The organism is Kitasatospora sp. NPDC058243 (assembly GCF_042882025.1).
In the GTDB taxonomy this organism is placed as follows: domain Bacteria; phylum Actinomycetota; class Actinomycetes; order Streptomycetales; family Streptomycetaceae; genus Kitasatospora.
In genome coordinates, this window is the sequence record NZ_JBHVWW010000032.1 from 50,860 (window position 1) to 92,486 (window position 41,627).

Annotated in this window: 45 protein-coding genes; 26 read left to right on the forward strand and 19 right to left on the reverse strand. The window is 72.5% G+C overall.

Annotation, left to right across the window (positions count from 1 at the left end):
* Positions 1–192 precede the first annotated feature (192 nt).
* Together pip and ACFVX9_RS21600 are read left to right on the forward strand one after the other, a co-directional pair.
* Positions 193–1,146, forward strand: coding sequence for a prolyl aminopeptidase (pip, locus tag ACFVX9_RS21595; protein WP_380487455.1), 954 nt, complete (start codon positions 193–195; stop codon positions 1,144–1,146).
* A gap of 139 nt (positions 1,147–1,285) precedes the next feature.
* A complete protein-coding gene (locus ACFVX9_RS21600; protein ID WP_063346039.1) occupies positions 1,286–2,284 on the forward strand; it encodes a YdcF family protein in 999 nt (332 codons plus the stop codon).
* A gap of 138 nt (positions 2,285–2,422) precedes the next feature.
* On the opposite strand, the gene ACFVX9_RS21605 is transcribed toward ACFVX9_RS21600, so the two are convergent.
* On the reverse strand, positions 2,423–3,007 hold the full coding sequence (locus ACFVX9_RS21605; RefSeq protein WP_380371106.1) for a hotdog fold thioesterase: 585 nt from the start codon (positions 3,005–3,007) through the stop codon (positions 2,423–2,425).
* Positions 3,008–3,207: 200 nt separating this feature from the next.
* On the opposite strand from ACFVX9_RS21605, the gene ACFVX9_RS21610 reads away from it, so the two are divergent.
* Positions 3,208–4,650: a PHB depolymerase family esterase gene (locus ACFVX9_RS21610; RefSeq protein ID WP_387983042.1), complete on the forward strand. Its 1,443-nt coding sequence runs from the start codon at positions 3,208–3,210 to the stop codon at positions 4,648–4,650.
* Between the two features lie 23 nt (positions 4,651–4,673).
* Here the strand turns inward: ACFVX9_RS21610 and ACFVX9_RS21615 are convergent, their stop codons facing one another.
* Positions 4,674–4,835 (reverse strand): hypothetical protein, encoded by a 162-nt coding sequence (locus ACFVX9_RS21615; protein WP_387983043.1) that lies wholly within the window; start codon positions 4,833–4,835, stop codon positions 4,674–4,676.
* Between the two features lie 294 nt (positions 4,836–5,129).
* Here ACFVX9_RS21615 and ACFVX9_RS21620 point away from each other — a divergent pair, with 294 nt between their 5' ends.
* Entirely contained in the window at positions 5,130–6,701 is a 1,572-nt protein-coding gene (locus ACFVX9_RS21620) for an APC family permease (protein ID WP_387983044.1), read from the forward strand.
* A gap of 106 nt (positions 6,702–6,807) precedes the next feature.
* Positions 6,808–7,866: a Clp protease N-terminal domain-containing protein gene (locus ACFVX9_RS21625; protein ID WP_387983045.1), complete on the forward strand. Its 1,059-nt coding sequence runs from the start codon at positions 6,808–6,810 to the stop codon at positions 7,864–7,866.
* A gap of 184 nt (positions 7,867–8,050) precedes the next feature.
* Here ACFVX9_RS21625 and ACFVX9_RS21630 read toward each other — a convergent pair whose 3' ends face one another.
* From ACFVX9_RS21630 to ACFVX9_RS21640, 3 genes are read right to left on the reverse strand one after another with little or no spacing between them, the layout of a single operon-like run.
* Positions 8,051–8,440 carry a roadblock/LC7 domain-containing protein gene (locus ACFVX9_RS21630; RefSeq protein WP_063350516.1) on the reverse strand — a complete coding sequence of 130 codons (390 nt, stop codon included), beginning with the start codon at positions 8,438–8,440 and terminating at the stop codon, positions 8,051–8,053.
* Entirely contained in the window at positions 8,437–9,459 is a 1,023-nt protein-coding gene (locus ACFVX9_RS21635; RefSeq protein WP_387983047.1) for a hypothetical protein, read from the reverse strand. The genes ACFVX9_RS21630 and ACFVX9_RS21635 overlap by 4 nt, the downstream gene beginning before the upstream one ends.
* On the reverse strand, positions 9,456–9,815 hold the full coding sequence (locus ACFVX9_RS21640) for a hypothetical protein (RefSeq protein WP_387983048.1): 360 nt from the start codon (positions 9,813–9,815) through the stop codon (positions 9,456–9,458). The genes ACFVX9_RS21635 and ACFVX9_RS21640 overlap by 4 nt, the downstream gene beginning before the upstream one ends.
* A gap of 141 nt (positions 9,816–9,956) precedes the next feature.
* Between ACFVX9_RS21640 and ACFVX9_RS21645 the strand changes: the two genes are divergently transcribed.
* Positions 9,957–10,322, forward strand: a complete 366-nt coding sequence (locus tag ACFVX9_RS21645; RefSeq protein ID WP_063350519.1) for a hypothetical protein — start codon at positions 9,957–9,959, stop codon at positions 10,320–10,322.
* Between the two features lie 710 nt (positions 10,323–11,032).
* Positions 11,033–11,716: a GPP34 family phosphoprotein gene (locus tag ACFVX9_RS21650; RefSeq protein ID WP_063350520.1), complete on the forward strand. Its 684-nt coding sequence runs from the start codon at positions 11,033–11,035 to the stop codon at positions 11,714–11,716.
* A gap of 66 nt (positions 11,717–11,782) precedes the next feature.
* Here the strand turns inward: ACFVX9_RS21650 and ACFVX9_RS21655 are convergent, their stop codons facing one another.
* On the reverse strand, positions 11,783–12,199 hold the full coding sequence (locus ACFVX9_RS21655; RefSeq protein WP_380370079.1) for a DUF3592 domain-containing protein: 417 nt from the start codon (positions 12,197–12,199) through the stop codon (positions 11,783–11,785).
* 396 nt (positions 12,200–12,595) lie between these two features.
* Between ACFVX9_RS21655 and ACFVX9_RS21660 the strand changes: the two genes are divergently transcribed.
* Positions 12,596–13,033: a hypothetical protein gene (locus ACFVX9_RS21660; RefSeq protein ID WP_380370076.1), complete on the forward strand. Its 438-nt coding sequence runs from the start codon at positions 12,596–12,598 to the stop codon at positions 13,031–13,033.
* A gap of 157 nt (positions 13,034–13,190) precedes the next feature.
* Here ACFVX9_RS21660 and ACFVX9_RS21665 read toward each other — a convergent pair whose 3' ends face one another.
* A complete protein-coding gene (locus ACFVX9_RS21665; protein ID WP_380370073.1) occupies positions 13,191–13,400 on the reverse strand; it encodes a DUF397 domain-containing protein in 210 nt (69 codons plus the stop codon).
* The gene (locus tag ACFVX9_RS21670) at positions 13,364–14,236 is read right to left on the reverse strand and encodes a Scr1 family TA system antitoxin-like transcriptional regulator (protein ID WP_380370070.1); all 873 of its coding nucleotides are present in this window, start codon (positions 14,234–14,236) and stop codon (positions 13,364–13,366) included. Before ACFVX9_RS21670 ends, ACFVX9_RS21665 begins: the two co-directional genes overlap by 37 nt.
* A 121-nt stretch (positions 14,237–14,357) precedes the next feature.
* On the opposite strand from ACFVX9_RS21670, the gene ACFVX9_RS21675 reads away from it, so the two are divergent.
* The 8 genes from ACFVX9_RS21675 to ACFVX9_RS21710 all read left to right on the forward strand — a co-directional run bounded on the left by ACFVX9_RS21675 (position 14,358) and on the right by ACFVX9_RS21710 (position 19,598).
* Positions 14,358–14,609 (forward strand): hypothetical protein, encoded by a 252-nt coding sequence (locus ACFVX9_RS21675; protein ID WP_380370068.1) that lies wholly within the window; start codon positions 14,358–14,360, stop codon positions 14,607–14,609.
* On the forward strand, positions 14,606–14,830 hold the full coding sequence (locus tag ACFVX9_RS21680) for a hypothetical protein (protein ID WP_380370066.1): 225 nt from the start codon (positions 14,606–14,608) through the stop codon (positions 14,828–14,830). Before ACFVX9_RS21675 ends, ACFVX9_RS21680 begins: the two co-directional genes overlap by 4 nt.
* 461 nt (positions 14,831–15,291) lie before the next feature.
* Positions 15,292–16,287 (forward strand): radical SAM protein, encoded by a 996-nt coding sequence (locus ACFVX9_RS21685; RefSeq protein WP_380370064.1) that lies wholly within the window; start codon positions 15,292–15,294, stop codon positions 16,285–16,287.
* A complete protein-coding gene (locus tag ACFVX9_RS21690) occupies positions 16,277–17,053 on the forward strand; it encodes a hypothetical protein (RefSeq protein ID WP_387983050.1) in 777 nt (258 codons plus the stop codon). Before ACFVX9_RS21685 ends, ACFVX9_RS21690 begins: the two co-directional genes overlap by 11 nt.
* Before the next feature lie 59 nt (positions 17,054–17,112).
* Positions 17,113–17,913, forward strand: a complete 801-nt coding sequence (locus ACFVX9_RS21695; RefSeq protein ID WP_380370059.1) for a hypothetical protein — start codon at positions 17,113–17,115, stop codon at positions 17,911–17,913.
* Positions 17,886–18,497, forward strand: a complete 612-nt coding sequence (locus tag ACFVX9_RS21700) for an AAA family ATPase (RefSeq protein WP_380370056.1) — start codon at positions 17,886–17,888, stop codon at positions 18,495–18,497. The genes ACFVX9_RS21695 and ACFVX9_RS21700 overlap by 28 nt, the downstream gene beginning before the upstream one ends.
* Before the next feature lie 72 nt (positions 18,498–18,569).
* Positions 18,570–18,974, forward strand: a complete 405-nt coding sequence (locus ACFVX9_RS21705; RefSeq protein ID WP_363373676.1) for an NUDIX domain-containing protein — start codon at positions 18,570–18,572, stop codon at positions 18,972–18,974.
* A gap of 228 nt (positions 18,975–19,202) precedes the next feature.
* Positions 19,203–19,598, forward strand: a complete 396-nt coding sequence (locus tag ACFVX9_RS21710; RefSeq protein WP_380370053.1) for a hypothetical protein — start codon at positions 19,203–19,205, stop codon at positions 19,596–19,598.
* 115 nt (positions 19,599–19,713) lie between these two features.
* Here ACFVX9_RS21710 and ACFVX9_RS21715 read toward each other — a convergent pair whose 3' ends face one another.
* The 4 genes from ACFVX9_RS21715 to ACFVX9_RS21730 form a co-directional block, all read right to left on the reverse strand.
* On the reverse strand, positions 19,714–20,985 hold the full coding sequence (locus tag ACFVX9_RS21715; protein WP_380370051.1) for an NAD(P)/FAD-dependent oxidoreductase: 1,272 nt from the start codon (positions 20,983–20,985) through the stop codon (positions 19,714–19,716).
* A 142-nt stretch (positions 20,986–21,127) separates the two neighbouring features.
* Positions 21,128–21,559: a nuclear transport factor 2 family protein gene (locus ACFVX9_RS21720; protein ID WP_350879555.1), complete on the reverse strand. Its 432-nt coding sequence runs from the start codon at positions 21,557–21,559 to the stop codon at positions 21,128–21,130.
* Between the two features lie 6 nt (positions 21,560–21,565).
* On the reverse strand, positions 21,566–22,369 hold the full coding sequence (locus tag ACFVX9_RS21725; protein WP_380481786.1) for an MBL fold metallo-hydrolase: 804 nt from the start codon (positions 22,367–22,369) through the stop codon (positions 21,566–21,568).
* Between the two features lie 123 nt (positions 22,370–22,492).
* Positions 22,493–23,845 (reverse strand): MFS transporter, encoded by a 1,353-nt coding sequence (locus ACFVX9_RS21730; RefSeq protein ID WP_387983054.1) that lies wholly within the window; start codon positions 23,843–23,845, stop codon positions 22,493–22,495.
* Between the two features lie 169 nt (positions 23,846–24,014).
* Here ACFVX9_RS21730 and ACFVX9_RS21735 point away from each other — a divergent pair, with 169 nt between their 5' ends.
* The 4 genes from ACFVX9_RS21735 (at position 24,015) to ACFVX9_RS21750 (ending at position 28,365) form a co-directional block, all read left to right on the forward strand.
* Positions 24,015–25,112, forward strand: a complete 1,098-nt coding sequence (locus tag ACFVX9_RS21735) for a DUF5937 family protein (RefSeq protein WP_387983055.1) — start codon at positions 24,015–24,017, stop codon at positions 25,110–25,112.
* 83 nt (positions 25,113–25,195) lie between these two features.
* Positions 25,196–26,053: a PhzF family phenazine biosynthesis protein gene (locus ACFVX9_RS21740; protein WP_063350528.1), complete on the forward strand. Its 858-nt coding sequence runs from the start codon at positions 25,196–25,198 to the stop codon at positions 26,051–26,053.
* Between the two features lie 94 nt (positions 26,054–26,147).
* Positions 26,148–27,416 carry a phosphotransferase family protein gene (locus ACFVX9_RS21745; RefSeq protein ID WP_387983056.1) on the forward strand — a complete coding sequence of 423 codons (1,269 nt, stop codon included), beginning with the start codon at positions 26,148–26,150 and terminating at the stop codon, positions 27,414–27,416.
* 43 nt (positions 27,417–27,459) lie between these two features.
* The gene (locus tag ACFVX9_RS21750; protein WP_387983058.1) at positions 27,460–28,365 is read left to right on the forward strand and encodes a LysR family transcriptional regulator; all 906 of its coding nucleotides are present in this window, start codon (positions 27,460–27,462) and stop codon (positions 28,363–28,365) included.
* Here ACFVX9_RS21750 and ACFVX9_RS21755 read toward each other — a convergent pair.
* From ACFVX9_RS21755 to ACFVX9_RS21765, 3 genes are all read right to left on the reverse strand, one after another.
* Positions 28,346–29,530 (reverse strand): MFS transporter, encoded by a 1,185-nt coding sequence (locus tag ACFVX9_RS21755; RefSeq protein ID WP_387983059.1) that lies wholly within the window; start codon positions 29,528–29,530, stop codon positions 28,346–28,348. The two genes, ACFVX9_RS21750 and ACFVX9_RS21755, sit on opposite strands and share 20 nt — an antisense overlap.
* Positions 29,531–29,662: 132 nt before the next feature.
* Positions 29,663–29,926: a ferredoxin gene (locus ACFVX9_RS21760; protein ID WP_079136117.1), complete on the reverse strand. Its 264-nt coding sequence runs from the start codon at positions 29,924–29,926 to the stop codon at positions 29,663–29,665.
* Positions 29,923–31,140: a cytochrome P450 gene (locus ACFVX9_RS21765; RefSeq protein ID WP_387983060.1), complete on the reverse strand. Its 1,218-nt coding sequence runs from the start codon at positions 31,138–31,140 to the stop codon at positions 29,923–29,925. The genes ACFVX9_RS21760 and ACFVX9_RS21765 overlap by 4 nt, the downstream gene beginning before the upstream one ends.
* Before the next feature lie 691 nt (positions 31,141–31,831).
* On the opposite strand from ACFVX9_RS21765, the gene ACFVX9_RS21770 reads away from it, so the two are divergent.
* From ACFVX9_RS21770 to ACFVX9_RS21780, 3 genes are read left to right on the forward strand one after another with little or no spacing between them, the layout of a single operon-like run.
* On the forward strand, positions 31,832–32,917 hold the full coding sequence (locus tag ACFVX9_RS21770; RefSeq protein WP_380370031.1) for an S-(hydroxymethyl)mycothiol dehydrogenase: 1,086 nt from the start codon (positions 31,832–31,834) through the stop codon (positions 32,915–32,917).
* On the forward strand, positions 32,914–33,543 hold the full coding sequence (locus ACFVX9_RS21775; RefSeq protein ID WP_063350533.1) for an MBL fold metallo-hydrolase: 630 nt from the start codon (positions 32,914–32,916) through the stop codon (positions 33,541–33,543). Before ACFVX9_RS21770 ends, ACFVX9_RS21775 begins: the two co-directional genes overlap by 4 nt.
* 55 nt (positions 33,544–33,598) lie before the next feature.
* Entirely contained in the window at positions 33,599–34,000 is a 402-nt protein-coding gene (locus ACFVX9_RS21780; protein WP_387983063.1) for a pyridoxamine 5'-phosphate oxidase family protein, read from the forward strand.
* A gap of 21 nt (positions 34,001–34,021) precedes the next feature.
* Here the strand turns inward: ACFVX9_RS21780 and ACFVX9_RS21785 are convergent, their stop codons facing one another.
* The 3 genes from ACFVX9_RS21785 to ACFVX9_RS21795 form a co-directional block, all read right to left on the reverse strand.
* The gene (locus ACFVX9_RS21785; RefSeq protein ID WP_387983064.1) at positions 34,022–34,930 is read right to left on the reverse strand and encodes a phosphotransferase family protein; all 909 of its coding nucleotides are present in this window, start codon (positions 34,928–34,930) and stop codon (positions 34,022–34,024) included.
* Between the two features lie 140 nt (positions 34,931–35,070).
* Positions 35,071–35,574, reverse strand: a complete 504-nt coding sequence (locus ACFVX9_RS21790) for a DinB family protein (RefSeq protein WP_380370024.1) — start codon at positions 35,572–35,574, stop codon at positions 35,071–35,073.
* A gap of 108 nt (positions 35,575–35,682) precedes the next feature.
* Positions 35,683–37,332, reverse strand: coding sequence for a serine/threonine-protein kinase (locus ACFVX9_RS21795; RefSeq protein WP_387983066.1), 1,650 nt, complete (start codon positions 37,330–37,332; stop codon positions 35,683–35,685).
* Positions 37,333–37,589: 257 nt separating this feature from the next.
* On the opposite strand from ACFVX9_RS21795, the gene ACFVX9_RS21800 reads away from it, so the two are divergent.
* Together ACFVX9_RS21800 and ACFVX9_RS21805 are read left to right on the forward strand one after the other, a co-directional pair.
* Positions 37,590–38,144, forward strand: a complete 555-nt coding sequence (locus ACFVX9_RS21800; protein WP_063350538.1) for a TetR/AcrR family transcriptional regulator — start codon at positions 37,590–37,592, stop codon at positions 38,142–38,144.
* Between the two features lie 171 nt (positions 38,145–38,315).
* Positions 38,316–39,434: an agmatine/peptidylarginine deiminase gene (locus ACFVX9_RS21805; protein WP_387983068.1), complete on the forward strand. Its 1,119-nt coding sequence runs from the start codon at positions 38,316–38,318 to the stop codon at positions 39,432–39,434.
* A 44-nt stretch (positions 39,435–39,478) separates the two neighbouring features.
* Here ACFVX9_RS21805 and ACFVX9_RS21810 read toward each other — a convergent pair whose 3' ends face one another.
* Positions 39,479–40,057, reverse strand: a complete 579-nt coding sequence (locus ACFVX9_RS21810) for a TetR/AcrR family transcriptional regulator (protein ID WP_380370016.1) — start codon at positions 40,055–40,057, stop codon at positions 39,479–39,481.
* Positions 40,058–40,254: 197 nt separating this feature from the next.
* Between ACFVX9_RS21810 and ACFVX9_RS21815 the strand changes: the two genes are divergently transcribed.
* A complete protein-coding gene (locus ACFVX9_RS21815) occupies positions 40,255–41,457 on the forward strand; it encodes an agmatine deiminase family protein (RefSeq protein ID WP_063350540.1) in 1,203 nt (400 codons plus the stop codon).
* Positions 41,458–41,627 lie beyond the last annotated feature (170 nt).

Consider the following 41,627-nt stretch of genomic DNA (forward strand, 5'->3'; position numbering starts at 1 on the left):
GAGTGCGGAGGGCAATCTGATAGGGGTGGGCGCTAGTTCCGGTCGCCACGCGAGCACCTCTTACCCCCCCGTCGTGGGCCCCGTCGGCCCCCCCCCCGCCCCGGGCCCGCCGAAAATCCGCGGCCCGGCCTGCGAGCGCCCGCTAGGGTCTGTCCGGGCACCCCGGCCGCACATCCACGGAGGAGTTCCGCGATGCCCGAGCTGCACCCCCACTACGAGCCCTACGCACAAGGCCTGCTGGACGTCGGAGACGGGCAGCGGATGCACTGGAACGCCTCCGGCAACCCGGCGGGCAAACCCGCCGCGATCGTGCACGGCGGGCCCGGGTCCGGCCACCGGCCGGGCGCCCGGCGGTACTTCGACCCCGAGCGGTACCACGTGGTCCAGTTCGACCAGCGCGGCTGCGGACAGAGCCTGCCGCACGCCGCCGACCCGACGACCGGGCTGGAGCACAACACCACCGAGCGGCTGATCGCGGACATGGAGCGGCTGCGCGACCACCTCGGCATCGAGAAGTGGCTGCTGCACGGCGGTTCCTGGGGCTCGACGCTGATCCTCGCCTATGCCCAGGCCCACCCCGAGCGGGTCTCCGAGATCGTGCTCTGCGGCGTCACCACGACCCGCCCCGAGGAGACCGACTGGCTCTACCGGGGCGTCGCCCGCTTCCTGCCCGGCCCGTGGGAGGAGTTCCGGAACTTCCTGCCGGCCGCCGACCGCGACGGTGACCTGGTGGCCGCCTACAGCCGGCTGCTCAACAGCCAGGACGAGACCGTCCGGCGGGCCGCCGCGAACGCCTGGGCCACCTGGGAGGACGCCGTCATCGCGCACGAGGCGCTGGGCAAGCCGAACGCCTACAGCGACCGCCCCACCGACGCGCTGATGGCGTTCACCCGGATCACCGCGCACTACTTCGCGCACCACGCGTTCCTGGCCGACGGCCAACTGCTGCACGACGCCGGACGGCTGGCCGGTATCCCGGGCGAACTGATCCACGGCCGACTGGACCTCGGCTCGCCGCTCGACACCGCGTGGCGGCTGACCCGGGCCTGGCCGGAGGCCCGACTGACCGTCATCGACGAGTCCGGGCACACCGGGAGTCCGGCGATGACGGAGGCGGTCCTCGCGGCGATCGAGCGGTTCGCCTGACCTGCCCGCTCGTCCGGTCCCCTTGTCCGGTCCGTTTGCCCAGTCCGTCTGCCCAGTCCGTCTGCCCAGTCCGCCCGGCCGGTTCGTCCACGGGCGGACGGGCGGTTCACGCGAACGGCCTCCGCCTACGATACGAAGCATGATCGCCTATGTCCCAGCCGCCCTGTTCTTCCTGTTGTTCGGAATCGGGGTACTACGCGACCGCCGCCAGTTCAGCAATGCCGTCCTGCTCGGCATCGCCGTCTCCCTGCTCGCCCTCGCCCTGCTCACCGAGCTGCGCAAGGCGCCCACACTGGTGATGGAACTGGCGGCGGTGGCGATCATCCTGCTGCCGGCCCTCGGCACGGCGGCCCTGGTCTGGTTCCTGATCGCCAACGGCCTGACCATGATCCGCAAGGAGGGCAGACGGCCCGCCAACCTGCTGTCCCTCCTCGCCGGGCTGGGCATCCTCGCCGTCATCGCGCTGCTGCTCGCTGCTCTGGCCACCCGCTCGCCCCGGCTGGGCGTACTGGCGGGCACCGCCGTCCTGGTGGTCGGCTACATCTCCTTCCTGTTCGTCTGCTTCGTCGGCTACGCATTCCTCTACGGCCGCCACCGGCCGCGCCGGAACGTGGACTTCGTGGTCGTCCTCGGCTCCGGCCTGATCGGCGGCGAGCGCGTCCCGCCGCTGCTGGCCAGCCGGCTCGACCGGGGCCGGGAGGTGTACGACAAGCAGGCCGCGCGCGGCAACCCGCCGGTGCTGATCACCTCCGGCGGCCAGGGCCCGGACGAGAAACTGCCGGAGTCCCACGCGATGGCCGACTACCTGACCGGGCGCGGCTTCCCGGCCGAACACATCGAGCGCGAGGACCGCTCCCGCACCACCGAGGAGAACCTGCTCTTCAGCAAGGCCATCATGGAGCAGGCCAAGCCCGACTACCGCTGTGTCGTGGTCACCAACAACTTCCACGCCTTCCGGGCGGCGCTCACCGCCCGCAGGACCGGCGTCAACGGGCAGGTGTTCGGCTCGCCGACCGCCGCGTACTACTGGCCGAGCGCGACGATCCGCGAGTTCGCCGCCGTGTTCCTCTCGCACAAGCTGATCAACTTCGGGATCTGCGGCCTCCTCGCGCTCTGCGGGCTGCTCGCGGCCCTCTGAACCGCAGCCGACCCCGGGCCCCGGCCGCCGAAGCGACCGGGGCCCGGCCTTACCTTCAGCCGAACCTCCGTCAGGTCTCCCTCCGGTCCTCCGAACCTCTGCCCAGGCCTCCGGTCATGCCACCGGTCGGACCACCTGTCAGGCCGCCGGGCGGGGCGCCAGGATGGCGCAGGTGGTGGTGGCGTGCGCGTAGAGCTTGCCGTTCTCCACCCCGACCACCCTCGCCTCGGCCGTCGCCATCGTCCGGCCCAAATGCAGCACCAGGCCCTCGCAGCGCAGCAGCCCCGAGTCGGCGAACAGCGGGCGCAGCATGTGGACGTTCAACTGCGTGGTGGTGTAGCCGATCCCGGCGGGCAGCCGGCTCAGCACGGCGCAACCGAGCGCCGAGTCCAGCAGGGTGGCGAGGTAGCCGCCGTGCACGGTGTTCATCGGGTTGTAGAGGTGATCGCCGAGTTCGCCCTCGAACACCGCCGTGCCCGGCTTCACCTCGGTCAGATGGAATCCGAGGGTGCTGCAGATCGCCGGCTCCTGAATCCGGCCCGCGAGGATCTCGTGCAGGATCTCCTCTCCGCTCAGGCGCGGGAAGGCGGAGATCGGCGGGCCGGCCGTCCAGGTGTGGGTCCTGGTCCGGGGCACCTGGCCCTCCAGGGCCTGCCGGCCTTCAAGGAGCTCCTGGCCCTCCGGGGACGTCGCGCCGCCGGGGTCTGCCTCATTCGTCGTCATGGGATCAACCTGCCTTGTTCGCGCACGCCCCTCAAGTGCCTTCCGGGTACGGCCGGCGCGCGGCCCCCGGACATCGGACCATGGCGGTCCACGCCATGGCGGGGCGGTGGACCTCGGGTGGCCGTCACATGGCACCGGGGCGCGGGGCGCGCCACGCTGCACGGCATCCGCCCCCACTCCTCCCCCACCCAGGAGCCCCCATGCCTCTCCGTCCTGCCGCCGCCGCGTTGCTGACGGCCGCCGCACTCGCGATCGGCACCACCGCACCCGCCCCGGCTGCGGCCGACACCGTGAGCGGAACCTTCCAGCAGGTCACCGGATTCGGCGCCAATCCGGGAAACCTCGCGATGTACTCCTACACCCCGGCCGGACTGCCGAGTGGCGCGCCGCTGGTGGTCGCGCTGCACGGCTGCCTGCAGACCGCCAACGACTACTACCGCAACTCCGGTTGGACGACCTTCGCCGACCGGTACGGTTTCGCGGTCGTCTTCCCGCAGACCAGCAGTGCCAACAACAGCCTCTCCTGCTTCAGCTGGTTCGACGCGACCAAGGACGCCCGGGGCACCGGCGAGGCTGAGTCGGTGATCGAGATGGTCACCAAGGCCAAGGCCCTGTACGGCTCGGACGGCCGGCGGGTGTTCGTCACCGGGCTGTCGGCCGGCGGCGGGATGGCCTCCGACCTGCTGGCCGACTACCCGGACGTGTTCGCCGGCGGGGCGATCGACTCCGGCCTCCCGGCCCAGTGCGCGACCACCCAGGGCGCCGCCTCCGGCTGCCAGAACTCCGACCAGGGGCTCACCCCGGCCCAGTGGGGCGACAAGGTCCGGGCCGCGTACCCGGGCTACGCCGGGCCCTGGCCCCGGTTGGCGATCTGGCAGGGCAGCGCGGACACCGTGGTCAGGCCGGTGAACGCGACGGAGCTGCGCGACCAGTGGACCAACGTCCAGGGTGTCGGCCAGAGCCCGACCAGCACCCGGAGCCTGCCGGGCGGCACCACCGAGGAGGTCTACGCCGACGCGGGCGGGCGGCCCGCCGTGGCACTGTTCAGCATCGCCGGGATGGGCCACGGGCTGGCCGTCAACCCCGGCGCCGCAGCCGACCAGTGCGGGGCCACCGGCAGCTACTTCCTCAACACGATCTGCTCCAGCTACTACACCGCGCAGTTCTGGGGCCTGGACGGCGGCACGGGGCCCACCAACCCCGGTCTGCCCGCCCCGACCGGGCTGACCGCGACCCCGGCGGGCCAGAGCTCGATCGTCCTCGCCTGGCAGGCCGTCAGCGGGGCCGCCTCCTACCAGGTCTACCGGGACGGCACGATGGCGGGCAGTGCCACCGGCCCGTCCTTCACCGACACCGGGCTCGCCCCCGGCACGTCGTACGGCTACACCGTGGCGGCGGTCGACCCGTCGGGCGCGGTGGGCACCCGATCGGCGGCGGTGACGGCGACCACCGGCGGCGGCGCCGCGCAGTGCTTCACCGACAGCAACTACAACCAGGTCCGGGCCGGGCGGGCCACCCAGAGCGGCGGCCTGACCTACGCACTCGGCTCGGGCCAGAGCATGGGCCTCTGGAACACCTTCGTGACGCACACCCTGAAGCAGACCGGCCCGGGCTACTTCGTGCTCGCCGACGGCCAGTGCTGAGCGGGCGAAACCCGACCTCCGGCTCATCCGTCCCCCTCTCCCGGGCGCAGCCCCGCCTCTCCTGAGCGCAGCCCGGCGAACAGGTCGGTCTCGGACCCCTCGCCCTCGACCGGCACCAGGCTCCGGGCGAGGTGGTAGTCCTCCGTCGGCCAGACCTCGCGCTCGATGTCCCGTGGGTGGGCCATGAACGCGACCCCGGGCTCGATCTGGGTGGCGGGGGGGGGGGGGGGCGGGGGGTGGGGGAGGGGGGGGGGTCTCTTTGGGGAAGGGGGGCCCGCGGACCAGGGCGGCCACCGCCGCGACCGCACCACGGCCCGCGCCGCGCGTCGTCCGTCCAGTCCGGAAGCCCGGAAGCCCGGCAACCCTGCGCCCAGGCCGCCTGCTCGCCGCCCCCGGGCCGCCCGCCGAGGGCGGCGTTACGCTGAGACGACCAGATCGGTCCTCGCGGCCCCCGCTGCGCACTCAAGGGGGTGGGGCCAGTGCCGGCGTCCCCGACCAGCCCCCCGACCGGCGGTCCGAGCGACCGTCCGACGGGTTCCGGTGCGGGCGAGAAGGGCCTGAAGAGTGGCGCCCTGGGCCTGCTGTCCTCGGTGTGCATCGGTCTCGCCTCCACCGCCCCCGCCTACAGCCTGGCCGCGACCCTCGGCATCGTCGTGGTCGGGGTCGGCCTCCAGGCGCCCGTCGTCACCGTCCTGGCGTTCATCCCGATGCTGCTGATCGCCTACGCCTACAAGGAGCTCAACGCCGCCGACCCGGACTGCGGCACCACCTTCACCTGGGCCGCCCGGGCGTTCGGCCCGCGCACCGGCTGGATGGGCGGCTGGGGCATCGTCGTCGCCGACGTCATCGTGATGGCCAACCTGGCGCAGATCGCCGGGGTGTACGGCTTCCGGCTGGTCGGCCTGGACTCGCTCGCGGACAGCCGGGTGTGGACGACCAGCGCCGGGGTGCTGTGGATCGTCCTGATGACCGCGATCTGCTACGTCGGCATCGAGCTGTCCGCCACCCTCCAGCGCCGGCTGCTGGCCGTCGAGGTGGTGATGCTGGTCGCCTTCTCGCTCACCGCGCTCGTCAAGGCGTACGGCTCCGCCGCGCCCCCGACGGCCATCCCCGTCGACGCGTCCTGGTTCAACCCGTTCAACGTGCCCTCGACCTCGGCGTTCACCGCCGGCATGCTGGCCGCGGTCTTCATCTACTGGGGCTGGGACACTGCCGTGTCCGTCAACGAGGAGACCGCCGACTCCGCGCGCACCCCCGGCCGCGCGGCCGTCATCTCCACCGTGCTGCTGCTCCTCATCTACGTCCTGGTCGCGACCTCGGCGCAGTCCTTCGCCGGGGTCGGCACGGACGGCATCGGGCTCGGCAACCCGGCCCACTCGGGGGACGTGCTGTCCGGCCTCGGTGACGCGGTGTTCGGCACCACCGGGATCGGCGCGGTGCTCAGCCGGCTGCTGATCCTGATGGTGCTGACCTCGGCCGCCGCCTCCACCCAGACGACGATCCTGCCCACCGCCCGCACCACCTTCTCGATGGCCACCCACCGGGCCATCCCGACCGGCTTCGCCCGGGTGCACCCGCGCCACCGGACCCCGACCTGGTCGACGGTCGCCATGGGCCTGGCGTCGATCGCCTTCTACGTCCTGCTCACCGCGATCAGCGGCAACGTGCTGGCCGACTCGATCGCCTCGGTCGGCCTCGGCATCGCCTTCTACTACGGCCTGACCGGCTTCGCCTGCGTCTGGTACTACCGCCGGGTCCTCACCCGCAGCGTCCGGGACTTCGTCTTCAAGGGCGTGCTGCCGCTGGCCGGCGGCCTGATGCTGCTGTACTTCTTCGCCTACGGCGCCTTCGACGTCTACGCCGACCCGGACTACGGTGCCACCTCGATCGACCTGCCGGGCATCGGCCGGGTCGGCGGGGTGACGGTGATCGGGCTGGGCGCGCTGCTGCTCGGCGCGGTGCTGATGCTGGTGCAGCGGCTGGTGCAGGGGTCCTGGTTCCGCCACCCGGACGTCCCGGTGAGCGCCGCCGACCCGGCCTCCGCGCCCTGAGTCCAGAACCGGCCGGTTCTGACGTTTCCTTGACGCGCAGTCACGTGTAAAGGGCGAGCAAAGCAGGCATATAGTTCGGGCAAAACATCATGGTGGGAGGGCTCGGATGGAGACGACGCTGGAACCGGACTGGCGCACGCTCGGCGTCCTGGGCGCGGCCCGGGGCGCGCGCGGCGGGGGTGACGGCCGCCTCGGGACGGAACACCTGCTGGCCGCCGTCGCCGGGGCGAAGGGCCCGGCCGGTGAGGCCCTGTCGGCCGCCGGGGCGACCGCGACCGCCCTGCTCGCCGTCCTGCGAGACCGCCAGGGCGGGGTCGACACGGCACGCTGGGGCTCGGACGACGGGGCCGGTGCGAGCGTGCCGGCCCGCGACGTGCTCGGCCCGACCGGGGAGCGCGGCCTGCTGCTCAGCGGCGCCGCCGCCCGCGCCCTGGCCGGCGCCATGGAGCGGGCCCGGCAGGACGGCGAGCGGAAGTTCAGCGCAGAACACCTGTTGCGCGCCCTGCTCGCCGATCCGCACGCCCGGGCCGCCGAACTGCTGCACGCGGCGGGCGTCGCGCCGGGAGCGGTACTGGAGCGACTGGCGGTGCCCGCCGGCCCCGACGTGCCGGACGGTCCCGGTGCCCCGGGCGCCCCCGGCGACCTGGACGACCTCGACCCGCTGCTGCGCCCCACCCGGGACGCGCTGCTCGGCCGCACGCCGTACCGGCTGCCGCGCTGGAAGCGGCTGCTGGTGCCCGGCTTCGCCAAGATGAACATCGCGGTCGCGCCGATGGCCTGGGTCCGGCTGGAGGTCGACGGGCAGGCGCAGCGCCTCGGCCGCCGTGCGCCCGGCACCGAGCACGTGCTGCTGGCCGTTCTCGCCGTGCACGAAGTCGCCTGCCGGCACCCGCAGTTGGCCGGTGAGGGCGGCGCGGACCCGGCCGAGCGGCACGCGGGCGGGGTGCGGCTGGCCCGGCTCGGCCTGGACTACGCCCGGGCCCACGCGGCGCTCACCGCCGGGCGGGTGCCGCTCGCGGCCGACCCGCGAGCGGTCGAGGCCTACCTGTCCGGCGCCACGGACAGGCAGGGAACCGGGCCGTTGGTGGAGACGCTCCTCTCGGAGGAGACCCGGGCCCGGCGGCTGGTCGAGGCCCTGTGCGGAGATCGGCTCGATCGCCCCTGATTACTACTGAACGGCGTTGGGACTAGGGGCTCTCTTTCGGATCACGTCGGATCAGCGCGCGGCGTCGGAGTGCGTGCATCGCAAGGCGGAGGAGGGAGTCCATGCGGAGTATCGGCGACCGACGACAACGCGGCGAGGTGCGTGCTCCGGCGTCGCGCGCCCGGCGTGATCCGAAAGAGAGCCCCTAGACCGCGGGGACCATCCCGAGCAGCTCGCTCAGGCGGCGGACCGTGGCGGGCGACTCGCGGTGCAGGCCGGCGACGTCGAGGCCCTCGTCTCCCAGGATCATCAGCAGCGCCTGCTCCCCGATCGCCAGCACCACGACGTAGCCGCTGTTGCAGCGGGTGACCACGTCGCGCAGGCCGCCCACGCCGACCTCGGCCGCGGTGCGCCGGCCGAGGCCGAGCATGGCGGCCGACAGGGCGGCGGCCGACTCGGGGTGGACGGCGGCCGTGTCGGCGGCCACCAACAGGCCGTCAGTGGTGGAGATGACACTCTCCGAGATGCCCATGACCCGGTCGCGGAGGGACTTCAACTCGTCGACCAGCACGGCGGTCGGTGTCTGGCTGCTCATGGTGCGCTCTTCTCACTCTGCTCGGTCGTCTCGGTACGCGCGGTGTGTTCGGCGCGGTGTGCGTTCGGTGGACCCTCGGAAGCGGCCGCCGCTCCCTCGGATCGGGCGGGCAGGCCGCCGGGGCCGCCCGGACCACCCGCGCCGCGTCCGCTGCGGACGCGGCGCGGCAGCGGCCCGGTGCCGGCCGGCGGCGGTTCGCCCGTCGGCATGCGCGGGGCCACGCTCGGTGCCAGGGGAGTGGGGTGCGCCGGTTCCCGGTGGAGCAGGTGCCGGGCGTCCATCCGTACGACGTCGAGGAGCACCGCGAACACACCGCGTCCCAGGGCGAAGCCGAGGTCGCGCGCGGTGCGGCGGCCGGTGGCGGCGGCCAGGATCTCCCGGTAGCGGACCGGGATCCGCAGCGCGCCGGATTCGGCCCGGGCGGCAGGACGGATCCGGATGCGGGCCAGTTCGCCGGGCGGTCCCCAGAGGCGGGTCAGCAGGGCCGTCCGCCGGGCGGTCTCCTCGAAGAGCTGCTCCGGCTCGATGCCCGGGCGCAGCGCGATCCTGGCAGGCGGCGCCGCCTCGGCCGTCTCCCAACTGCCGGGCGGGCTCAGCACGAGGGCGAAGGCCCCGTCGAAGGCGGCGGCGGTGCAGACGGCTTCGAGCTCGGCGGCGCCGATCGACCCCTGAGCCACCAGGGCCGCGCCGAGGTCGCCGCCCCAGGTCGGGGGAGCGTCGGCCGGCCGGCCGACGGACGCGGCCGTCTCGGCGGACGCCCACTCCTCCTCGCCGACGCGCCGGGACTTCAGCAGCAGGGTCGCGGCGGTCGGGGCCCCGGGGGTCTCGATCGCCGCGACCAGACCCTGCTCCAGGTGGATCGTGCCGCCCGGTGCGCTGGAGACGGTGACCGAGCCGGTGAACTCCGTCCGGCGCAGCGCGAGCAGCAGCGCGGGCACGTTGCGCGCGGTGGGCGGAGCCGGCGCCGTGGGAGCTGCGGGCATGGCGGGCGGAGCCGTGTCGTGGGACGGGTCGGTCATGCCAGCAAGTCCTGCGCGCGGTCGGCGGTCTGGCGGACGGCCAGCGCCAGGTTGGTCCGTTCCCGGTCCAGCACGGTGGCCAGCAGCAGGGGGTCGCCCTTCCGGGACACCACCTGGACGACCTGGTGATGGCGGGTGCTGGTGATCACCAGGCTCTCCAACTCGCTCTCCGCCCCTGCCTCGTATAGCCGCTCGCCGATCAGGTTGGTCAGCTCGGCGAGTTCGGCCCCGGTCCCGAGCAGCCGGTGGTCCCCGGCGGACTGGTAGCTGAGACCTGTGACGGCGTCGACGAGCGCGGCACCGACCACTCCGGGGGAGCCGAGCACATCGGAGAGAGAAGCTTCGAGTGCGCGCACCAGTACCCCTTCACATTCTGAACCCCGGTAGCGTACTTTATTCCATCATTTTCACGAGGCGACCACAACCGGTGACTTCTTGCTATTTTGTTCCTGCACACGGGAGTTCTGCCCGGAAGTCACGCAAAGGACGAACAGCGTATGAACATTGACGACGCACTCAAGGACGCGATGGCCATCGAGGGGGCCATCGGAGTGGCCGTGGCCGACTACGAGAGCGGTATGTCGCTCGGGTCCCTCGGCGGGGGGCAGCAGCTCGACCTGGAGATTGCGGCCGCCGCCAACACCGAGGTCGTTCGTGCGAAGATACGCGCCCTGGCCGCGCTGTCGATCGACGATGTCATCGAGGACATCCTGATCACCCTCGGCACCCAGTACCACCTGATCCGCCCGCTGACCCGTAGTCACGGCTCGCTCTTCCTCTACCTGGCGCTGGACCGCTCGCGCGGCAACCTTGCGCTCGCCCGGCACGGTCTCAAGCGCATCGAGGCCGCTCTCGACGTCTAGCCGAGGCCGGGCCGGCGGCCCGGGTGTCCGCGCCCCGTCCGGAAGGCCCGTCCGGAAGGCCCGCGCGGGCCGCGTTTCGCGCGTGGAATTCCGGGCGGAGCGAATGCGGGGCGTGACGAACCGACTACGGGGATCCGTCCGTGGGAATCGGGCCGCGAATATCGCGGGTGTGCGCCGACCATGGAAATGCGTGACTTTCCGATGACTGGGCGTCATATTCGCCCCGGCTGTTCCGGCCGGTGACGGAGCGCCGGAATACCGTGGTCGAACCGCCGGAGCGCCGGTGTTTCGGCGGTGCCGCGGAACCGGCTCGACCATGCCGCGCGCGGCACGAAGGCGCGCCGCCGAGCCGCCGCGCCGGACGGCAGGGGAAGCGGGGGAGCCCGATGGGTACCGCCGACGTCCAGCGCCAACGCCGTTCAGTTACTGAGGTTCTCAGGGCCGAGTCGGTGGAGCGAGTGACGGGCCGGTGCCGGCCGGACATCCCTCGATGAGGGGTGGCTGGAGCTGGATGTGTCGCAGGCCCCGGCGGAGGGTGCGGGTGAGGTGGTCGGCGTCGGTGAAGGCGGTGTTCGCCATCGGGCCGCCACGAAAACCTCAGTAGACTGATCGCTTCTTGATCATTTCCCGGTCGCCGCCGGTCGCCGCCGGTTGCTGCTGGTAGTTGCCGGTTGCCGGTGATCGCCTCTGATCCGCGAAAGGAATGGAGCATGCACGTCACCCTCGCCGAGGAGCTGATGCTGTTGTCGCTGGACGACAAGTCCGGTGCTGCGAAGGCGGGTACGACCGCCGGCTGGGCGGTGGCGGGCGGGTTCCTCGCGGACCTCGCGCTGGCCGGGCGGGTCGTGGTGGACGACGGCCGGCTGACCGTCACCGACCGCACGCCGACCGGCGAGCCCCTGCTCGACGGGCGTCTCGACCGGCTCGCCGAGTGGGCGGAGCGCAAGGGCGCCGGAAAGGCCAAGCCGGCCGAGTGGCTGGCCAAGGACCAGCCGACGGCGATCCGGGACACCGTCCAGCGGCTGTGCGAGCGCGGCCTGGTCGTCGAGGAGCGCCACCGCGCCCTCGGCCTCTTCCCGGTCCGCCGCTACCCGGAGGCGGACGGCTCCGTCGAGCGCGCCCTGCGCGCACGCCTGGCCGCCGTGGTCCTGGACGGCGCCGAACCGGACGTCCGCACCGCCACGTTGATCGCCCTCCTGCATACCGCCCGCCTGTACAAGGTGGCCTTCCCGGAGCAGCCCCGCAAGCAGGTCGAGCCGCGCTTCGCGGAGATCGCCGAGGGCGACTGGGCGGGCGAGTCCGTCGGCCAGGCGATCCGGAACATGCAGGCCGCCGTGGCCGCCATCGCGGCCGTCACCATCGCCACCACGGCCGCCACCACCGTCATCACCTGAGCCGGCAACGGCGCCGGGCCCGCCCCACGACTCGGTTCTGATGAACGTCGCAACCGTCGGGCAGCCTCACAGAACGGCGACCGCCAGCGTGATCGCGGCCAGCACCATCAGCAGCCCGAGCGCCACGAAGCCGTACTCCAAGGGCCTGCGTTCGCGGCCGTCCACCAGGACCTGCCGGGGGTCGGCCGGGTCGTAGCGGACCTGCACGTGGCCGCCGTCCGGCAGCGGGTGGCGTGGGGTGGACGGGACGGGCGAGAAGACCTCCACCACCCGGCCGTCCTCGGTCTCGAACTGCAGCAGCGGGCGCGGTGGCAGCGCGCGGTCCTCCGGGGCGGGGACGCGGGCGCGCACCAGGGCCTGGGCCGGGACGCCGACCCGGCGCAGCCGCCGCAGGTCGCGCAGCCCGACCACCCCGGCGAGGTAGGCGACCACGCCGCCCAGCCCGCCGAACACCACCACGGCGAATCCGGCCGTCCCGCCCACCGCGCCTCCCTGTCCGAATCGCCCCCGGACACCCCAGTATTGCCGACAGCAGGCACTCCTGACGCCCGGAACCCGCCCAGTTCACGGCGGAGCCCCGCCACTCCGGAAAAGGCGTGACGGGGCCTCCTCTCTCCGCACAGGATCGCGGCACCGTACGGTCTTGCCCGGGACGCACTGTTGGGGTCAGTATCGATCACGGCTTGGTCCTCCTGTCGGCGTGCGGACGTGGCTCGTCCGACCGACAGGTGCACCGACCGAGTCCGTCCGCGACCGCAGACGGCGATCCCATCGGGACGGCGCGATGCGCCGGAGGTCGGGAATGGCCGCGACGTACGATCGCGGTGAAGGCGAAGCGCCAGGCCGAGAGTCCGGCACCGGTGTGAGGGAGGGGCCAGGATGTTCGGTTCGCGGAAGAAGCTCAACGATCTGATGGCGCAGCTCAGGCCCGACCTGAGTCGGGAATCGCTCGGTGTCGGGCCCGACTTCCCGGGCGTCGCCCCGAACCCGTTCCTGAGCAGTGAGGCACGGAAGCGCAATGCGGAACTGCGTACGGGGGCGCTTGCGCTCGGCGTTCTCGTCGACTGGCGGGAGGTCAACAGCAATCCACGCGTGGTCCTGATGCTCGACGTGGAGACCGCCGGCGGCATCTCGTTCCGCGGTATCGCGGACGAAGACCTCACGATCACCGAGCTCACCCGACTCGCTCCGGGAGAGACGTTCCCCGTGCGTTACCGGCCGGCCGTCATGGACCACTACGTCGCCCTCGCCCGGGACGCGGACCCCGACCACGTGCAGCAGCTCGCTGACGAGATCGCGAGCCGCAAGCGGACCTGACCTGAAGTCATTGGCCGGATCCCTGGAAGCCTGTTGAAGATCTTGCTCTGGCTGCCCAAGCCGGGCGCGCTTTCAACATCTTCGTCAGGTAGCGGTCAGCCAAGAGACCCCGCCACTCCGGCAAGGGGTGGCGGGGTCTCAGGGCAACACACCGACGTCAGACGTTTCCGAACTCGCCGGTACGGACGGCGGCGACGAAGGGCGACCAGGCATCGGCCGGGAACATGAGGGTAGGTCCCTCAGGGTCCTTGGAGTCGCGGACGGGCATCACACCGGGGAAGCCGGGAGCCACCTCGATGCAGTTGCCGCCTTGCTGGCTGAAACTCGACTTCACCCACTGGGCAGCGAGCAAGTTGATGTCGGACATTCGATCCCCTTCCGAGCAGCGCGCATCCATTCGAGAGTCGCTGTCTCGGCCAGCGCTCCCACCTGAAGGCGATCGTACTGTTTCCTCCAGGTGGACAGCCTCTCAGTATCTCGTTCCAGGTGGCTGCGACCCTCAGACTCCGAATAGCCCAGGAAGGACTGATCCGGGAGGGTAAGGAGCACCATCGGTAAGGCGAACGGCCGGTCTTCCCCCAGCGCAAACGGCGCAACTTGAAGGATGACGTTGTTCACGGCGTACAGCGTCTCCAGGTGGGTAAGTTGCGCCTGCATCACATCTCGCCCTCCGATGATGCGCCGCAGGCAGCTCTCGTCGAGTACTGCGTGTACGAGTGGGGGTCGCTTTCGCCTCACCAGCTCCTGCCTCGCGAGCAGGAACGTGACCCGCTCGTCCGCCTGTTCCTGCGTGATCGCGCCTCTTCGAACATCACCGACCGCCAACGCCCTCGCGTACGCCTCGATTTGGAACAGGCCCGGCACGATACCCGCTTCGTAGATCCTTATCTCAGCGGCGTTCTGCTCCTGGGTCGCGAACTCGGGGAAGCCATCCAACAGTGCCGAGTGCTTGGCTTGAAGCCACATGAGGAGCAGGGTGCCACCCGTATCAAGCACCCGATCAACGTCGCGGGCAAAAGCTTCACTTGGCGGTGTCCGATCCGGCGGGGCAAGTTCAGCGTAGGAGACGTAGGAGGGGTCAACCCCAACAAGCTTTGCCAGTTTGGCCTGGGTCATCCCAGCTGCCTCGCGCGACCTGCGGAGTTGTACTCCGAAAGGTGCCCACGGGCCTGACGTTGGATCAAGCTCCTTGCGGTTCACCATGCTTCACCAACCTGCCGAGTGGTCGCTTCAAGTTTCAGATCCGCTTCCGATCGTAGGTGCAGGCGCGCCACCATGGCTACAGCAAGTGAGACGCCAAGTGCGAAGCGCTACGGAGACCCTCATGTCCGAAGATCCGAAATCCGCGCTGCCCGACTTCGTTCGCAACGAGGTGGTGCAGGACCTGAAGCACCGTGACGCCGACGGCAAGCCGAAGGAGGGGGTCTTCATGGAGATCCTCTGCGGGGCGGCCTTCCTGAGGCCGATCGGCGGGGGACAGGAGTGGACGACCAAGCCCGACCAGCTGCGACGGTGCGACCCCCGGGAGATCGCGCCCGGATCCGGGTGCAACCCTCACCGCCGGCCGCTCTCGTGACCGTCGAACTGGTCGCCGCAACGGGCGTCTTGGCGGGCATCGCCGCCGCGCAACGCCCTCTTCGATGTACCCCTGAGGGGCTGGCCGCGATCCGAGTTCGTATGGGGCTCAAGGCCGAACTGGTCGCCCGGCCGCAGCGCGAGCCGGGCGGCGGGCGCGAGTGGATGGTGGTCACCCCGGCCGGCGTGTGGTGCGGGTGGGAACCGGACCCGCCGGACTGACAGGCTCCCGTCGTCGCAGCGTGAGCGCTCATCCTCTGCGACGACGGGGTTCAACGCCCGTCCGCGAAAGACGGCCGCGGACGGGTGAGTACCGGCGGGCCTACTTCCCTGCCGGTCGGCTCCGAGGGCGTGTTGGTGCCGGGCCCTCGTCGAGCCACACCGCTCCCCGCCAGTCACCCCCCTTCTGGCGGGGAGCGGCCGTCCCCCTTGATCACCGGCCGGTGGAGTCCTGATCCTCCGGCCGGAACCCCCGCCCTGGAGCCGTTACACGTCACGGACGGACAACCAGGGCGGGCCTGAAACTCCCGCCCCCGGTGACCCCGGGGGCGGGAGCCGGCTCTGTGGGGGCCGGGCAGCACGTCGCTGGCTCACGGGTGCCTCCGTCCGGTCGGCGACGTGTGACATCAATCGTGAATGAAACAAATCGGCTTAATTCATAGATCAGTTCAGGGAGGAAGACCATGACTGACCTCGGCCTGCCGGCTGTACCGCCCCGCAGCGACCTGTCGATGGGCGACGGACTCGCCTTCGCCGCCCGCGGCCACCACTTCACGGCCGCACCGGGAACCGACATCCAGGAACTCGCCCAACGGTCCACCGAACCCCTGTCCGCAATCCTCCAGGTCACGAAGCGCTGTGACTTCGACTGCTCGTTCTGCTCGGAAGTCCTCCAGCTGCCGGACCCGAAGCTGACGCAGCTGGAGACCATGAGGGACCACCTCAAGGGGACCAAGCGGATCTTTCTGTCCGGCGGTGAACCGCTCATGCGCCGCGACTTCGGTGAGATCGTGGACATGTTTGCGGACGATAACTTCGTCCTGGCCGTACCGACGAACGCCACCCACGGCCTCCAGCACGCGAAGCGGATTGCGGGGAAGGTCGCGTTCGCGAACATCGGCCTGGAAGGTCCGCGAGGGATCACCAACCGGGTACGCGGGGACTACGACAAGGTCATGCCCGGCGTTCGCGCACTCCAGGACGAGGGTATTCCGATCTCCCTGTCCGCAGTCGTCTACCGCTCGACCCTGGCGGCGCTGCCGTTCACGGTGCAGATCGCCGACGTTCTCAACGCGGGCAAGGTCAAGCTGATCATGCCGCTCAGGAAGGGCAATGCCCTCAACCTGGACGCGAATGAGTTCATCACCGATGGCGAGGCCAGCGAGGCGTTTGGCCGGCTCGGCGAACTTCGCTCCACCTACCAGTGGAGTCCCGCGCTTCGGCTCACCACGTGGACGCCGGAGAACGAAGGCCACATGATCGTGGTGGAGCCCACCGGCAAGGCCAACGCCTGGCCGGTGTACGACTCGAAAGACCTGTTCGAGCCCATCGGCAACGTACTGGAGGAGCCGATTCAGGAGATCTGGAAGCGATACCGCTTCAAGGAGAACCACTACCGGAAGTACCTCGGGGCCTCGATCCGCGCGATCGGCCACGGGGGAGGCGGAAGTGCTGCGTGAGTTCTCCAACCTGGCATGGCCCAAGACGCCCTACGCGGCCGACATGCGTCCCGTCGCCCGAAAGGTGCGGCTCCTCACCGGGATGAGCATTCAGTGGGCCGACGACGGCAGTGAGGTCGTTCCGATCGGTGCCGCTGCCGTGTTCATCCCCGTACACCGGACCGCAAGCCGCGAGATCGCCGCCGATACCCTGCACTTCGGGTATCGCAGTGTCGCCGTGGAACCGAACGGTGACCGGTCCGACATACCGGCCTTCGTGGACAGCGTGCTCGTCCAGGCGCGCCGCGAGGCCGAGATCATCGGGTGGCACTCCTTTCCGGATGACCTCCACGCCCTTCGTCCCCCGCTGACGGCTCCGCGCGCCGGTATCGACGCTGTGGGTGAAGCGTGGGCTGACCGGCCCCGCCGCGAACGCGGTACGGCTTTGTTGGTCGACACTGCCGACTCCGGCATGCAACTCGACAACGCGCTCACGGCTAACCGCCTCGACTTCGGCCGGGAACTCTGGCGGTACCGGTCACCGGTGGCCCTCCAGCAGGCATACGAAGAGCTCTGGTCCTCGGCCGGGCGGGCGACGGGCCGGGACTGGCACACCCAACACATCGGTGCGGCAGGGGTCATGTCTGCCCTCGCCGTTGCACTCCTGGCCGGCCACCAAGCCCAACGGCTGGAGTGGACCGGGGTGTTCGACGCGACCAAACCGCTTGGCCTGGTTGCCTGGGACGCGTTCCCCCTGGTACTCGCTCCGGATGAACGACAGGACTGATCCAGGGCATACCGTGGGCTCGGCCCGCGAAGGGCCGGGCCCGCACCGCTAGGAGCAACGTGATCACGGTCAACAACCTCTTCGATCCGCGACACTTGCCGCGCAAGAACTCTCGAACGTGTCGGGTGGCCTCGCTCGACGTCGAGTGGACCAAGAACTACCGGATCAAGAACGGGAATAGGGCGTTCTGTTTCTCGCTTGCCGTGCTTGATGTCCCGACCACGGACCCTGTGGCTGACCTTGCTCAACTCTCCTTCGGGTACGTCAGCATGTACGTCGAGGACGCTGGTGAGACTGGGGAACTCGTAGTCTCCGCGGCCGACACCATCGCCCGAACATTCGCGGACGCCGACCTCATCACTGGGCACCAACTATGTTCCGACCTAGCCGTGTTGGTCGCCAACCGAGAAAACGCTGAACCGGCTCTCGACAGTGCCCGAGCCGCTTGGTCAACCCGTCGCACCCCCAAGGATGAAGGCCCTCGGATCATCGACACCCGGTACGACGCCGGCCATCTGCTCGACGGGACCTCCCGGCGGCTGGTCGACGTCTGCACCGAACTTGGCCTTGACGTCACTCAGCCGGAACTACGCAGTACCTCGATGACCAGCTTGCACCGTCGGTGGCTGGAGAAGAACGACATCGAGGCTCGTGAGCGGGTCAGCGTCCTTAACCTCAGGCACTCCCTCTCCACCGCCCTCGTTGCCGTGTCTGCGGCTGGCCTCGGCGGTTGGGGCGAGGTCGGGCTCAACGTGAACCGCATGATCGCCGCCCACGCCGACGGTTGGGGCTGGCTCCAATCCCGAACCTTCCAAGACCTGTTGGGGGAACCATGCCAATCCGCGAGTGCAAGGTCGTAGCCGTCGAGGGAACCGCTGCGGCTGGAAAAACCACTCTGGTCCACGCCCTCGCGGCGTACTACCGCGAGCAGGGCGTCAACGTCGCAGCCACGGGGGAACCCGCGCGAGTGAGCCCCTTCATGGAGGAGATCGTTCTTCACGGAAAAGGCGAATTCGACCTCACTGTCGAACTCGACACCTTCGCTGCCCAGCTCACCACCACCATGCGTACGGCGCGAAACCACAGTCTCCTGATCACCGACAAGACCCCGGCCAATGTCCTGGCCTACGCCCGGATCGTCCTTGACCAGGATGACCCGCAGGTGCGTGCAGTCCTTCGCTCGATGGAGTCTCTCTGTAAGGCCTGGATGCCCATCACGTACTCCGCCGTGGTCCATTGCCGCGACCACTACGACCAGGAGGTCGGCGGCGACCAGTTCCGTGGCAAGGTGCTTGATCTTCAGAGTGCCACCGAGACGGCCGTCTACGAGGCGATCCGGGCCACCAACGTGCCGATCTTCGACCTCCCGCAGGGCCTCACCACCCAGGCCCGCGTCGAGTGGATCGCCAAGCACCTCCACCTCCTGGGCATCAACGTCCACTGAGGTGGCCTATCGTCCTCCTACGACACACCTTCGGAGGACCTGGTGCAGCCCCAACGTCCGATCAACGACGCCATGATCATCCTCGAACGGAACGGCCTCGTCCTGCTGGCCGAACGAGCCAACACCGGCTACAGCGACGGCCTGCTCAATCTCCCCAGCGGGAAGGTCGACGTGGACGAGGACGTGATCTCGGCAGCGATCCGCGAAGCCCGAGAGGAGGTGGGCGTGGAAGTTCACCGAGAGGCCGTTCGGGTTGTCCATGTCATGCACTACCGCAACCCAGAGGGAGAGGCGCGCGTCGGCTGGTTCCTCGCCGCCTCCGAGTGGAACGGCGAACCGTACAACGCCGAACCCCACAAGTGCGCCGGTGTCGGGTGGTACCCACTCAACGATCTTCCGGAGAACACCCAGCCCTACAACGAGGCCGGGATCAGCCGGTATCTGAAAGGCGAACCATTCTCCGTGGTGGGCTGGTAGCCGGCCTGAAACACGAAAGGCGCCCTCCCCGATCTGGGGGAGGGGCTTCTTTGCGTTCAGGGTCAGGTGGTTTACCTGGCCTGGAGTGACGTGAGCAAGGTGCGTTTGCCGTAATGGGTCTGGGCTGGCGGGAACTGGCCGTTGTCGGATGGCGGGCAAGCTGCCAAGCTCAGCGTCGAGGCTGGTGGCATCAGCGGCGTCGGCACCGATCTTCACGGGGGGACCAGAATGAAACGGAACCTGAGGCAACGTGTGGTGCGGACTGTTGTGGCCGGCGCCCTGGCCGTCGGCGGGCTCGCGCTGACGACCGGACCCGCCCACGCGGGCACCGGGGACTACCCGGTCACCCTGAAGACGACCCACCATGTGGGGCTGTACTGGTCACCCTGGACGGCCAACAAGGACATCCACCGGGACCTTGCCCCCGGGGATTTTGTGAATGTCCGCTGCTGGACGGTTGGTGAGGACATCGCCCAGCAAGGCGACGTTTGGTATTACATCAACACCGAGTACTACTACGGGTCTATCGGTCGGCAATACTTCAACGACTATGTGTATGGCGCATATGTCGACAACTATGATCTGTGGCACGCGCGAGGCAGCAACGGCCTCCCCCAGTGCTGAGGGACTGACTTCAGATGCCCCTCCCCGAAACGGGGAGGGGCATCGTTGCGTTGGGGGGGGGGTCAGAGGCGGACGATCCGCGTGGTCGTGCGGACGACGGGTGTTCGTCCCTGTGTCAGATCTTGCCGAGCGGGGTGTCCGGGTCGGCCAGGGCCTTCGGGTCCACCGTCCGGCCGGAGCGCACGAGTTCGCGGATCGGGTCGGTGACGTCCCAGACGTTGACGTTCATGCCCGCCAGGACCCGGCCGGCGGCCAGCCAGAAGGCGATGAACTCCCGGGTGGCCGGGTCGCCGCGGAACACCACCTGGTCGTAGCCGTCCGGTTCGACGTAGCCGACGTATTCCATACCAACGTCGTACTGGTCGCTGAAGAAGTACGGGATTCGGTCGTACACCGCGTCCGGGTGCCCGAGCATCGCGCGGGCGGCGGTCTGCGGCTGGTTGACGGCGTTGGCCCAGTGTTCGACCCGCAGGTGCATGTCGAACAGCGGGTGGTAGGCGTTGGCGACGTCGCCGGCCGCGTAGACGTCCGGGTCCGAAGTGCGCAGCTGCTGGTCGGTCTTGATGCCGTTGTCGATCTCCAGTCCGGCGGCCTCGGCCAGGCCGGTCGTGGGGGTGATGCCGATGCCGACCACCACCGCGTCGGCCGGCACCGTGGTGCCGTCGCCCAGCCGCACCCCGCTCACCGTGCCGCCGGAGCCGGTCAGTTCGGTGACCTCGACGCCGAACCGCAGCTGGACGCCGTGGTCGCGGTGCAGATCGGCGAAGACCTGCGCCACCTCCCGGCCCAGCACCCGCAGCAGCGGCAGTTCGGCGGCCTCCAGCACCGTCACCTCGGCGCCGGCCTCCCGGGCCGCGGCCGCCACCTCCAAGCCGATCCAGCCCGCGCCGATCACCGCGACCCGGGCGCCCGGGCGCAGCACGGCCTTGATCCGGTCGCTGTCCTCGACCCGGCGCAGGTAGAGCACGCCGTCCTGGTCGGCGCCCGGCACCGGCAGCCGGCGTGGGGTCGAGCCGGTGGTGAGCAGCAGTTTGGCGTACTCGATCTGGCCGTCGTCGGTGAGTGTCACGGTGTGTCCGGCCGGGTCGATCGCGGCCACCGCCGTGCCCAGTCGCAGCGTGACGTCCTGCTCCCCGTACCACTGCGGCGGGTGGACGTAGATCTTCTCCCGGGGCGTCTTGCCGAGCAGGTACCCCTTCGACAGCGGCGGCCGCTCGTACGGGCGTTCGTGTTCGTCGCCGATCAGGACGATGCCGCCCCGGTACCCGGCCTCGCGCAGTGCCTGGGCGGCCTTCGCGCCGCCCAGGGACGCCCCGACGATCACGATCGGCCGCTCGCGCCCGCCGCCCTCCGCCGTTCCCGCTGTTCCCGCCGTGCCCGTGCCCATGCTGAACTCCTCGCTCTCCGGCCGGAATCAGGGGCCAGCCTGCCGCCGTCCGGGTGGCGTGTCGAGGCCGTGCCGGGCGCGCCGCGCCATGCTCCCCCGTACGGGTGAACGCGAACCGGTACGGGCGCGGTCAAGGAACCCGCTACGGGGTCATCGCCTCCCGGACCAGCGCGGTGTCGGCGAACTGCTCGAAGCGGACGATCCGGCCGCCGCGCACCGTGAAGTGGTGGGCGACCCGCACCGCGAGCGGCTTTCCGGTGATCTTGTGGACGGCCGTGTAGCGGGCCAGCACCACCACGTTCTCGCCGTCGACCACGTAGGTGTCGTCGTGTGCCGTCCAGTTCTCCCAGGCGGCGGACAGGCGCTCCATGACGTTGGCGGTGACGCCCTTCGGGGTGCGGTAGGTGCCGGCCAGTGGGAAGCCGGCCATCTCGGTCCACTCCACGTCGTCGGCGAGCGTGGCGCGCAGGGCGGCCAGGTCGCCGTGGGCGGAGGCCAGGTACTGGCGGCGGACCACGTCGGCCGGGGCGGAGGACTCGGCGAACGAGGCGGTGTCCCTCGGGATCTCGATCATCGTCGCTCAGCCCCAGGCCATCTCGCCCATGGCGACCTTGGTGCCGAGGTCGACGGCGATCTTCAGCCCCAGGTCGGGGAAGCGCCGTTCCAGCGCCTCCTTCGCGGCGGCGGCGTCCGGGGCCCGGCCGATCTCGGTCTCGAAGGCGCGCAGGTAGTCCCGGGTGTGGCGGACGGAGGTGAGGTCGGTGGCCGCGCCGGCGGTGCGGTGGCCGGCCGCGACGAACTGCGGTTCGAGCGCCTCGATCCCGTCCAACAGGTCGATCCAGGCGGCGCGTTGGGCCTGTTCGGGGGTGTCGGCCGTCCACACGTGCAGGCCCTCGAAGAGCAGCACGCCGCCGAGTACGGCGTGGTGGTGGTGCTGCCAGAGGTAGTGCCGGTCGGGCAGGTGGAAGTCGGCGCCGCGCAGCTCGAACCGGTGCCCCTCGAAGACGAGTTCGTCCCCGTGCAGCACCTCGGGGCGGACCAGCCGGGTGGGCAGCTCGGGGCCGAGGTGGGCCCAGGCCTTGAGCTTGCCCTCGAACGTCTCCTGGATGTGCTCGACGGTGGAGGCGGTGGCCAGGAACCGTGCCTCCGGGAAGGCGTCCTGGACCTCCTGGGCGCCGAAGTAGAAGTCCGGGTCCCCGTGGCTGACGAAGACCGCGGCCAGCCGCTTGCCGGCGGCGCGGATCCGCTCCACCAGCCGGCGGCCGTCGGAGCGGGTGAACCCGGCGTCCACCAGCAGGGCGTCCTGCGGGCCGGTGACCAGGACGGAGGTCTTGTTGAGCGAGCTGTCGGGGCTGTCGATGATCTCGAAGTCGAGAGCACTCATGGGTCTGTTGTCCTTCCTCCTGCCGGGCACGCCTCGCCGCCAGCATCGGCCTTGCGGGTGCGCTCCGCATCCGGAGGAGGGGCGGGGGTGGGACCGGGCCCGATCCGACCCGCGCCGTGGGCGTCACGCCCTCGGGGCCAGTCGCAGCACCGCCAGCGCCCCCAGCAGCGTCGCCCCGGCCAGCACCGGCCACAGCACCCCCGGACCGGCCGCCAGCAGCGCCATCAGCGTCGCCGGCGCCGCCGCCCGGCCCACGCCCGAGGAGAGCTCCCAGCGTGCCAGCGCCCGCCCCAGCAGGTGTGGTGGGGCGGCGGCCGTCACCAGGGCCGTCCCCGCACCGGTGTAGAGGATCTCGCCCAGCGTGAACACCACCGAGACCGCCGCGGCGCCCGCCGCGCCCGCCGTGCCGCCCAGCGACCCGACCGCCCAGTACCCCAGGTAGGCCAGGGCCAGCGTCACCCCCGAGGCGGCCAGCACGGCCCGCCGCGAACGGTCCGCGAGCCGCAGCACCAGCACCAGCTGCAGCGCGACCACCAGCACGGTGTTGCCCACGAACACTCCCGACGACCACGCCGGGGAGGCGTGCAGGTGCAGCACCAGCAGCGCCGGCAGCGCCACCTCCAGCACGTCGAAGCAGAACGCGTACGGCAGGTTGGCGAGGCTCAGCAGGCTGATCCGCCGCAGCGACTCGCCCTGCTCCCGCACGTCCACCGCCCGGTCGGCGGCCCGGTGTGGCGCGCGCACCCGCAGCGACAGCACCAGCGCGGCGGCGGCCAGGCAGGCCGCGCCCGTCGCCCCGGCCAGCACCCGGATCGCGCCCGCCCCGCCGGTCACCACCAGCGTGGCCAGCAGCGCCCCCGCGCCCAGCCCCGCGTTGCGCAGCGACCGCCCGGCCGCCAGCGCGGCGTCCCGCAGCCGGCCCTCGGTCAGCGTGCTGACCACCGCCGCGTGCGTGGTCGGCCAGGACTGGCTGCCCACCCCGATCAGCACCGACGCCGCCACGAACCCCGGCAGGCCGTCCGCGACCAGCAGCGCCAGCGCGCCCGCCGCCCGCACCGCCAAGGTGGCCGCCGCCGGGAGGGTCCGGGCGCCGCGGTCGATCCACCGGCCGGTCAGCGGCATCACCAGCAGGCCCGCCACCATCCCCGCCGACATCGCCAGCCCCGCCGCCGCCGCGCCCAGGTGCAGCACCCCGATCCCGTACAGCAGCAGGAACGGCCGCAGCAGGCCGGAGCCCACCGCGTCCACCACCAGCGCGGCCGCGTACCGGGGCCCGCCCGCGGCGGTCAGCAGCCGCAGCAGCGTGAACGGGCCCCGGCGGCTCGCACCGATCGGCGGGGCCTGCGGCCGGCCGTCGCGGGCGGCGGCGTGGTCATGGACGGTGGTGTGATCGCGGGCGGCGGCGTGGTCATGGACGGTGGTGTGATCGCGGGCGGCGGCGTGGTCATGGACGGACTTCTCCTGGATCAGGCTCATGGCCGGTACCGTCCGCCCTGCCCGGCCCGCCGGGCACGTCGATTGACGCTAACCGTCAATCGACGCGGGAGCGGATCCGGGCGGGTGGCAGGATCGCCGTCGTGAGTGAACCGATCATCAAGGGGCGCGGGTGGGCGGACGCCCCTGCCGGGAGGAGCACGGCGGGCGCATGAGCGTGACCATCGACATCACCGGCCTGCCCGACGAGCGCCTGCTCTTCACGCCGTCCCCGCTGGGCGAGCTGACCGCGATGCTGGACGTCCTCGCCGAGCCTGCGCACCACCCCGCGCTGCACGGCTGGGCGTCCAGCACCGCCGCGACGATCCCGCCGGTGCTGTCCGAGCGGCTGCTGGAGGCCGACTTCCTCTGGCGCTCCTCCCGCGCCGACTTCCTCGTCCCCGGCCTGCCCGGCGCCACCCTGGCCGCCGAGCTCGACGCCGTCGACCGGATGGACGACGAGCTGTACGTCGCCGCCGCCCTCGTCACCACCTGCGGCTCCTCCCGGCCGGCCCGCCGGACGCCCTCCCCGCTCACCGACCCGGTGGCCAACGAGCGGGCCCGCGAACTCGCGCTCGCCCGGGGCCCCCGACAGGCCGCCTTCGCGGACCGGCTGCTCGCCGACCCGCCCGCCGTCCGGGCCCTCGTCCGGCGGATGCTGGAGGACTGCGAGTCGGCGTTCTTCGCCGACGCCTGGCAGCGCGTCCTGCCCGCCCTGGCCGCCGACGCCCGGCGCAAGGCCGACCTGCTGGCCCGGCGCGGCCCCGCCGAGGCACTGGCCGCGGTCTCACCCTCCGTCACCCTCGACCAGGGCGCCGACGGGCGGCGGCGGATCGTCGTCGACAAGCTCCAGGACAACGCCACCAGCGGCACCGACGGCGGCGGCGTCACCCTCATCCCCACCGCCTTCGGCCGGCCCCACCTCGTGGTGGTGTACACCCCCGGCTGGCGTCCCGTCCTCCAGTACCCCGTCGCCGAGACGGGCATCCCCGAACCCGTCTCGCCGGCCCTCGTCCAGCAGCGGCTGGAAGCCCTCGCCCACCCCGTCCGGCTGCGCCTGGCCCGCACCATGGCCCGCGGCGCGCACACCACCGGCGAACTCGCCACCGCCTGGCAGCTCAGCGCGCCCGAGGTGTCCCGGCACCTGGCCGTCCTGCGCAAGGCGGGGCTGCTCATCACCCAGCGGCGCGGGCGGTACATGCTCTACCAGCTCGACCTTCCGGGCAGCGCCCGGCTCGGCTCGGACTTCCTGGAGGCGTTGCTGCGGTGACCGGTGTCGTGGTGACCGGCGGGCCGGCGAACCGGCAACAGGTGAGCGGGAACAGCGGGGGAGCGGAACGCGTTCGTCCGGGCATGACCGACGACGCCTCACCCCGCATCCTGCGCTACGCCGCCTTCACCACCCGCCCCGAGGGCGGCAACCCGGCGGGCGTCGTACTCGACGCCGCAGGCCTGACCGACGAGCGGATGCTCGCCATCGCCGCCGAGCTCGGCTACTCCGAGACGGCCTTCCTGACCGCGGGAGCGGCCGAAGGCGCCTACGGAGTCCGGTACTTCAGCCCGCTCACCGAGGTGCCGTTCTGCGGCCACGCCACGGTCGCCTCCGCCGTCGCGCTCGCCGCCCGCACCGGCCCCGGGCACTACGTCTTCACGACGGCCGCGGGCGAAGTCCCCGTCCAGGTCGACCAGGACGCGGAGGGCGTCCTGCGCGCCACCCTGACCAGCGTCGAGCCGCAGGTGGAGGACGTGACCGACGCCGACGTCGACGAGGTCCTCGCCCTGCTCGGCTGGGCCCGCACCGACCTCGACCCGGCCCTGCCGCCCCGGATCGCCTACGCCGGCGCCCGCCACCTCGTCCTCGCCGCCGCCACCCGCGACCGCCTGGCCCGCCTCGACTACGACTTCGACGGCCTCGCCGCCTACACCCGGGCCCGCGACCTGGTGACCCTCCAACTCGTCTGGCGCGAGGCCCGGGACGTCTTCCACGTCCGCAACCCCTTCCCGGTCGGCGGCGTCGTCGAGGACCCGGCCACCGGCGCGGCCGCGGCCGCCTTCGGCGCCTACCTGCGGGAGCAGGGCGCGGCGGCGGCCCCGACTGTGTTGACCCTCCACCAGGGCGAGGACCTGGGCCGCCCGGGCGTGCTCCACGTCGAACTGCGGACGGCGGACAGCCGGATCCGGGTGTCCGGCGCGGCGGTGGCGATCCCGTAGCGCGAACGCGATCGGCCCGGTCCCGGCCCGGTCCCGGCCCTGGGCGCCCGGAAATTCGCTCGCATACGGGGCCCGGGTGGGCGAAGCTGCCCGGATGCAGCGAGCGAACGAACGCACCGTCACGGTCCATCTCACCCACGGGGCCGAGTACTTCGGCCCCGTGGGCCCGTTCGAGGCGGCGGGCGGGTGGTGGTCGTCGGTGGACGGGGTGGGGGCGCGGGCGGCCGAACTCGCCGGGGTGCCGGTGCTGGTGCTGCGGCTGGTGGAGGGGCGGAGCGAGCAGGGCGGGCGCGGCGGCCACGGCGGGCAGGTGTGCTACCACGCCGAGGCGCTGGAGCGGCCGACGGCAGTCGATGCCCGGCCGCTGGACGCCGGGACGGCCGCGCTGCTCGGCCCCGCCGAGCGCCGCGCGGCCTGGGCCACGCCGGCCGGGCTGGGGGAGGCGCTGGCCTGGGCGGAGGCGGAGCTGGCCGGGGCCGGCCGTCCGGTCGCGGGCCCGGCGCGGCAGATCCGGACGTGGAACCTGTCGGGCCTCGTCCGCCTCCCGACGGCCACCGGCCGCGACGCCTGGCTGAAGACCACGACGCCCGCCTTCAACGCCCGGGAGGGCGAGGTGATCGCGCTGCTCGGCAGCGTCGACCCGGGGCTCGTGCCGCCGGTGCTGGCCGCCGACCCGGCGGGCGGGCGGCTGCTGCTGGACCACGTGCCCGGCGAGGACTGCTGGTCGCCGTCGCTCGACACCGTCGAGGAGGTGGTGCCCCGGCTGGTCGCCGCCCAGGCGGCGCTGGCCGCCGACGGGCGCGCGGCGACGGCCGGGCTGCGCGACCGGACGCCCCGCACCCTGCTCGCCCAGGCGCAGGCGCTGCTGGACCGGCTCCCCGGCGAGACCGACCTGACGCCCGGGGAACTGGCCGGCGTCCGTCGACTGGTCGCCGAACTGCCAGCGCTGCTGGAGGAGTTGGCGGCCTGCGGCCTCCCCGAGACCCTGGTGCACGGCGACTTCCACCCCGGCAACTGGCGCTCCGACGGCGAGCGTCCGGTGGTCGTCGACTACGCCGACTCCTGCCTCGGCCACCCCGCCCTGGACGGGCTGCGCCCGCGCGCCTACCTCGCGCCGGAGCGCTGGCAGCACCTCGTCGAGGTCTGGCTGAAGGCCTGGAGCGAGCACGCGCCCGGATCCCGGCCGTGGCGCGCGCTGGAGCTGGTCGAGCCGCTCTACCACCTGTCCTACGCGCTGCGCTACCAGGAGTTCCTGGACCACATCGAGGAGAGCGAACGCCCGTACCACGCGGGCGACCCGGCCGCCGAGCTGCGCGCGGCGCTGGCCTGCGGCGTTCCCGACCTCACGGGTCAGAACACCTAGGGCGCGCAGGCGGGGGTTCGAGGACGCGCCCTAGACTGCCGGGGTGGATCGGACGACGCCAGGCCCCGTGCTCCCGGAGCTGCCGCTCCAGGAACTGGAGTGCTTCTCCGTCCTGGTGCGCCAGTTGCACTTCGGGCGGACGGCGCAGCTCCTGGGCGTCTCGCAGGGCCGGGTCTCCCAGCTGATCAAGCGGCTGGAGGGCCGGGTCGGCGCCCCGGTGTTCGAACGGATCAGCCGACGGGTCGAGTTGACCGAGCTGGGGCGCGAGCTGGCCGAGCAGGTGGTGCCCGCCGTCGACCGGCTCCGGGAGGGCTTCGAGGCGGCCCGCGCCCGGGCCGCCTCGACGGACCGGCCGCTGCGCTTGGGGTTCCAGTGCGCCGTGTACGAGCCGGTGGCCAGGGCGATCGCGGGCCTTCCGGAGGGCGCGGCCCAGCTCGTCGAACTGTCCTGGGGGGATCCGTTCTCCCACCTGGGCCGGGGCGAGATCGACCTGGCCATCGTGTTGTCCCCGTGCCGGGAGGACGGCCTGCGGGTGCTGCTGGAGTTCTCGCGGCAGCCGATGTACGTCGCCCTCTCCGCCGGGCACCGCCTGGCCGGGGCGGCGAGCGTGTCCGCGGACGAGCTGGCCGGGCTGGCGCTGATCGAACCGCGGGGGCCCGCCCCGGACTACTGGCGCCGGGCGAACGCCCCGCGGCAGGCGCCGGACGGGCGGGAGCTGGCCTACCCGGCGGGCGCGGCCACCCTCCAGGAGGGGCTGTCGACGGTGGCCAGCACCCGCCTGGGGCTGCTGCTGTGCGAGGCGAGCACGGCGTACGTCCAGCGGCCGGACATCCGCTATCTGCCGGTGCCGGGCCTGGAGCCGTCCACGCTGCTGGTGGTGCAGGGCGAGCGGCGGCCGCACCCGCTGGCCGGGGCCTTCGTGCGGGCGCTCACCGCCGTGGGCGCGTGACGGCGGCGAGCAGCAGTCCGGCCGCCGTGATCAGCGCCGCCGTGAGGAGCACGGCGTGGGTCCCGGCCCGGTCGATGACCAGCCCGCCGGCGAGCGAGCCCAGCGCGATGCTCGCGTTGAACACGCCCGCCCACAGCGCCGCCGAGGCCTCGATCCGGGCGGGGTCGGCGATCCGGACCCAGGTCTGGGTGGAGATCGAGACCCCGCCGTACGAGGCGCCCCAGACGACGAGCGCGATCAGCACCGCCACCACGTTCCCGGTGAGGAACGGCAGGAGGGCGGTGGCGAGTGCGACGCCCGCGAGGGCGGTGGCCACGGTCGCCTTGGGGTGCCGGCCGGCCAGTGGGCCGAGGGTGAAGTTCCCGGCGACGCCGGCCAGTCCGTAGACCAGCAGGCAGGCGGCGATGACGCCGCTGCTCAGGCCTGCGTCGATTTCGAGCACCGGCCGTACGTACGTGTAGCCGGTGAAGTGGCCGAGCACGACCAGCGCCGTGACGGCGAGTCCGGCGGCGACGCCCCGGCTGCGCAGCGCGTCCGCGATCCGGTCGAGCCGGCCGCGCTCGTGGACGGGGAGGGCGGGGAGCGTGCGGGCGAGGACGGCGGCGGACACCGCGCCGAGCAGGGCGAGGGCCCAGAACGCGGAGCGCCAGCCGAGCAGCGCCGCGAGGTAGGTGCCGAGGGGGACGCCGAGCACCGAGGCGATGGAGACGCCGGAGAAGATCAGCGTGGTGGCGATCGCGACCCGCGGCCCGTCGGCGAGGCGTGGGCCCAACCCCGCGGTGATGCCCCACACGACGCCCATCGCGAGGCCGAGCAGGACGCGGGCGGCGGCCAGCACGGGGTAGCTGGGGGCGAGCGCGGTGAGCGCGTTGGCCAGCGACAGCAGCAGCATGAAGGCGATCAGCACGTGCTTGCGGTCCCGGAGCCCGATGAGGGCGGGAACGAACGGGGACAGGACGGCGGCGAGGAGCCCGGTGATGGTCAGGGAGAGCCCGGTGACGCCGTCGGAGACGCCGAGGGTCTTCGAGACGGGGGTCAGCAGCCCCACGGGCATCATCTCGGCGGAGACCACGGTGAAGGTGGCGAGAGCCACGGCGGTGATCGGTGCCCAGCGGGGCGGGCTGCCGGGGGCGGCCGGGGGCGCGAGGGTGTCGGCGTCGGTCATGGGGCCAGCCCATCAGCCGCGCCGAGGACGGAACAAGATCGATGAGCTCATCCGTCGATTAGCCCGGCTCATCGATCCGGGAACGCCCCCGGCGCCGCCCGCCGTGGTGCGGCAGGCGGCGCCGGGGCGCGGTCACTCCGCCGGGGCGATCCGGTAGCCGCCCGCGGCCGAGTAGAGGGTCAGCGCCTCGACCGGGCAGAAGTCGACCGCGTCGGCCAGTGCCTCCGTCAGCTCGGCGCCGTCGGCCGCGTAGTCGGCCACCGGCTCGGCCAGCCCGTCGGCGCCGAGCGCCAGCGAGCCGGGGGCGCTCAGGGCGCACATCCCGGAGCCGATGCAGCGGTCCCGGTCGACCCGGACCACCACCGCGTCGGCACCCGTCCCCGGCGTGGCCGTCACCAGGCGACCTGGAGGGCCTCGGGGCTGCGGGTGAGCAGGCCCCGCCGCCAGTCGATCTCCTCGACCGGCCCGGTCAGGCGCAGCGAGGGCAGCCGGCGGGCCAGGCGGTGCAGGGCGAGTTCGAGCTCCATCCGGGCCAGCCAGGCGCCCAGGCAGTGGTGCGGCCCGGCGCCGAAGGTCAGCATCGGCGCGGCCAGCGGGGAGAACAGCTCGGTGAGCAGGTCCCCGGTGAAGACCGTCGGGTCCTGGTTGGCGGCGACGGTGTCGGCGGCGACGACGCTGCCCGCCGGGATGACCACCCCGCCGATCTCGACGTCCTCGATGGTGCGGCGCAGCAGGCCGGGCAGGTGCTGGCCGTCGCCGAGCGGGACGGCGCGCAGGATCTGCTCGGTCGCGGCGGTCGCGCTGGCCTCGTCGGAGGCGAGCCGCTGCCAGGCCTCGCGGTCCTCGGTGAGCAGGTAGACCAGCGCGTTGCCGAGGCTGGTCATGGTGGTCTCGTGGCCGGCCACGACGAGGCCGATGACCAGCGTGACCAACTGCTCCTCGGCGATCGAACCGTCCTCGGCCGCGGCCGCCAGCAGGCTGCTGACCAGGTCCTCGCCGGGGTCGGCGCGGCGTTCGGCGATCACCGCGGCGCCGAAGCCGGTGAACTCGGCCATGGCGGTGGCGATCTCCTCGGCCGTGTAGGCGGTGGCCGAGAGCGCGTGGTCGCTCCAGTGCGAGAGCTTCTTGCCGTCCAGGTTGTCGAGCCCCATCAGCCGGGTGATCACCTGGACCGGCAGCTTGCGGCTGTAGCCGGCCACGATGTCGGCGGGGGAGCCGTGGTCGATCATCTCGTCGATCAGGGCCTCGACCACCGAGGCGACCCAGGGCCGCCAGCGGGCGATGGCGCGCGGCGTGAAGGCCCGCTGCACGGTGCGGCGCAGCCGCTGGTGCTCGGTGCCGTCGATGTTCAGCAGGCCCTGCGGGCTGTCGAGGATGTTCGGGATGACGGCGATCGGCGGCGCGTCCGGCGCGTACAGCGGGGCGCGGCCCAGGCGCGGGTCGGTCAGCACCTGCCGCACGTCCGCGTGGCGGCTGACCAGCCAGACGGGCGTGCCGGTCGGCAGCGCGGCGAGCCGGGGCGGGCCGGGCTCCAGGCGGCGCAGGCAGTGCATCGGGATGAGCGGGACGGTGCCGGTTCCGGCACCGGTCGCACTGTTCTCGGCGGACATCCGTACTCCAGACTCCAGGGCGGGGGGCCGTACGTGACGGCCCGACGGGGGGTGGAACCGGGATGGTGCGGGGACGGGTGGGGCGGGCCGGCGGGCGGCTCGGCCCGGGCCGGGTTCGGCGGACCGGGACGAACGGCGGATCGGGTGGGACGGCGGACCGGGACGAACGGCGGATCGGGTGGGACGGCAGATCGGGACGAACGGCGGATCAGGTGGGACGAACGGCGGATCGAAGGCGGAAGCGAAGGCGAACGCGGACCGGAACGGGGGATGGCGCGAATCGTGCGACGGCGTACGGTCGGTACGCCTCGGCGCGGACGGCGCGCGGTGGCGCACCGTCGGGTGGGGCGGATGTGCTGAGCGTGGTCGCGTGGACCGCTTCTGCTACGACCGTACGTGGGCGGCGGTGCGCGCGTCAGCGGCACTTCCAGCCAACGGCGCTCCTTTCCGGGCACTTCGAGGCACGCTGACGGGCGCTCGGCGCCGCCCGCGCGCCCTGCCCTGCGGGCCGCGCCGGGGGGTCCGGCGGATATCTCGACGGCATATGACGCCTTTGCGGCCGGTGCGGTGAGCCGGATCACCGGGCCCGCCCCGTCGGCGCCCGTCGCTACGGGCGCTACGCTTCGTGGGCAGTCGTTTGTCGCAGGTCACGCCGGTGCAGAGCCGCATCGGCCGACGGAGGTGGAATCGGATGGCCCAGCAGGTCAAGGCAGTCATCGCGCGCGCCAAGGGCGCGCCCGTGGAGGTGACCACGATCGTGGTGCCGGACCCGGGGCCGGGCGAGGCGGTGGTCAAAATCCAGGCCTGCGGGGTCTGCCACACCGACCTCCACTACCGCGAGGGCGGCATCAACGACGAGTTCCCGTTCCTGCTCGGGCACGAGGCGGCGGGCGTCGTCGAGTCGGTCGGCGAGGGCGTCACCGAGGTCGAGCCGGGCGACTTCGTCGTCCTCAACTGGCGTGCGGTGTGCGGCCAGTGTCGCGCCTGCCGGCGCGGCCGCGCGCAGTACTGCTTCAACACCCACAACGCCGAGCAGAAGATGACGCTGCTGGACGGCACCGAGCTGTCCCCGGCGCTGGGGATCGGCGCGTTCGCCGAGAAGACCCTCGTCGCGGCCGGCCAGTGCACCAAGGTCGACCCGGCGGTCTCGCCGGCCGTCGCCGGCCTGCTGGGCTGCGGTGTGATGGCGGGCATCGGCGCCGCCATCAACACCGGGGGCGTCGGCCGCGGCGACTCGGTCGCGGTGATCGGCTGCGGTGGCGTCGGCGGCGCGGCCGTGATGGGCTCGCGGCTGGCGGGCGCGTCGAAGATCATCGCCGTCGACATCGACGACCGCAAGCTGGAGACGGCCCGCAGGCTCGGCGCCACCCACACCGTCAACTCCCGCAGCACCGACCCGGTCGAGGCGATCCGGGAGCTGACCGGCGGCAACGGCGCGGACGTGGTGGTCGAGGCGGTCGGCCGCCCGGAGACGTACAAGCAGGCCTTCTACGCCCGCGACCTGGCCGGCACCGTCGTCCTGGTCGGCGTGCCCACGCCGGAGATGACGCTGGAGCTGCCGCTGCTCGACGTGTTCGGCCGCGGCGGCGCGCTGAAGTCCTCCTGGTACGGCGACTGCCTGCCCTCGCGGGACTTCCCGATGCTGATCGACCTCCACCTCCAGGGCCGCCTGGACCTCGGGGCGTTCGTCACCGAGACCATCGAACTCGACGCGGTGGAGCAGGCGTTCGAGCGCATGCACCAGGGCGACGTGCTCCGTTCGGTCGTGGTCCTGTGAACGCGCGGATCGACCGGCTGGTGACGGCCGGGACCTTCGAACTCGACGGCGGCAGCTGGGAGGTGGAGAACAACGTCTGGATCGTCGGCGACGACGAGCAGGCGGTGGTGATCGACGCCGCGCACGACGCCGACGCGATCGAGGCCGCGCTCGGCGGGCGCAGGCTGCTGGCGATCGTCTCCACCCACGCGCACAACGACCACATCGACGCCGCCCCGGCCCTCGCGGCCCGCACCGGCGCGCCGATCCTGCTGCACCCGGACGACCTGCCGCTGTGGAAGCTCACCCACCCCGAGCGCCTCCCGGACGGCGAACTCGCCGACGGGCAGCGGATCGAGGTCGCCGGCACCGAGCTGACCGTCCTGCACACCCCGGGCCACGCCCCGGGCGCGGTCTGCCTGTACGCGCCGGAGCTCGGCACCGTCTTCACCGGCGACACCCTGTTCCACGGGGGCCCGGGCGCGACCGGCCGGTCGTTCTCGCACTTCCCGACGATCATCGACTCGATCCGCGAGCGGCTGCTGTCGCTCCCGGCCGAGACGGTGGTCCGCACCGGCCACGGCGACCCGACCACCATCGGCGCCGAGGCCCCGGCCCTGCCGGACTGGATCGCCCGCGGGCACTGACCGCGAACGGCCCCCGGAGCACGCCGCGTGCTCCGGGGGCCGTAGCATCGCGATCATGGCCCATGATCCCCGCGACCTCGACGACGCCTTCCTCGCCTTCTGGCGCGAGCGTCACATCGCCACCCTGACCACCGCTCGCCCGGACGGCTCGCCGCACGTGGTGCCGGTCGGCGTGACGTACCAGCCGGAGACCGGGACGGCCCGGGTGATCACCAGCCGCACCAGCCGCAAGGCGCGCAACGTGGCGGCGGCCGGCCCGCAGGGCCTGCGGGTCGCGGTCTGCCAGGTGGACCGGGCCCGCTGGTCGACCCTGGAGGGCGTGGCCGTCCTCCGGGACGAGCCGGAGCAGGTCGCCGACGCCGAGCGGCGCTACACCGAGCGCTACCGCGAACCCCGGGCGAACCCGGACCGGGTGGTCATCGAGATCGCCGTCGACCGCGTCCTCGGCCGGCCCTGAGAGCCCTGCTCCCGGGCTTCCTCACGCGTGGCTCGCGCCCATCCTGAGCGCGAGCTCGCGGGCGTGGTCGGCCGCCGCCGGGCCCCGGCCGGCGTCGGGCGCCTCGGAGAGGAAGACGAGCGCCAGCATCAGCGCGGCGTCCAGCCGGCCCACGACCAGGCACGGATCGTCGTCGGCCGGGGCGGTCGCCGTCCTCGCGTACCCGCTGCGGACCGCCGCCGGGTCGAGGCCGTTCTCCGGGTACCGGGCGTACTCGACGAGCCGGCCGAACTCCACGGCCGGGGGCCCGAGCAGGGCGTTCGACCAGTCCAGCAGGGCGACCGCCCGCCCCTGGTGGCGGCGGATGTTGTCGCTGCGCACGTCGAGGTGCAGCAGGCTGTCCTCGGTGCAGCCGGTGAGGTGGCCGGCGACCAGGGAAGCGGCCGGCGGCTCGGGCCAGTCGTCGACGCGGCGGCCGATCTCGGCCCAGCGGCGCCCGATGCGTGCGGCGATCGCCGCCGCCGTGCCGGTTCCCTCCGCCGCGACGGGCCTCAGCTGCGGCGGCGGCACCCGGTGGAGCCGCGCGAGGAGGTGACCCAGCTCGAAGGAGTCGAGGTCCGAGCCGTCGTCGGGGACGTAGGCGGACAGCAGCACGTCGGGGGCGGCCGGGTCGTCCGCCAGGACGAGCTCCCTCGGCTGCGCGACCGGCAGGCCGTGGGCGGCCAGGTGCTTCGCGATGACGTACTCCTGCCGGAGCAGGGTCCGAGTGTCCACGTGGGGGTCGTTGGCGTTCGACTCGAACCGCTGGCGTGCGAGCCGCACCGCGACGGGCTGGCCGTCCCGCGCCTGCGCCCGGAACACGGAGAACTCCAGGCCCTTGCCGACGAGTTCCAGGCCGCTCAGGCCCCACCGCTCGGCCAGGTCGTCCAACGCGGCGAATCGCTCACTCATGTGCACCTTCGGGGTTTCGCGGTCGCAGGTCGGCCTGCGTCTTTCACCACCAGTGTGAAGGCGCCGGGCGGGCACGTCAGGCGTTCACCGGAGATGGCGCGGGATGACGCGGGATGGCGCAGGTGCGGCCCCTGCCCGGCTCAGCCCCGGTTGTGGTCGCCGGCCGCGCCGTCGAGGAGTTCGCGCAGGATGTCCACGTGGCCCGCGTGCCGCGTGGTCTCCGTCACCATGTGGATGAGCACCCAGCGCAGCGAGACGGCGTCGCCGAACCAGGCCTTGCCCAGATCGTCGAGGTCGAGTTCGCCGATCACCTGGTCGGCGGCGGCGCGGGCGCGGGCGTAGAACGCCAGGACGTCCTCGGTGGACTCGTGCGGCTCCACCCTCATGTCGGAGGTCTCGTCGGCCTCCAGGTCGAAGGGCAGGGGCCCCGTCTCGCGGCCGAACGCCTCGCAGAACCAGCCCAGCTCGGCACCCCCCAGGTGCTTGACCAGGCCCAGCAGGTTCGTCCCCGACGGGGTCATCGGCCGCCGCAGCTGCTCGTCGTCCAGGCCGTCGAGCTTCCACAGCACCGCGTCGCGGTGCCGGTCGAGGGCGACGTGCAGACTGTCCTTCTCAGCACCGGTGAACGGTACGCGCTTCATCATGGGCGGACCGTACCAGCCGTCACCGACAGTGCCGCCGGGCCGGTGGCCGGGCCCCGTCCGGTCACGCCTGCGCGCGGAACGGGGCCGTCCGTCCGGGGTGGCGCCGCGTCAGGCGGAGCGGTGGTAGGAGGTGAGCGAGATCCGGACCGGGCCGTCGTCGGCGGCCGTGGCGAGGATGCGGACGATGGCGATGTCCTGGCCGCCCTGGGCGCGGACGCAGAAGCTGCGGTCGGTGCGCAGGGCGTTGAAGGGCAGGGTGGAGACCGGTTGGGTCTCGACGCCCTTGACGCAGTCGGGGAGGGTGAGCCGGCCGGTCGGCGCGACGTAGGCGTCGCTGTCCTCGGGGATGTAGAACTCGCCGGCGTGGCGGCCCAGGTACCAGGTGGAGGCGTCCTGGGCGGTGACCTTCCCGGCCTTGAGGTCGAACTCGTAGCTGGGGTCGGGGGAGGTGAGTTCGAGGTTGGTGTGGACGGCGGTGTACCCGGGGGCCGTCGTGGCGGCGGTGGTGGCCGGGGCGGTGGCGGACGGGGCGGTGGCGGCGCCGGCGGACGGGGCGAGGCCGGCGGCGACGTTCTGGTCGTCGAGGTCGTCGAGGTACTCGGGATCGAGCAGGACGAACGCGGCCGCGGCGCCGACGAGGAGGGCGGCGGTGGTCAGGAGCACAGTGCGGGTGCGGGTGTGCCGGCGGGCGGGGGCGGCGGGCTCGGGTCTGTCGGGGGCCGGTTGCAGCCGGGTGGGCGACGGGGCGGGGAGGCCGAGCCTGGTCGGGGCGTCGGCCGCGGCCCGGGCCGGGGAGAGGACGGTGGCGGGCGGGGCGGGTGTGGCGGGCGTGGTCGGCAGGTCGCTGTGGCGGCGGATCGCGCTGCTGACCTGCTGGGGCAGCCAGTCGTCGGAGAAGCGGAGTTCGCCGCCGGTGGCGGGGTGCCGGCGGGCGGCCTCGATCAGCTGGGCGGTGCCCGGCCGGTCCTCGGGGCGCTTGGCCAGGCAGTGCCGGACCAGTTCGTGCAGTCCGGGCGGCAGGTGGGAGAGGTCGGGCTCCTCGTGCACCGCCCGGTACAGCGAGGCGGGCTCGGGCCCGTCGCCGAAGGGGGGAGTGCCGGAGCCGACGTAGGCGATCAGGGCACCCAGCGCGAAGACGTCGGTGGCCGGGGCGGCGGACAGGCCGAGGGCCTGTTCGGGGGCCATGAAGCCGGGCGAGCCGATCCGCAGGCCGATGCCGGTGAGCGGGCTGGCGTCGGCGGCCCGGGCGATGCCGAAGTCGATGACGCGGGGGCCGTCGGCGGCGACGAGGACGTTGCCGGGCTTGAGGTCGCGGTGGACGACGCCCGCCGCGTGGATCGCCTGGAGGGCCTCGGCGATGCCGGCGAGGAGCAGCAGGACGGTCCGTTCGGGCAGCGGTCCGTAGTGGTGGACGACCTGCTGGAGGGAGGGGCCGGGCACGAAGGTGGTGGCCAGCCAGGGAGTGGCGGCGTCGGTGCCCGCGTCGACCACCTGGGCGGTGTAGAGGCCGTGGATGCGCCGGGCGCTGGCGACCTCCTGGGCGAAGCGGTGCCGGAACTCGGGGTCCTCGGCGAGTTCGGGCCGGACGACCTTGAGCGCGACCGGCCGCCCGCCGGGGGTGTAGGCCAGGTAGACGAGGCCCATGCCGCCCGCGCCGAGCCGCGCGCAGAGGCGGTAGCCGCCGACCTCGCGGGGGTCGTCCGGGGACAGCGCCTGGAACGCCGTGGGCGACGGGGCGCCGAAGGGCTCTGCGGTCATGCTGGCTCCCAGCGGGTCGTGCGGGTGGGACGGGGGAGTGGCGGAGCGGGGCAAGGCAAGGCAGGACGGGGCAAGGCAGGACGGGGCAAGGCGCGGGCGCGGCGGGCGGTCGGGCCGGGGCCCGGGCGGACGCCGGCGTCGTGAAGCGCACCGGATCGTACCCCGACTGGGATTTCAGTCAGGAACAGGGTCCTCCGATCGGCCGGTGCCCCCTCCGGGTAAGGTGGTTCCTTGTGGCTGACCGTCGAACCTTGATCATGGAAGCGGCTGCGCGGGTCATCGCCCGGCGCGGCGTCCGCGGGCTGCGCGTGGAGGAACTGGCGGCGGAGGCGGGTGTGTCCACCGCGCTGATCTACTACCACTTCAAGGACCGCGCGGGGATCCTCCGCGCGACGCTGGAGTTCATCAACGACCGGGCCGAGCGCTACACGACGGAGCGCGCGGCGGACGCGCCGCCGCTGGACGCCCGGGGCGAGCTGGAACAGACGCTGCTGCTGGAGCTCCAGGACACCCCCGAGGTACGGGAGAACAGCACGGCCTGGGGCGAGCTGCGGGCGAGTGCGGTGTTCGACCCCGAGCTGCGGGAGGACCTGGCCCGGGCCACCCTCGTCTGGGTCCAGGAGGTCGCGGAGCTGCTCGGGCAGGTGCGGCCGATGAACGGGGCCGCCGCCCTGGCGGCCTCGGCCGAGCGGCTGACCGCGCTGCTGGAGGGGCTGAGTGTCCGTTGGCTCAGCGGCAGCCTGCCGGTGGCGCACGCGCGCGAGCTGATGGCCGGCGCGATCGAGGCCGAAGTGGAGCGACTGCGCGGGTAGCGCGCGTCGCGTTCCGGCCCCGGGCGAGGCGGCCCGGGGCCCTTTTCCCGTGTCGGGGTCGGCCGGGCAGTTCCATGATCTGGAGCTTGACTGAAAATTCAGTCAATGTCAGAGTTGCGGCTGCGGGGCCACCGGTCACTCGGTGGGCAATACTTGATTTGGAGATCCGTCATGAGCAGCACCCACGGTGACAACCGCTCCCTGTTCGACCGCCTCTTCGGGGCCCCGACCCCGCCCCCGCACCAGGCGGAGCACGGGCTGCCGTACGCCGGCGAGGCCGGGCTCCCGCAGTGGTGGGTGGACCGCGACGACGTCCCGCACGCCCGCACCTGGATGTCCTGGCCGTCCCGCAAGTCCGTCTGGGGCCGGCAGCTGGCGGGTGTCCAGCAGGACATCGCGCTCATCGCCCGGACCATCGCCCGCTTCGAGCCGGTGGTCATGTGCGCCCCGGACGACTACAGCGTCCGGGAGGCCCAGTCCCTGTGCGGACCCGCCGTCACCGTGACGGACGCCGTCCCCACCGACGACCTCTGGATGCGGGACACCGCCCCGGTGTTCCGGCGCGACGGCTACGGCCGGCTCGACGCCGTCGGCCTCAACTTCAACGGCTGGGGCGGCAAGCAGACCCACCGGGACGACGCCGAGGTCGCGCGCGGCATCGCCGAGATGCTCCGACTCCCCTTCTCCTACGCGGAGTTCGTCGGCGAGGGCGGCTCGGTCGAGACCGACGGCGACGGCACCCTGATGGCCACCGAGAGCAGCCTGGTCAACAAGAACCGCAACCGGGGCATGAGCCGGGACGAGATCGAGGAGGCCGTCCTGGAGGTGTACGGCGCGGACAAGATGATCTGGGTCCCCGGGATCAAGGGCCAGGACATCACCGACGACCACATCGACGTCACCTCCCGGTTCGTCCGGCCGGGCGTCGTCCTGGTGCAACTGCCCCCGGCGGACCGCCACGACGTCTGGGCCCGGGACGCCCGGGAGCAGTTCGACATCCTCTCCCGGGCCACCGACGCCAGGGGCCGCCGGCTCCAGGTGATCCGGGTGGACGGCCCCGACACCGTCCGGTCGCGCGACTCGAAGTTCGTCGACTCGTACCTGAACTTCCACGTCGTCAACGGGGGCGTGATCGCCGCCCAGTTCGGCGACGTGTACAAGGACGAGGCCGCCCGGCGCACCCTCGCCGAGGCCTTCCCCGGGCGCGAGGTCGTCCAGCTCGACGTCGACCGCCTGATGGCCGGGGGCGGCGGCATCCACTGCTCCACGATGCAGGAACCGCTGCCTTAGGGCCTGTCCGGTCGACCGGGCCCAGCAGATCCTGAAGACGCGCCCTAGGCGCGCCAGCCCGCGATCTCCGTGCCGATCGCCTCGCCGAGCAGGCTGCGCGCGCGGTCGAGCGACAGGGAGCCGCTCAGCCAGCGGATGCTGAGGCCTTCCAGGAGCGCGGTGAGGCGTTCGGCGGAGGCGGCGTGCGCGGGCGCGGTGCCGAACGGGTGGGCGCGGCCGAGCAGGCCGGCGATCTCGTGCACCCAGGTGTGGGTGGCCCTGGCCAGGTCCTCGCGGAGGCGGGACTCGAAGACCGCGCTCGCCCGCAACTCGCCCCAGGCGGTGCTGTTCTCGCGGACCTCGGTGGAGTCCTGGAGTTCCAGCAGCAGGGCCTGGGCCAGTTCGCTCCAGGGGTCGTCCGTGGGCGCCCCGGGCTCCGGTTCGGCGGTGTAGCGGTCGGCCCGTTCGCCGATGAACTCCAGGGTCTCGCGGAGGATCCCGGCGCGGTCGGTGAAGTGGTAGTAGATGAGCGAGGTCGACACCCCGGCCTCGGCGGCCAGTTCCCCCACCCGCAGTCCGCGTACGCCGCGTCGCGCGATGAGTCTCGTGGCCGCTCTCAGTATTTCTGTTCGACGGTCTGGCATGGTGGTCCACTGTACTCGAAATATTGACTGAACTTTCAGTCCAGATCGGGAGGCGCCCACCCCGCCCTCCCGGCCCGGCGGATCGCCCGATTCGCCCGATCGGCGCCGCGCGGGCTCGCCGACGGACCCGCCGGCCACCCCTACTGTCGGATATCGCCCGCTTCGGGGTGGAATCCGTGTCGACGAGGGGACCTGCCATGAGAGAACCCGCCCTGTCCCGCCGGGCCGTGCTGCGCTCCGGGGCGGCCGCGGCCGTGGTCGCGATGGTGGAAGGCTGCGGTTCGTCGGGGGCCTCGTCCCCGAAGGACGAGCCGACCACGGCCGCCGGCACGGGCACGGGCGGAGCCGCGAGCGCCGCCGCGTCGTACGCCATGCCGGCCGAGTGGCGCCCCCACACCAGGACGTTCATGGCCTGGCCGGCCCTCGATTCGGTGTGGGGCGACCAACTGCCCGCCGTCCGCCAGGACATCGCGCACGTCGCGCAGGCTGTCGCCCGGTTCGAACCCGTGGTGCTGATGGCCCGCCCGGACCAGAGCGCCGCGGCCCGGCAGCTGTGCGGCTCCAGCGTCGAGGTCCTCGACCTGGCGGTGGACGACCTGTGGGCCCGCGACACCGGCCCGACCTTCGTCACCGGCCCGGCAGGACTGGCCGGCGTCGACCTCAACTTCAACGGCTGGGGCGGCAAACAGACCCACGACAACGACGCCAAGGTCGCCCGGTACCTCCTCGACCACTACAGGATCCGGCGCATCCAGGCGCCGATCACCGGCGAGGGCGGCGCGATCGAGGTCGACGGCGAGGGCACCCTGATGGCCACCGAGAGCTCGTGGGTCAACGCGAACCGCAACCCGGGCACGAGCCGCGACCAGATCGAGGGGGCCCTGAAGGAGCTGTTCGGCGTCCAGAAGGTCATCTGGTTCGCCGGCGTGGCCGGGCAGGACATCACCGACTGCCACATCGACGCCCTGGCCCGGTTCGCGGAGCCGGGCGTGGTCGTCATCCACCGCCCCGGCCCGGACACCCCGCCGGACATCTGGTCCCGCGCCTCCGACCAGGCCTTGCAGGTGCTCGGCTCCACCACCGACGCCAAGGGCCGCAAGCCGCGGATCGTGGAACTCGCCGAACCCGACCTCACCGGGCAGCCGGACCGGGGCAAGGATTTCCTGGCCACCTACCTCAACTACTACGTCGTCAACGGGGCCGTGATCATGCCCCAGTTCGGGGACAAGGCCTCCGACGACCGGGCGGCGGGCGTGCTGGCCGACCTCCACCCCGGCCGCGAGATCGTCCCGGTGAGCATCAACGCCATCGCGGCCGGCGGTGGCGGCATCCACTGCTCGACCCAGCAGCAGCCCGAGGCCGCCGCCGGGGCCTCCGGCGGCTCCTCGGGCCCGGCCTGACCGATCGGCCGGGTCTGAGTGGCCGGGCCTGACCGATCGGCCGGGCCTGACCGGCTGTGGGGGGCCGCAACCCAAAAACAAGGCGGGGCGGGGTGGCGAAGCGGGCAGCTCCCCGCCGGTCCGCCCCGGAGCGGCCTACTGTCCCGTCGGAGGTGGTTTGCCGCCCAACC

Excerpts from the sequence above, each read along its gene's own strand:
- ACFVX9_RS21745 (WP_387983056.1), top strand. The coding sequence starts at position 26,148 with ATGCAGCGAGCGAACGAACGCACCGTCACGGTCCATCTCACCCACGGG.
- ACFVX9_RS21625 (WP_387983045.1), top strand. The coding sequence starts at position 6,808 with ATGGAGACGACGCTGGAACCGGACTGGCGCACGCTCGGCGTCCTGGGC.
- ACFVX9_RS21740 (WP_063350528.1), top strand. The coding sequence starts at position 25,196 with ATGACCGACGACGCCTCACCCCGCATCCTGCGCTACGCCGCCTTCACC.
- ACFVX9_RS21615 (WP_387983043.1), bottom strand. The coding sequence starts at position 4,835 with ATGGCCCACCCACGGGACATCGAGCGCGAGGTCTGGCCGACGGAGGAC.
- ACFVX9_RS21805 (WP_387983068.1), top strand. The coding sequence starts at position 38,316 with ATGAGCAGCACCCACGGTGACAACCGCTCCCTGTTCGACCGCCTCTTC.
- ACFVX9_RS21810 (WP_380370016.1), bottom strand. The coding sequence starts at position 40,057 with ATGCCAGACCGTCGAACAGAAATACTGAGAGCGGCCACGAGACTCATC.
- ACFVX9_RS21730 (WP_387983054.1), bottom strand. The coding sequence starts at position 23,845 with ATGAGCCTGATCCAGGAGAAGTCCGTCCATGACCACGCCGCCGCCCGC.
- ACFVX9_RS21785 (WP_387983064.1), bottom strand. The coding sequence starts at position 34,930 with ATGAGTGAGCGATTCGCCGCGTTGGACGACCTGGCCGAGCGGTGGGGC.
- ACFVX9_RS21710 (WP_380370053.1), top strand. The coding sequence starts at position 19,203 with ATGAAACGGAACCTGAGGCAACGTGTGGTGCGGACTGTTGTGGCCGGC.
- ACFVX9_RS21650 (WP_063350520.1), top strand. The coding sequence starts at position 11,033 with ATGCACGTCACCCTCGCCGAGGAGCTGATGCTGTTGTCGCTGGACGAC.
- ACFVX9_RS21790 (WP_380370024.1), bottom strand. The coding sequence starts at position 35,574 with ATGATGAAGCGCGTACCGTTCACCGGTGCTGAGAAGGACAGTCTGCAC.
- ACFVX9_RS21685 (WP_380370064.1), top strand. The coding sequence starts at position 15,292 with ATGACTGACCTCGGCCTGCCGGCTGTACCGCCCCGCAGCGACCTGTCG.
- ACFVX9_RS21600 (WP_063346039.1), top strand. The coding sequence starts at position 1,286 with ATGATCGCCTATGTCCCAGCCGCCCTGTTCTTCCTGTTGTTCGGAATC.
- ACFVX9_RS21635 (WP_387983047.1), bottom strand. The coding sequence starts at position 9,459 with ATGACCGACCCGTCCCACGACACGGCTCCGCCCGCCATGCCCGCAGCT.
- ACFVX9_RS21665 (WP_380370073.1), bottom strand. The coding sequence starts at position 13,400 with ATGTCCGACATCAACTTGCTCGCTGCCCAGTGGGTGAAGTCGAGTTTC.
- ACFVX9_RS21675 (WP_380370068.1), top strand. The coding sequence starts at position 14,358 with ATGTCCGAAGATCCGAAATCCGCGCTGCCCGACTTCGTTCGCAACGAG.
- ACFVX9_RS21815 (WP_063350540.1), top strand. The coding sequence starts at position 40,255 with ATGAGAGAACCCGCCCTGTCCCGCCGGGCCGTGCTGCGCTCCGGGGCG.
- ACFVX9_RS21795 (WP_387983066.1), bottom strand. The coding sequence starts at position 37,332 with ATGACCGCAGAGCCCTTCGGCGCCCCGTCGCCCACGGCGTTCCAGGCG.
- ACFVX9_RS21705 (WP_363373676.1), top strand. The coding sequence starts at position 18,570 with ATGATCATCCTCGAACGGAACGGCCTCGTCCTGCTGGCCGAACGAGCC.
- ACFVX9_RS21755 (WP_387983059.1), bottom strand. The coding sequence starts at position 29,530 with ATGACCGACGCCGACACCCTCGCGCCCCCGGCCGCCCCCGGCAGCCCG.
- ACFVX9_RS21780 (WP_387983063.1), top strand. The coding sequence starts at position 33,599 with ATGGCCCATGATCCCCGCGACCTCGACGACGCCTTCCTCGCCTTCTGG.
- pip (WP_380487455.1), top strand. The coding sequence starts at position 193 with ATGCCCGAGCTGCACCCCCACTACGAGCCCTACGCACAAGGCCTGCTG.
- ACFVX9_RS21765 (WP_387983060.1), bottom strand. The coding sequence starts at position 31,140 with ATGTCCGCCGAGAACAGTGCGACCGGTGCCGGAACCGGCACCGTCCCG.
- ACFVX9_RS21605 (WP_380371106.1), bottom strand. The coding sequence starts at position 3,007 with ATGACGACGAATGAGGCAGACCCCGGCGGCGCGACGTCCCCGGAGGGC.
- ACFVX9_RS21670 (WP_380370070.1), bottom strand. The coding sequence starts at position 14,236 with ATGGTGAACCGCAAGGAGCTTGATCCAACGTCAGGCCCGTGGGCACCT.
- ACFVX9_RS21610 (WP_387983042.1), top strand. The coding sequence starts at position 3,208 with ATGCCTCTCCGTCCTGCCGCCGCCGCGTTGCTGACGGCCGCCGCACTC.
- ACFVX9_RS21715 (WP_380370051.1), bottom strand. The coding sequence starts at position 20,985 with ATGGGCACGGGCACGGCGGGAACAGCGGGAACGGCGGAGGGCGGCGGG.
- ACFVX9_RS21645 (WP_063350519.1), top strand. The coding sequence starts at position 9,957 with ATGAACATTGACGACGCACTCAAGGACGCGATGGCCATCGAGGGGGCC.
- ACFVX9_RS21800 (WP_063350538.1), top strand. The coding sequence starts at position 37,590 with ATGGAAGCGGCTGCGCGGGTCATCGCCCGGCGCGGCGTCCGCGGGCTG.
- ACFVX9_RS21770 (WP_380370031.1), top strand. The coding sequence starts at position 31,832 with ATGGCCCAGCAGGTCAAGGCAGTCATCGCGCGCGCCAAGGGCGCGCCC.
- ACFVX9_RS21720 (WP_350879555.1), bottom strand. The coding sequence starts at position 21,559 with ATGATCGAGATCCCGAGGGACACCGCCTCGTTCGCCGAGTCCTCCGCC.
- ACFVX9_RS21630 (WP_063350516.1), bottom strand. The coding sequence starts at position 8,440 with ATGAGCAGCCAGACACCGACCGCCGTGCTGGTCGACGAGTTGAAGTCC.
- ACFVX9_RS21660 (WP_380370076.1), top strand. The coding sequence starts at position 12,596 with ATGTTCGGTTCGCGGAAGAAGCTCAACGATCTGATGGCGCAGCTCAGG.
- ACFVX9_RS21735 (WP_387983055.1), top strand. The coding sequence starts at position 24,015 with ATGAGCGTGACCATCGACATCACCGGCCTGCCCGACGAGCGCCTGCTC.
- ACFVX9_RS21700 (WP_380370056.1), top strand. The coding sequence starts at position 17,886 with ATGCCAATCCGCGAGTGCAAGGTCGTAGCCGTCGAGGGAACCGCTGCG.
- ACFVX9_RS21725 (WP_380481786.1), bottom strand. The coding sequence starts at position 22,369 with ATGAGTGCTCTCGACTTCGAGATCATCGACAGCCCCGACAGCTCGCTC.